Origin of the sequence: Ruegeria sp. SCP11 (genome assembly GCF_040329455.1) — a bacterium.
GTDB lineage: Bacteria > Pseudomonadota > Alphaproteobacteria > Rhodobacterales > Rhodobacteraceae > Ruegeria > Ruegeria atlantica_E.
The window spans coordinates 57,672-112,727 of record NZ_JBDZYG010000016.1 but is presented as its reverse complement, the minus strand read 5'-3'; the positions used below and the strand labels follow the sequence as shown (position 1 = coordinate 112,727).

The 55,056-nt window shown below is 57.9% G+C and carries 49 protein-coding genes and 2 tRNA genes (1 of these 51 cut by a window edge); 29 read left to right on the top strand and 22 right to left on the bottom strand.

Translation table 11 applies throughout. The features are described from left to right. Positions 1-116: 116 nt before the first annotated feature. Positions 117-1,457, top strand: coding sequence for an NAD(P)/FAD-dependent oxidoreductase (locus ABLN94_RS20715; protein ID WP_352996035.1), 1,341 nt, complete (start codon positions 117-119; stop codon positions 1,455-1,457). Between the two features lie 8 nt (positions 1,458-1,465). Here the strand turns inward: ABLN94_RS20715 and ABLN94_RS20710 are convergent, their stop codons facing one another. The 5 genes from ABLN94_RS20710 to ABLN94_RS20690 form a co-directional block, all read right to left on the bottom strand. Further along, positions 1,466-2,200, bottom strand: coding sequence for an SDR family NAD(P)-dependent oxidoreductase (locus ABLN94_RS20710; protein ID WP_352996033.1), 735 nt, complete (start codon positions 2,198-2,200; stop codon positions 1,466-1,468). Further along, the gene (locus tag ABLN94_RS20705) at positions 2,197-2,928 is read right to left on the bottom strand and encodes an SDR family NAD(P)-dependent oxidoreductase (RefSeq protein ID WP_352996031.1); all 732 of its coding nucleotides are present in this window, start codon (positions 2,926-2,928) and stop codon (positions 2,197-2,199) included. Before ABLN94_RS20705 ends, ABLN94_RS20710 begins: the two co-directional genes overlap by 4 nt. Positions 2,929-2,939: 11 nt before the next feature. Then, on the bottom strand, positions 2,940-4,043 hold the full coding sequence (locus tag ABLN94_RS20700; protein WP_352996029.1) for a mandelate racemase/muconate lactonizing enzyme family protein: 1,104 nt from the start codon (positions 4,041-4,043) through the stop codon (positions 2,940-2,942). A 78-nt stretch (positions 4,044-4,121) separates the two neighbouring features. Further along, the gene (locus ABLN94_RS20695) at positions 4,122-5,669 is read right to left on the bottom strand and encodes a trimethylamine methyltransferase family protein (protein WP_170491597.1); all 1,548 of its coding nucleotides are present in this window, start codon (positions 5,667-5,669) and stop codon (positions 4,122-4,124) included. Between the two features lie 149 nt (positions 5,670-5,818). Further along, entirely contained in the window at positions 5,819-7,642 is a 1,824-nt protein-coding gene (locus tag ABLN94_RS20690; RefSeq protein ID WP_352996027.1) for a BCCT family transporter, read from the bottom strand. A 374-nt stretch (positions 7,643-8,016) separates the two neighbouring features. Here ABLN94_RS20690 and ABLN94_RS20685 point away from each other — a divergent pair, with 374 nt between their 5' ends. From ABLN94_RS20685 to ABLN94_RS20660, 6 genes are all read left to right on the top strand, one after another. Continuing rightward, positions 8,017-8,922: a LysR substrate-binding domain-containing protein gene (locus ABLN94_RS20685; RefSeq protein WP_352996025.1), complete on the top strand. Its 906-nt coding sequence runs from the start codon at positions 8,017-8,019 to the stop codon at positions 8,920-8,922. A 98-nt stretch (positions 8,923-9,020) separates the two neighbouring features. Next, a complete protein-coding gene (locus ABLN94_RS20680) occupies positions 9,021-10,175 on the top strand; it encodes an aromatic ring-hydroxylating oxygenase subunit alpha (RefSeq protein WP_352996024.1) in 1,155 nt (384 codons plus the stop codon). 33 nt (positions 10,176-10,208) lie between these two features. Continuing rightward, entirely contained in the window at positions 10,209-10,448 is a 240-nt protein-coding gene (locus tag ABLN94_RS20675; RefSeq protein ID WP_352996022.1) for a hypothetical protein, read from the top strand. Positions 10,449-10,814: 366 nt separating this feature from the next. After that, positions 10,815-11,777, top strand: a complete 963-nt coding sequence (locus tag ABLN94_RS20670; protein WP_352996020.1) for an alpha/beta fold hydrolase — start codon at positions 10,815-10,817, stop codon at positions 11,775-11,777. Positions 11,778-11,860: 83 nt separating this feature from the next. Next, a tRNA-Met gene (locus ABLN94_RS20665) sits at positions 11,861-11,937 on the top strand. A 477-nt stretch (positions 11,938-12,414) separates the two neighbouring features. Next, complete coding sequence (locus tag ABLN94_RS20660) at positions 12,415-12,612, top strand: hypothetical protein (protein ID WP_352996019.1); 198 nt, start codon at positions 12,415-12,417, stop codon at positions 12,610-12,612. 841 nt (positions 12,613-13,453) lie between these two features. Here ABLN94_RS20660 and ABLN94_RS20655 read toward each other — a convergent pair. From ABLN94_RS20655 to ABLN94_RS20645, 3 genes are read right to left on the bottom strand one after another with little or no spacing between them, the layout of a single operon-like run. After that, positions 13,454-14,251, bottom strand: coding sequence for an iron chelate uptake ABC transporter family permease subunit (locus tag ABLN94_RS20655; RefSeq protein ID WP_352996017.1), 798 nt, complete (start codon positions 14,249-14,251; stop codon positions 13,454-13,456). Continuing rightward, on the bottom strand, positions 14,251-14,991 hold the full coding sequence (locus tag ABLN94_RS20650; RefSeq protein ID WP_352996015.1) for a metal ABC transporter ATP-binding protein: 741 nt from the start codon (positions 14,989-14,991) through the stop codon (positions 14,251-14,253). Before ABLN94_RS20650 ends, ABLN94_RS20655 begins: the two co-directional genes overlap by 1 nt. Before the next feature lie 2 nt (positions 14,992-14,993). Beyond that, positions 14,994-15,506, bottom strand: a complete 513-nt coding sequence (locus ABLN94_RS20645) for a Fur family transcriptional regulator (RefSeq protein ID WP_352996013.1) — start codon at positions 15,504-15,506, stop codon at positions 14,994-14,996. Between the two features lie 56 nt (positions 15,507-15,562). Here ABLN94_RS20645 and ABLN94_RS20640 point away from each other — a divergent pair, with 56 nt between their 5' ends. From ABLN94_RS20640 to ABLN94_RS20620, 5 genes are all read left to right on the top strand, one after another. Continuing rightward, positions 15,563-16,696, top strand: a complete 1,134-nt coding sequence (locus tag ABLN94_RS20640) for a zinc ABC transporter substrate-binding protein (RefSeq protein WP_352996011.1) — start codon at positions 15,563-15,565, stop codon at positions 16,694-16,696. A gap of 233 nt (positions 16,697-16,929) precedes the next feature. Continuing rightward, positions 16,930-18,051 carry a CobW family GTP-binding protein gene (locus ABLN94_RS20635; RefSeq protein ID WP_352996010.1) on the top strand — a complete coding sequence of 374 codons (1,122 nt, stop codon included), beginning with the start codon at positions 16,930-16,932 and terminating at the stop codon, positions 18,049-18,051. Further along, the gene (locus ABLN94_RS20630) at positions 18,044-19,258 is read left to right on the top strand and encodes a GTP-binding protein (protein WP_352996008.1); all 1,215 of its coding nucleotides are present in this window, start codon (positions 18,044-18,046) and stop codon (positions 19,256-19,258) included. The genes ABLN94_RS20635 and ABLN94_RS20630 overlap by 8 nt, the downstream gene beginning before the upstream one ends. After that, on the top strand, positions 19,255-19,890 hold the full coding sequence (locus ABLN94_RS20625) for a DUF1826 domain-containing protein (protein ID WP_352996006.1): 636 nt from the start codon (positions 19,255-19,257) through the stop codon (positions 19,888-19,890). The genes ABLN94_RS20630 and ABLN94_RS20625 overlap by 4 nt, the downstream gene beginning before the upstream one ends. After that, on the top strand, positions 19,890-20,147 hold the full coding sequence (locus ABLN94_RS20620) for a DUF6525 family protein (protein ID WP_352996004.1): 258 nt from the start codon (positions 19,890-19,892) through the stop codon (positions 20,145-20,147). Before ABLN94_RS20625 ends, ABLN94_RS20620 begins: the two co-directional genes overlap by 1 nt. 257 nt (positions 20,148-20,404) lie before the next feature. On the opposite strand, the gene ABLN94_RS20615 is transcribed toward ABLN94_RS20620, so the two are convergent. Continuing rightward, a complete protein-coding gene (locus ABLN94_RS20615; RefSeq protein WP_352996002.1) occupies positions 20,405-20,926 on the bottom strand; it encodes a ZrgA family zinc uptake protein in 522 nt (173 codons plus the stop codon). Between the two features lie 234 nt (positions 20,927-21,160). Between ABLN94_RS20615 and ABLN94_RS20610 the strand changes: the two genes are divergently transcribed. The 10 genes from ABLN94_RS20610 (at position 21,161) to speB (ending at position 32,212) form a co-directional block, all read left to right on the top strand. After that, on the top strand, positions 21,161-22,432 hold the full coding sequence (locus ABLN94_RS20610) for an imelysin family protein (RefSeq protein ID WP_352996000.1): 1,272 nt from the start codon (positions 21,161-21,163) through the stop codon (positions 22,430-22,432). 134 nt (positions 22,433-22,566) lie between these two features. Continuing rightward, complete coding sequence (locus ABLN94_RS20605; RefSeq protein WP_170491642.1) at positions 22,567-22,860, top strand: (2Fe-2S)-binding protein; 294 nt, start codon at positions 22,567-22,569, stop codon at positions 22,858-22,860. Further along, a complete protein-coding gene (gene bfr, locus ABLN94_RS20600) occupies positions 22,808-23,293 on the top strand; it encodes a bacterioferritin (protein WP_352995998.1) in 486 nt (161 codons plus the stop codon). The genes ABLN94_RS20605 and bfr overlap by 53 nt, the downstream gene beginning before the upstream one ends. Continuing rightward, positions 23,253-24,794 carry a di-heme oxidoredictase family protein gene (locus ABLN94_RS20595; RefSeq protein WP_352995996.1) on the top strand — a complete coding sequence of 514 codons (1,542 nt, stop codon included), beginning with the start codon at positions 23,253-23,255 and terminating at the stop codon, positions 24,792-24,794. Before bfr ends, ABLN94_RS20595 begins: the two co-directional genes overlap by 41 nt. A gap of 3 nt (positions 24,795-24,797) precedes the next feature. Next, positions 24,798-25,808 carry an imelysin family protein gene (locus ABLN94_RS20590; protein ID WP_352995994.1) on the top strand — a complete coding sequence of 337 codons (1,011 nt, stop codon included), beginning with the start codon at positions 24,798-24,800 and terminating at the stop codon, positions 25,806-25,808. A gap of 3 nt (positions 25,809-25,811) precedes the next feature. Further along, positions 25,812-26,894, top strand: a complete 1,083-nt coding sequence (locus tag ABLN94_RS20585; RefSeq protein ID WP_352995993.1) for a DUF1513 domain-containing protein — start codon at positions 25,812-25,814, stop codon at positions 26,892-26,894. A gap of 100 nt (positions 26,895-26,994) precedes the next feature. After that, entirely contained in the window at positions 26,995-28,884 is a 1,890-nt protein-coding gene (gene speA / locus ABLN94_RS20580) for a biosynthetic arginine decarboxylase (RefSeq protein WP_352995991.1), read from the top strand. Positions 28,885-28,908: 24 nt separating this feature from the next. Next, complete coding sequence (locus tag ABLN94_RS20575) at positions 28,909-30,120, top strand: saccharopine dehydrogenase family protein (RefSeq protein ID WP_352995989.1); 1,212 nt, start codon at positions 28,909-28,911, stop codon at positions 30,118-30,120. Between the two features lie 83 nt (positions 30,121-30,203). Continuing rightward, the gene (nspC, locus tag ABLN94_RS20570; protein WP_352995987.1) at positions 30,204-31,373 is read left to right on the top strand and encodes a carboxynorspermidine decarboxylase; all 1,170 of its coding nucleotides are present in this window, start codon (positions 30,204-30,206) and stop codon (positions 31,371-31,373) included. Then, complete coding sequence (gene speB, locus ABLN94_RS20565) at positions 31,370-32,212, top strand: agmatinase (protein ID WP_352995985.1); 843 nt, start codon at positions 31,370-31,372, stop codon at positions 32,210-32,212. The genes nspC and speB overlap by 4 nt, the downstream gene beginning before the upstream one ends. Here speB and ABLN94_RS20560 read toward each other — a convergent pair. Next, positions 32,209-32,799, bottom strand: coding sequence for an HD domain-containing protein (locus tag ABLN94_RS20560; protein ID WP_352995983.1), 591 nt, complete (start codon positions 32,797-32,799; stop codon positions 32,209-32,211). The two genes, speB and ABLN94_RS20560, sit on opposite strands and share 4 nt — an antisense overlap. A 101-nt stretch (positions 32,800-32,900) precedes the next feature. Here ABLN94_RS20560 and ABLN94_RS20555 point away from each other — a divergent pair, with 101 nt between their 5' ends. After that, positions 32,901-33,728 (top strand): LysR family transcriptional regulator, encoded by an 828-nt coding sequence (locus ABLN94_RS20555; protein ID WP_352995981.1) that lies wholly within the window; start codon positions 32,901-32,903, stop codon positions 33,726-33,728. Here the strand turns inward: ABLN94_RS20555 and lptF are convergent. Beyond that, positions 33,725-34,864, bottom strand: a complete 1,140-nt coding sequence (gene lptF, locus ABLN94_RS20550; RefSeq protein WP_352995979.1) for an LPS export ABC transporter permease LptF — start codon at positions 34,862-34,864, stop codon at positions 33,725-33,727. The two genes, ABLN94_RS20555 and lptF, sit on opposite strands and share 4 nt — an antisense overlap. Before the next feature lie 195 nt (positions 34,865-35,059). Here lptF and ABLN94_RS20545 point away from each other — a divergent pair, with 195 nt between their 5' ends. Continuing rightward, on the top strand, positions 35,060-35,272 hold the full coding sequence (locus ABLN94_RS20545) for a DUF1127 domain-containing protein (RefSeq protein ID WP_352995977.1): 213 nt from the start codon (positions 35,060-35,062) through the stop codon (positions 35,270-35,272). 382 nt (positions 35,273-35,654) lie between these two features. On the opposite strand, the gene ABLN94_RS20540 is transcribed toward ABLN94_RS20545, so the two are convergent. Then, entirely contained in the window at positions 35,655-37,346 is a 1,692-nt protein-coding gene (locus tag ABLN94_RS20540; protein WP_352995975.1) for a cobalamin-dependent protein, read from the bottom strand. Between the two features lie 76 nt (positions 37,347-37,422). Here ABLN94_RS20540 and ABLN94_RS20535 point away from each other — a divergent pair, with 76 nt between their 5' ends. Further along, positions 37,423-37,671, top strand: a complete 249-nt coding sequence (locus tag ABLN94_RS20535) for a hypothetical protein (RefSeq protein ID WP_352995973.1) — start codon at positions 37,423-37,425, stop codon at positions 37,669-37,671. Between the two features lie 465 nt (positions 37,672-38,136). Next, on the top strand, positions 38,137-39,441 hold the full coding sequence (locus ABLN94_RS20530; protein WP_352995971.1) for a TRAP transporter large permease: 1,305 nt from the start codon (positions 38,137-38,139) through the stop codon (positions 39,439-39,441). A gap of 368 nt (positions 39,442-39,809) precedes the next feature. On the opposite strand, the gene ABLN94_RS20525 is transcribed toward ABLN94_RS20530, so the two are convergent. After that, a tRNA-Trp gene (locus ABLN94_RS20525) sits at positions 39,810-39,885 on the bottom strand. A 143-nt stretch (positions 39,886-40,028) separates the two neighbouring features. Between ABLN94_RS20525 and ABLN94_RS20520 the strand changes: the two genes are divergently transcribed. Then, positions 40,029-40,733, top strand: a complete 705-nt coding sequence (locus ABLN94_RS20520) for a lysophospholipid acyltransferase family protein (protein ID WP_352995969.1) — start codon at positions 40,029-40,031, stop codon at positions 40,731-40,733. On the opposite strand, the gene ABLN94_RS20515 is transcribed toward ABLN94_RS20520, so the two are convergent. The 5 genes from ABLN94_RS20515 to ABLN94_RS20495 form a co-directional block, all read right to left on the bottom strand. Beyond that, on the bottom strand, positions 40,730-40,975 hold the full coding sequence (locus ABLN94_RS20515; protein WP_352995967.1) for a MoaD/ThiS family protein: 246 nt from the start codon (positions 40,973-40,975) through the stop codon (positions 40,730-40,732). The genes ABLN94_RS20520 and ABLN94_RS20515 overlap by 4 nt on opposite strands. Continuing rightward, positions 40,968-43,223 carry a xanthine dehydrogenase family protein molybdopterin-binding subunit gene (locus ABLN94_RS20510; RefSeq protein WP_352995965.1) on the bottom strand — a complete coding sequence of 752 codons (2,256 nt, stop codon included), beginning with the start codon at positions 43,221-43,223 and terminating at the stop codon, positions 40,968-40,970. The genes ABLN94_RS20515 and ABLN94_RS20510 overlap by 8 nt, the downstream gene beginning before the upstream one ends. Beyond that, positions 43,223-43,702, bottom strand: a complete 480-nt coding sequence (locus ABLN94_RS20505; protein WP_170491697.1) for a (2Fe-2S)-binding protein — start codon at positions 43,700-43,702, stop codon at positions 43,223-43,225. Before ABLN94_RS20505 ends, ABLN94_RS20510 begins: the two co-directional genes overlap by 1 nt. Continuing rightward, on the bottom strand, positions 43,699-44,565 hold the full coding sequence (locus tag ABLN94_RS20500) for an FAD binding domain-containing protein (protein WP_352995964.1): 867 nt from the start codon (positions 44,563-44,565) through the stop codon (positions 43,699-43,701). Before ABLN94_RS20500 ends, ABLN94_RS20505 begins: the two co-directional genes overlap by 4 nt. A gap of 128 nt (positions 44,566-44,693) precedes the next feature. Continuing rightward, entirely contained in the window at positions 44,694-47,906 is a 3,213-nt protein-coding gene (locus ABLN94_RS20495; protein ID WP_352995963.1) for a reductive dehalogenase, read from the bottom strand. Positions 47,907-47,981: 75 nt separating this feature from the next. Here ABLN94_RS20495 and ABLN94_RS20490 point away from each other — a divergent pair, with 75 nt between their 5' ends. Next, a complete protein-coding gene (locus ABLN94_RS20490) occupies positions 47,982-48,884 on the top strand; it encodes a LysR family transcriptional regulator (RefSeq protein ID WP_352995961.1) in 903 nt (300 codons plus the stop codon). A gap of 19 nt (positions 48,885-48,903) precedes the next feature. On the opposite strand, the gene ABLN94_RS20485 is transcribed toward ABLN94_RS20490, so the two are convergent. From ABLN94_RS20485 to ABLN94_RS20475, 3 genes are read right to left on the bottom strand one after another with little or no spacing between them, the layout of a single operon-like run. Next, positions 48,904-50,175 carry an NAD(P)/FAD-dependent oxidoreductase gene (locus ABLN94_RS20485; protein ID WP_352995959.1) on the bottom strand — a complete coding sequence of 424 codons (1,272 nt, stop codon included), beginning with the start codon at positions 50,173-50,175 and terminating at the stop codon, positions 48,904-48,906. 39 nt (positions 50,176-50,214) lie between these two features. Then, a complete protein-coding gene (locus tag ABLN94_RS20480; RefSeq protein WP_352995957.1) occupies positions 50,215-51,249 on the bottom strand; it encodes an ACP S-malonyltransferase in 1,035 nt (344 codons plus the stop codon). After that, on the bottom strand, positions 51,246-53,438 hold the full coding sequence (locus tag ABLN94_RS20475; protein WP_352995955.1) for a dehydrogenase E1 component subunit alpha/beta: 2,193 nt from the start codon (positions 53,436-53,438) through the stop codon (positions 51,246-51,248). The genes ABLN94_RS20480 and ABLN94_RS20475 overlap by 4 nt, the downstream gene beginning before the upstream one ends. A 161-nt stretch (positions 53,439-53,599) precedes the next feature. Between ABLN94_RS20475 and ABLN94_RS20470 the strand changes: the two genes are divergently transcribed. Further along, the gene (locus ABLN94_RS20470) at positions 53,600-54,505 is read left to right on the top strand and encodes a LysR substrate-binding domain-containing protein (protein ID WP_352995954.1); all 906 of its coding nucleotides are present in this window, start codon (positions 53,600-53,602) and stop codon (positions 54,503-54,505) included. A gap of 69 nt (positions 54,506-54,574) precedes the next feature. On the opposite strand, the gene ABLN94_RS20465 is transcribed toward ABLN94_RS20470, so the two are convergent. Continuing rightward, positions 54,575-55,056, bottom strand: the 3' portion of a protein-coding gene (locus tag ABLN94_RS20465) for an acyl-CoA dehydrogenase family protein (RefSeq protein ID WP_352995952.1). The gene runs 676 nt beyond the window's last position; only the last 482 of its 1,158 coding nucleotides appear in the window; its start codon lies beyond the right edge, outside the window — the gene reads right to left on this strand; its stop codon occupies positions 54,575-54,577.

Here is a 55,056-nt window from a genome sequence, read left to right as displayed (position 1 = left end):
GGCTACAAACAATCCGGCTTCGGCGGCCGCGACAACTCCGTCCATGCCCACGACCAGTACACCCAGCTGAAAACCATCTGGATCGACCTCGCCGACGACGCCAACGAGGCCATCGAGTGACGGCATACACAGCAAAACGACTGCCTCGGCAGACAGGTACGGCTGGATGGAACGCGATCCTGCCGCTGCAGCAGGCATTGCCCGAACTGACCGAGGATCACACCGCCGATGTCACCATCATCGGTGGTGGGTTTGCCGGTCTCTCCGCTGCGCGACGCCTGGAGCAGCTTGATCCCACCCTGAAGATCACTTTGCTAGAGGCCGGGCAGTTCGCCGAGAGTTCCGCCGGGCGCAATTCTGGCTTTATGATCGACCTGCCGCATGATCTGGCCTCCGACAATTACGCCGGGGCTGGGTTTGATGCGGACCGTGCCGCAATTACGCTGAACCGCCAAGCCATCGCGTTTGCTTCAGACGTCGCTGCCGAGTGTGATCTACCGCAAGAAATGTTCGACCCCTGCGGCAAGTTCAACGCTGCTGCGACGCGTTCGGGCGACCGGCATAACCGGGACTTTGCCGCGCATCTCGACCGACTGGGCGAGCCGCACACGCTGTATGATCGACAGCAAATGCAGGAGATCACTGGCAGCCCGCACTATACGTCGGGTCTCTTTGCACCCGGTACGGTAATGATCCAGCCTGCCGCGTTTGTCCGAGCTCTGTCGTCGCGGCTGGCACAGAATATCGGTGTCTACGAAAACTCCCCCGTCATAGGCTTTGAGCGTCAGGGGAACGGATGGGTCGTGAAGACGACCAAGGCCAAGGTGACGACCGGACGCATTATTCTGGCCAATAACGGCCATCTCGAAAGCTTTGGGTTCTACCAGCGGCGACTGATGCATATCTGCCTTTATGCATCGATGACAGAACCGCTGACGCCTGTGCAGATCAAAACACTGGGCGGTCAACCGCGCTGGTCGGTCACACCAGCCAATCCCATGGGCACGTCGGTCCGGCGCATTTCGGGCAGCTATGGGGATCGCATCCTGATCCGGACATGCTCCAGCTTTCACCCCACAATTGAAACCAGCCCAATGCGACTGCGCAATGCGGGTTGGGTGCACGACCGCAAGTTCCGCGAACGTTTCCCGCATCTGGCAGACGTGCGGATGGAGCATCGCTGGGCAGGAATGCTGTGCCTCAGCCGCAATGGTTCTGCAGCCTTTGGGGAATTGGATGACGGTGTTTTCTCAGCCTGCTGTCAGAACGGTCTTGGCATCGCGCGCGGCACTTTGCAGGGCATGGGGATCGCCGAGTTGTTGGCGCAGGGCGGGTCACAGATAGCTGATCATTTCTTAGCACAGCCAATGCCGCCACGCCTGCCGCCAGAACCATTCGCGTCGTTGGGGGCAAACAGCTATTTGATCTGGAAAGAGTGGCGCTCGGGCAAGGAATGAGCCGCCCCTCAGGGCAGGCTCAACTTGGCCATGCGGCCTCCATCGACTGTATAGACTTGCCCAGTGATGAAGCTGGCATCATCCGAGGCGAGAAAGGCCACCAATGCGGCCACTTCTTCCGGAGAGCCGGTGCGGGCAACCGGATGGATGCGTTTGATGTCTTCCTGAAACGCCTGTGGGTCCGGCATCGACGCAATGAAATCCAGGTTCAGCTCGGTATCAATCCAGCCTGGCGCGACCGCGTTGCACCGGACACCCTCAGCTCCGTGATCCACTGCCACCGCACGGGTCAGACCGTGCAGGCCCGCCTTGGACGCGCAATAGGCGGCGTGACCGGGATTGCTCGCCAGCCCTTCGATGGATCCGATATTAACTATCGCTCCGCCCGCTTGTCTCAGGTGCGGCAGCGCCGCCTTTATCAAAAGGAACGGCGCAGTGAGATTGACGGTCAGATTGCGGTGCCAATCCGTCAGGCTCATCTCTTCGACCGAGGCCTCCTGCATCATACCTGCATTGTTGATCAGCATATCCAACCGCCCTGCCCGGTTGATTACCTGATCGACAACAGATTGCGGGCTGTCAGGAGAGGTGAAATCAGCTTCGATCCCATCAAAATCAGGGTCTGGTCCGCGTTGGGCGGTGAACACCTGCGCACCGTCGTCTCGCAGCCGCTGCGCAAGGGCGCGGCCGATACCGCTGCGCCCACCGGTCACAAGGGCGGTTTTGCCATCAAACTGGGTCATGAGACAGGCTTGCCTCCGTTTACTTCCAGCAGCGCACCGCAGATATAGCGTGAAGCGTCTGAGACCAGAAACATCACCACATCAGCAATGTCCTCGGGTTCGGCAATGCGGCCCAACGGGACGGTCTGGCCCAGTTCCGCCACCGCCGTGTCGGGGTCGAAACCACGTTTTGCGAAACCCGACCGCAGCATCGGCGTGTTCACCTCATTCGGACAGACGGCGTTGATGCGGACACCCTGATGAGCATGATCCATGCCCATGCATTGGGTCAGCGAGGCAATCGCGGCCTTGGTCATGCAATAAACCGCGTGGTTTGGGCCGGGACTTAAACCCCAGCACGACGCAGTGTTGACGATCGCACCTCCACCGTTTTCGGCAATAATCGGGATCGCGGCACGACAAATGCGGAACGGAGCCTCGACATTCACGCCCATCGACAGTGCCCAATCCTGGTCCATCGTTTCGGTCACCGAACCCCGTGTGATGACTCCGGCGTTGTTGACGACGATATCCAGCCTGCCCAGCGCATCTGCGGCGGCCCGGGGCAACTCGTCCGCATAAGAAGCGTCCAGCAGATCCCCCGGCAGATGTGCGTCCGCCTCAATACCATCGACCGAGCGATCTGCGACGGCCACACGGGCACCCTCCGCTCGCAGACGCTGCACCAGAGATGCACCTATGCCGCCAGCGGCACCGGTGACCAACGCTGTTTTCCCTTCGAATTTCATGCAATCTCCCATCAAAACGATGCCACTGGTGCGCCGAACTGGGTTTCGTCGGGCACGACGCCCAGGCCCGGTCCAGTTGGCAAGCGGATATGACCATCCTCGATCCGAATTCCGTTCTGCTTGTCGTAGTGCCCTTCGATATATGGCGCAGCCAACCAGACGCCTTCACAAAGATCAGGCCGCACAGTCGCGCCGATATGCGTGCAGGCTGCAGCAATGATATCTCCACCCCAACTGTCATCGCAGGTATGAGGCAGGTTGCGGGTCTCGCAAATGTCGCGGAAGGCGCGCATCGGGTGTAGCCCGCCGATACGGGTGACCTTCATACCGAACCCGTCCACCAGACCAGTGCCCGCGGCGGTGATGACCGTGTTGAGGCTGGTGCTGTTTTCATCCATGTAGATCGGATGCGAAACCTGCGGGCGAATTTTCTGCAGGTCTTCAATCGTGTTGCAGGGCTGTTCCATCACGAAAGGGATGTCCGGGCATTCGCGGCTGACCCGCAGCGCATCCCGCGTGTTCCAGCCGCGGTTTCCGTCCACAGCAAGCCGCATGCCGGATCCGTGCACGACCTCCCACACCTTGTGGATTGTTTCGATGTCGATCTCGACCGGACGCCCGCCGACCTTGATCTGCAAACGAGGGTAGCCCTCGGCCAGTTTCTCGGTCGCCAGCCGCGCGATATCCTCCGGAGCCCCAACCCCGGTCGCGTAATAAGACGGCACCCTGTCCGTCTCGGCCCCGCCCAGAAGGTCCGAAACGCTGACACCATATTGCTTGCCCAACAGGTCATGAGCCGCAATGTCGATAGCCGCCTTGGCATAGTTGTGGCCGTTCAGCAGGCTATCCATATGGCGATGCAATATTGCAGGTAAAACCTGGGTCCCGATCAGGTCAGGCGCCATCAACGCCAATGCGGCGCGAGCGCCCGTAGCATGCGACTCGGCGTAGGTGGGACCAACAGGGCAGGTTTCGCCCCAACCAATCAGGCCGTTGTCCGCCACCAGCTTGACCACGGTGGAATCCAGAGACCAGACTTCCGCCTTTGCCATGGTGTACGGGCCGTTTTTCACCGGCAAGTCGTGGCTGAAAATGTGTATTTCGGCGATTTTCACTGCGAGTGTCCCATTACGTGTAAGAAAGCAAAAAGCCCGCCCGATGGTCCGGGCGGGTGAGTTTCGGGGGAGTTTTTCTCAGTAACTTTGGTTCAGTTCGTCCGCCGCCGGAATTTCCCTTTCGCGTCTGGCGATGTAGTCCAGCAACTGTTCGTTTTTAGCTTCGTCCAGTTTGGGCTCTTGGTATTCAGCCAGCAGTTTCTTGGCATGTTTCAAAGCGCGTTCGGTGATCTCCACCTCGCCTTCCGCCGTCCATTGCTCGATCGAGTTATTGTCGAACAGTTCCGGCATGAAGAACGCGGTTTGGAAATTGTCCTGCGTGTGCGGGTGGCCCAGATAGTGGCCGCCGGGCCCCACATCAGGCACCGCGGCAAGTGCCTGATCAAAATCGTGCCATTTCGGCCCTTCGGCCATGCGGTAGGCCATGGCGCATTGTTCTGCATCGACCACGAACTTGGCGACCGAGCAATGCATGCCTGCCTCGTTCCAGCCGGCCGAATGCCAGATATAGTTGGCCCCTGCATGCACAACCGCGCTGAGCGTGGTGGCGGATTCGTATCCCGCCTGCGCATCGAATGTCTTTGCACCGCCCAGCGTATTGGACGTGCGCCACGGCACATCGTAGAACCGCGCCATTTGGCCAATCATGAAGTTCATCAGGCTGATCTCAGGTGTACCTGCCATCGGTGCGCCGGACTTCATCGACACCGTCGACAGATAGTGACCCCAAATCGCAGGCGCGCCCTTGCGGATGACCTGCGTATAGGCCAGTGCCGATAGGGCTTCAGCAGTCAGCTGCGCAACCGTAGCAGGCACCGAAGCGGGTGTATTTGCCCCTCCCAGAACGAAGGGTGAGCACAATACAGGCTGATTGCGGCGGCAGAAGGCGCGCATCGCGCCCAGCATTGTCTCATCCCAAACCAGCGGGCTGTTTCCGTTGCAATTGCCGGTGGTCACCGGATGGTCGTCGATGAAACCCTCGCCGAACAGGATGTCGCACATGTCCATGACATCTTCGGCATTCTTGGGCGAGGTGGTCATGCCCATGAACATCTTGTCCGAGTATTTCATCGACGAATAGGTGATACGCAAGTGTCGCTGGCTGATCGGGTGATCGTACGGTTCGACAATATGGTGGGCTGAGCTGTGCAGCGCCGGCATCATGTGCGACAGCTTGTGGAACATTGCCAGATCTTCCAGCAGCGGGTTGCGGCGTACATCCTCAAGGTCGCGCAGGAACGGCGCGCCCGTCATTGGCACAAACACCGAATGCTTGCCGCCCAGCTTGACGTTATTGGCCGGGTTGCGCGCGTGATAGGTGAACTGCGCCGGAATGGTCGAAATCAGCTCACGTACCAGATTGCGGTCCAGATAGACCAACTCGCCGTCCACTTTGGCGCCGGCTTTTTTCCAGTCCTCCAACGCGATCGGGTCGCGGAACTGAACGCCAACATTCTCGAGAATGTCCATCGCGGCGCTGTCAATGCGTTCCACCTGGCTACCATTCATAACCTCGCAATCGGGGATGTTTCGGGTCAGGCCAGGCAGCATTTCAAAGTTCGGGGCGGTGCGTTTGGCGCGGCGGGCTGAGCGTCCGCCAGCGCGGGTCGCAGTACGAATGTTCACGGGGCAATCCTCCAATCTTGTTTTCAAAATGGGGGATTCGCGGGCGTCACACGTCACCAATTGCGATATCTGATTGCAGGAAGCGACACCGGCATTGAACGAAAAACGCCGCCCCGGGTGGGGCGGCGTCGGTTTCGGATTGGCCAGTCTTATTCGGCGGCTTGCGCTGCGACACCTTGCTTTTCGCGTTGACTGTCGCGGAACAAGGCCTTGCCCAGCGCGATACACATCAGCCCCATAACCATGGTAAAGGGCAACGCGCCGATGATCATCGCGTTGCGCAGCGCATCCATGGGGTTGTTTTCCCCCGCCGCAAGGATCAGCGCACCAATCACCGCAGTCAGGATCACACCCCAGATGATGCGGTGCTTGACGCCGGTTTCCTGGCTGCCGCCTGACATGATGGTGTTCATCACAAGAATGCCCGAGTCTGCAGACGTCACCAAGAACGTCATGATGAGGATCACGCACATCACGTTCAGCATGGACAGCAACCCACCGTCGATCATGTAGGACAGCGTCACGAACAGTTTGTTGGTGTTCGATGCGCCGATGATCGCGCCTTCGGCGGCGCCTGCCAGCTCCAGATCAATCGCGGTGCCACCCAGAACAGTCATCCAGGCAAAGCACACCAGCGCTGGTGCGAAAACACAGCCCAGAATGAACTCACGCACTGTACGACCTTTGGAGATACGCGCAAGGAACAGGCCCACGAAGGGCGAGAACGCGATCCACCAGGCCCAGTAGAAGGTGGTCCAGCCTGCCTGCCAGCCAAACTGACGACCTTGCTCACCCGCTGCGTAGGCAGCCGTCAGGGTCGCCTCGTCCAGTTCAGCCGCGGCACCGGTCAGACCTTCACGGAAACCGTCGAAGCTGCCCCAGGCATTGGTTGCTCCGCCCATCAGGTCATTCGCATGCGCCTGCGCTTCGGCAGGCAGAGCCGCCGCGAACGCCTCGGCCGAGAGCGGGCCGTATGCGTTAAAGCTGAGCGACAGGAAGTGCAGGATGTAGTCCACCATCGCGGTGCCATAGGTGGTCATGGCAAAGACGAACGAACCGAACACAACAAAAGTGCCCAGCAGGATGATCGACAGTACCAGGTTCAGGTTCGACAGGTATTTCACGCCGCGGCCAACACCCGACACAGCCGAGATGATGGACAACCCCATGATGACAACCAGACCTGAAATCAGACCCACTTTGCTGGGGGTCGGCACTTCGCCACCCAGATCCATGATCCAGCCCATCCCGGTGATGGCATAAAGTCCATCAATGAACTGGCTGACGCCGTAGCCGATGGTCACGGACACACCAAGGATCGTTGCGACAACGCCCAGAACGTCGACCACATGGCCGAAGAAGCCATTGACGAAACGACCGAACAGAGGTGTCAGAGCCGAGCGGATCGTCAGAGGCATGTTACGGGTATAAGCGTAGTAGGCCAGCGACAGGCCGGTGACGACATAGATTGCCCAGGCGTGGAAACCGTAGTGCAGGTAAGTGAAACGGTAGGCTGATTGCAACGCTTCTGGCGAGTTGCCCTCGACCGCGCCGGACACGACCACGGGGTTCGAACCCCAAAGGCCCAGCGGCTCGGCAGTAGCGAAAACCATCAGACCCACACCCAGACCGGCACCGAACATCATCGAGAACCAAGAGAAGTTCGAGAACTCGGGCTTTTCGCCTGGCGTCCCCATGATCCGGCGACCGGTCGCCGGAATGATGGCGACCGCGGCAAGGAAGAAGAAAAACACACCGACAATCACAACGTAAAAGCTGTTGAAAATCTCAAGCAGCTTGCCGTTCAGACTGCCCAGCGTGCTGTTCGCATTGGCTGGAAACACAAGCGCCCATAGCACCAGCCCGACCATAATGGCCTTGCTGATCAGGGCAATGGGAACACTGTAGTTTTCATAGAAGCCGGCATCCGCCGTTTCTATTTCAACATCCGTAAAGGGTTCGGGTACCGACATATTCTCCTCCGTGTTGACGGTATGCGTTGGGTTGAGCTTGCCTAAACACGCTTCCCCAATTCTTGGCTTAGTTTCGACCCGGTCCTTTGGTACTCCGCACCATTCCTCCGTCGGAGCGAGTCTTAGAAAGTTGCGTCAGGCGCAATGCCCGGGCCGCCGCAGGAACGCGGCTTCTGATGGTTTTCCTGCGTATCGCTAGTGTTTTGCGTTGATCTGACTAGAACCGACACATTCTGTTGATTTGCGACACGAACCCGAAAACTTGACCGACATATGCACCTTTTGCGCAACCAGTTCTGGCCTTCAACCGCAAAAATCCTAATACTGGGGTGAAACAGACTCACCCGAAACTGTATTGCGACTCCCGAACCACCATGTCCAGACGCCACTACAACCTGCCACCGTTGACCACCCTCTCGGCCTTTGAAGCCGCCGCACGGCATCTGAGTTTCAAGAATGCAGCCGAAGAGCTTTCCGTCACGCCGGGCGCAGTCAGCCACCAGATAAAGGCGCTTGAGGGCGATCTGGACACCACGCTGTTCCAGCGCAAACATCGCGGCGTAGAGTTGACCGAGGACGGCAAGGCGCTGCACGAAGCACTGTCTTCGTCCTTTGGACGGATTTCAAAAGCACTGGCCACGATTCGAGATCGCAAATCGGGTGGCAAAGTCACGGTCGGGTCGACAACAGCGGTCGCAGCTTTGTGGTTGTCACCGGCCGTGATCCGCTTCTGGCGCGAGATGCCGGACGTCAATGTGGATCAGTTGTCGCAAGACCGCCCGTTCCGCGATCGCCCGGATGTGGATTTTTTTATTCGCTATGGACGCGACAGCGACCCCAACCTGACGCACACCCCTCTGTTTCGAGACCACCTTGTTCCGGTCGCCAGCCCTGAGTTGGCCGACCGGCTTATGGGCTCCAGCCTTGAGGTGCTGGCGGCTGAGCGGCTGATTCATCTGGATTCTGAGGATCGTAGCTGGACCACATGGCCTGAATGGTTTCAGCAATTGGGGTACAAGGGTAAGATTCCGATTGAATCGCGCGTCAACAGCTATTCGGTCGCTCTGCAATTGGCCCGCAAGGGGACGGGGTTGACCCTGGGTTGGCAGCGCCTGATCCAGCCGATGCTACAATCGGGCAAGCTGGTGGCCATTGGCCCGCATCACCTGACAGCGCCGAACCAGTTTTATCTCGTCGGACGCCCGGATGAGGAACTGTCAGACAGCGCCCGCGCCCTAAAAGATTGGATCATTCAAGAGGTTCAGGAAGGATCGGTTTAGATCAGATCACCCTTCGATGAGGATTTCTGATATTGAGAGGAGGCCTCCCCATTGCCAATAGGAAAAGGAACGCATCCAGCAACCTTTAGGAGAGCCCGATGAACAAGCATAGCACGCTTTCATCCGTATTGGCCGATGTGACTGTCGCCAATGGTCTGCCGAACGAACATTATGTCGACCCGGCCGTTTTTGCCGAGGAAAAGAAATCCGTGCTCTATGCCAATTGGTCCGGGATCGGGTTCGGCAAGGACGTGCCCGAGGAAGGCGATGCCAAACCCGTCGATTTTTTGGGCATGCCCCTGCTGATCGTCCGCGACCGGGATGGAGAAATCGGAGTATTCCAAAACACCTGCCGTCACCGCGGCATGATCCTTGTGGACACGCCTCGCAAGATCGGCGGGGCGATCCGCTGCCCCTATCACAGCTGGTGCTACAGCCTGAAGGGAGAGCTGCGCGCTACCCCCCATGTGGGCGGCCCCGGTCAGAACAAACATGAAGACGTAAATCGCGACGACCTTGGTCTGGTGCGAGTCCGCTCGCATGTCTGGCGCGATGTGATCTTTGTGAATGTGGACGGCAACGCGCCCGCCTTCGAAGAGGCTCACGGCGCCCTGCTGGAGCGCTGGAAGGAATTCGAACAGCCTCTGCATCACGGTGGTGAGACATCCTCGTTCAAGCTGGAGGTGAAAACCAACTGGAAGCTGGCGGTCGAAAACTACTGTGAAAGCTACCACCTGCCATGGGTGCACCCCGGCCTGAACAGCTATTCCCGGTTGGAGGATCACTATAACATCGAAGCCCGTGGGCACTACTCCGGTCAAGGTACGCTGGTCTACCGCCAACTGACCGATCAGGACGGAGCAACCTTTCCGGATTTCGAAGGCCTCAGCGACAAATGGGACGAAGGTGCAGAATACGTAGCGTTGTATCCGAACGTCCTGCTGGGTGTGCAGCGCGACCACGCCTTCGCCATCGTGCTGGAGCCGGTGGATCACGAAAACACCGTCGAACATATCGAACTTTATTACGCCAAAAGCGTTGAAGACACGCCTCAGCATGACGGGCTTCGGGCTTCGAACGCGCAGCTTTGGAAGACCGTGTTCGAAGAGGATGTCTTCGTCGTCGAGGGTATGCAGAAAGGTCGCCACGGGATGCTGTTCGACGGTGGCCGGTTTTCTCCCGCGATGGACGGGCCAACGCATAACTTCCACCATTGGGTCGCGACCCAGATCGAATCTGGTCGCGCGGAATAGTATTGATGAGCGGCCCTTCCAGACAGAATACCAATGAATAAGAACGAGCTGGACCGCCTATTGCTCGAGGCCCATGATCGCGACGATCATGAGGCCTTGATCCGTTATTACACCCAGGCCGCGGATGAACGCGAAGCAGCGCATGACATTGACGCGGCCTGTTTCTATCTGACCCATGCCTTTGTCTTCGCCTTGGAAGCCGGCGCACCCGAAGCTGATGCGCTAAATGCACGGCTCGCCGCTCATGGGCGGGCGCATCGCCTGGAGTTTTGACGCCCTCGGTTTCGCGCGCGTCAAACGCTTACTGCTCGCATTCCGAAACGCTCCTCCTTCCCCCGCACAACCTTTAGGGCCTACACACACCTTTCGGGCTGGGCGTTCAGCACAGGCATCTGTTCCGTTCAGTCGCACTGAATTCGCAAAACTGTTGACCGTTTTACTTTCTTCCAACGAACCGCACCTGATTTTCGAGCCGCTGGGGGCCATATCATCTGCGTATTGGGCCAGGTTCAAAACGCCGATTTGAAGGCAGCAATTCAACGCTTTGGCCGGGTAAGGTATCCGAGTATGACAAACGCATGGCCCAATTCGGCCTTGATCAATGCCAACCTGCCATAGCCCAAGCCGGAGGCCCTTGAAATGACCACAATTATGACCCTCACTTTGGTGATCGTCGCAATTTTTGTTGCCATGAACCTGTGGACCCACAAACTGACCCGCGAAGGCCTCAAGAGGGTTCCTCAACTGGGAAGCATTACTCCCGTTAAAGGCGGTAGTATCCACTATGTGCAAAAAGGCGATCCATCGAAACAGGCCATCGTCATGATCCACGGGCTAACCGGGCAGTTACAGCACTTCACCTATGCCCTGGTCGATATGCTTGCCGATGACTATCACGTCATCGCAGTCGACAGGCCTGGCTGCGGTTACTCGACTCGCGACAGTGCCGAACTGGGTCGCCTGCCAGAGCAGGCTCGCATGGTTCAGGAGTTTCTGGACGCCAAAGGCATCAAAGACGCGGTCTTGGTAGGGCATTCTCTGGGAGGCGCAGTAGCACTGGCCATGGCGCTGGATCATCCTGAAAAGACCAAGGCGCTGGCCCTACTGTCACCACTGACGCACAAGCTGCCCTCTTCACCACAGGTCTTCAAACCGTTGGAGATCAGAGCAGAGTGGTTGCGCAGCCTGATCGCCAATACACTGGCTGTGCCGTTGGCCGCCAAAACCGCGCCCTACGCCTTGGGTGCCGTCTTCGACCCAGAGCCGGCGCCTGCCGACTTTCTGGACCGCGCGGGCGGCGCGTTAGGGCTACGCCCCTCTGCGTTCATTACAGGCTCGCAGGATGTTGTAGGTGTCGATGGTTCCATCGCGGCGCAAGTCGCCCGGTATGAAGAACTGACCGTCCCTGGCGGCATTCTGTTTGGCGCCCAAGATGCAATCTTGTCCCCGGACTCGCATGGCGATCCTATGCAGCAGTTTGGCCTCACCATCGAGCGGCTGGAGGGGACTGGCCACATGATTCTAATCACCGCCCCGGACATCTGTGCCGCGTTCATACGACGTGTCGCCGAGGCGGCCCGCTCCGAGCCCGCGATGGCTTAATTGCAGCCTAAAATAATCTGCCTTTGACCGTGTTTTCCCTCTTGACCCTTCTCAGCCCCTCCCTTAAATCGCCTCTCACTCATGGCGGAGTAGCTCAGTTGGTTAGAGCAGCGGAATCATAATCCGCGTGTCGGGGGTTCAAGTCCCTCCTCCGCTACCACCAACCCCCCCACTTTATATTCGTGGTTCGAAACGAAGGCGCTTACACGTCCCTTAACTTCGACGGGAATAGAGTCGTTTTCTACCGGGGACACAACGATTTCAGAAACGAGGGTTCTGATGGTGTCCACCGCTTTGGCATCTGGTTTTTCAGCAGGATCAACCATTGAGGCCACGAGACCTTGAATAGCGCGGATATATTGTTTCGGAGTTGCCGGATCAAATGAGATCGCATCAGAGTTCGCGTCCAATGAATGCAGTTTTTCTTGCGCCTTCCTCAATTGAGTCTTCGCTTCGGTCGCTTGTTTGCCATTCTCAGTCCTCCGTTTCCTAAACATAACGGTGGACCAGATCAGTTGGGGAGGCTCAATGGCGTATTCCTTGTTCATTCCGTTCCCTTCTTGTTTTTTGCTTCTATCTTCAAGAGCATGTGCTGTGCCAGGGTAAATCGACTTTGGCGCGAGTGAGGAATGCTTCGATGGCGGATATAGTAAAACCCGAAGTCCGATCCCGCATGATGTCGCGTATCCGAGGCAGGAACACCAGGCCGGAAATTTCTCTTCGCAAAGCGCTCCATCGGCGGGGCCTCCGATATCGCCTGAATGTGCGCAACTTACCTGGATCTCCAGACATCGTTTTCCCGAAATGGAAGACCGTTCTCTTTGTGCATGGTTGATATTGGCACCGCCACCCGGGGTGTCTCAAGGCGACCACGCCCTCGAGCAATGTCGAGTTTTGGATCGACAAGTTCGAACGAAACATTGAAAGGGACAAACGCAATGTTGAGGATCTGCTCTCTGCGGGTTGGCGAGTCGGCATCGTGTGGGAGTGCATCATCGGAAATGAGCCGACCAACAGCCTGCTCGACAAGATCGAGCTGTTTCTTCATGGAGATGATGGACGGTCTCGGGAATTTGAGTAGCTCAGGCAAACAATCAGAGATCCAAAAAAATCTGGGGCGACTTGGATTGGTTTTTCCGAAGGTTCCTTTAGCTATCTGGGATATCTTACTTTGGCACCGTCTTTGGGAAGCAGTGATCAGGAAAGATGTTAGACAGTAATCTCTATGAGAACCAGCGCGGCAGAGGCCAGTATAAAGCGGCAAGCCAATGGTTAGCCTCCCTTGTTTCTTTTTGAAGGTCGCGGGACCCTTAGTTTACAGAGAGTTATTGTGTGGGGTTTGCGTCCAAAACGGACCTCCGCTACCACCCTTTCCTTAAAATCAGACCGTTAGGATTAGTGGTCAAAGCCCCTCCCGCGCTTGTGGTGGCGGGACTGCATCGGGACTGCACTCTCACAAACCATATCCCACTAGGAAACAAGCAGTTCGTTATAGCGCGACGCGAAAAATTGTTCGAAAGCCGCCGGCGTTGTCTGCCGGTATTCGGGGTACTGGCGCAGTCGCCGCAATATTTTTTTTTCGCCTTAGTACGCGCCAAGTGGTCAGTTCAACCCAACTCCGCCGCCTAGTCGCTTGGCCTTTGCAGCCACAACGTGCACTCCATAGTGTAGAATGCCTAGACTTGGCGCCGTGTCTGCCATCCGGTCAAGCTGAAACATGCGAATAGCACCGCCGCGACACAGACGATAGAAGGGCCCGCTGGTGTATCGAAAATGTAAGCTGCCCTTAGCCCGGCAATTGCGGAAAAAGCGCCGATTGCCGCTGCTATCATAGCCATTGTTTCTGGTGATCGCGCCAAACTGCGCGCAGCTGCGGCGGGAATGATCAGCATGGCCGCGATCAGCAAAACGCCGACAACCTTGATCGCCACAGCCACGGTTACCGCGAGAGACAAAGTCAGTATCAACTGCTCGCGCTTTGGGTCCACGCCGCTGGCATAGGCCAGTTCTTCGTTCAACGTCGCCGTCAGGAGTTGCGACCACCGCCAAGCGATCAATGCCACGACCAACGCAGCGCCGCCCCAGATCACAAGCAAATCAGAGCGTGACACAGCAAGGATGTCGCCAAACAAATAGGCCATCAGGTCGATGCGGATGCCGGACAGAAATGAGACGGCAACAAGACCGAAAGCCAGCGAAGAGTGAGCCAAAACACCGAGAAGCGTATCCATTGCATACCCACGACCGCTCAAAAGAGTGACCGCAATTGCCATAATCAGTGCAACGATAAGGGCACCTGGGAAAATAGACATTTGCAACGCCAATGACAGGGCTACGCCCAAGATTGCGGCATGGGCTGTCGCATCGCCAAAATAGGCCATCCGGCGCCAGACGACAAAACACCCAAGAGGTGCCGCGGCAAAGGCGACACCTACACCCGCAAGTGTTGCGCGCATCATGAAATCATCAAGCATTATTCTGCTGCTTCCTGAGAGTGTTCGCAGTGGTCGTGATCGTGGTCATGATCATGACGATAGAGGGCCAGCGCACCGCCAGTGCCTGTACCGAACAAGGCGCGGTATTCGGGCGCCGACGCCACAACGGCAGGAGACCCCTCGCAACACACATGCCCATTAAGGCAGATAACTCTATCCGAGGCACTCATGACCACATGCAGTTCGTGGCTGATCATCAGAATGGCACAGCCGGTTTCGCGGCGGACGTCTTCAATCTGACGGTAAAACGCCGCCGAACCTGGCTGGTCGAGCCCCTGTGTCGCTTCGTCCAAAAGCAAAACACCGGGACGGTTGATGAGAGCCCTTGCCAGCAAAACCCGCTGAAACTGGCCTCCGGACAGTTGCGACATCTGGCGCTTCAGCAGGTCGGGCACACCAGCGGTTTTTAGGGCCTCAGCGCATTGATTGCGCGACACGCGGTTGGTCAGACGCATGAATCTTTCGACCGAAATAGGCAAAGTCGGATCGATGTGCAGCTTCTGCGGCACATATCCGATTTTCAGTCCGGGCTTCAGGGAAACCTGGCCCACAGATGGCTTGGTGGCACCGATGATGGCCCGCAACAGGCTTGTCTTGCCCGACCCGTTTGGACCAACGATCGTGACGATTTCCCCGGATTCAATTGTCATGTCCACATGACGCAGAACGATATTGGCGCCATAACGCACGCTGAGATTTTCAACGGTAATCAAGGTCATTTCTACGCCTTTTCGGTGCAGTCCGGGCAGATTCCCTCGGCTTCTACAACCGTTCGCTCAATCTCGAAACCCGCCGCACGCGCAGCAGCGCCCAGAACACCCTTGGCTGGGGCAGATTGTGCCTCGGCGACAGCGTCACACTTTCTACAGATCATGAAGGCCGGCGAATGTGCAGCCCCCGGGTGAGAACAGGCGACAAACGCGTTCAATCGCTCGATCTTATGAACGAACCCATTTTGGACAAGAAAATCGAGCGCACGATAAGCCACTGGCGGCTGAGAGCCAAAACCCGCTTCACGCAGGCGATCAAGAATTGCATACGCACCGAGCGCCCGATGTTCCTGAAGCAACATCTCAAGAACTTTTCGCCGCACGGGGGTCAGACGCAGCCCTTCCTCTTTGCACCGAGTTTCCGCCGTTGCCAGGGCAGTCTCAACGCAATTCTCGTGGTCGTGTTTCTGGAACCCTACCGGGGCCGTGTCCTCGACCGGAATGGGGTGCGTCTCACTTGTCATGTTATTCCATATCATGTATGCGGCTCGTAACGTTATAAAATCACACAGAGGGTCTGATGTCCAGAAAGCTTCTCCCACTATCGATCACCGCTGCTCTTATGGGCGGAACGGCCATGGCCGAAGTGCCGAACGTTGCGGTCGACATCGCCCCGGTTCATTCTTTGGTGGCGCGGGTTATGGACGGCGTCGGAGCGCCTGATCTGATTGTTCAGCCTGGCGCTTCGCCGCACGAATACAACCTGCGCCCGTCAGAGGCTGCTGCTTTGCAAGAGGCTGATCTGGTATTTTGGATTGGAGAAGACCTAACACCTTGGATGGAAGGTGCAGTCGAAACGCTCACCGATGGCGCGACTGTAACGGCCTTGCTTGAATCCGACGGTACGGTTCTTCTCGACTTCCGGGAAAACGCTCTGTTCGAGGCGCATGATCATGAGGACCACGATGATCATGGCGACCACGCAGACCACGATGAGCATGACGATCACGACCACGGCGATGAGCATGCGCACGACGACCATGATCATGACGAGCATGCGGAAGACAAAGAGCATGACGATCACGATCATGACGAAGACCATGCGGCCGAGCATGACCACAATGATCACGCGGACCATGACGACCATGATCACGAAGACCTTGCTGACCACGACGACCACGACCATGAGGGGCACGCGCACGGTGAACATGACCCCCATGCCTGGCTCTCAACGGCAAATGCTGAGACCTGGCTGAACGTGATCGCAGCACAGTTGTCCGCAGCCGACCCTGACAACGCAGGCGCCTATTTCGCAAACGCCGCGGCAGCGCGCGAAGAAATGGCCGTGCTTTCCGCAGAAGTGGCCGAAACATTAGAATCGGTTCGTGGCGGCAGCTTCATCGTTTTCCACGACGCCTATCAATATTTCGAAGATGCGTTTGACTTCCCAGCCGCGGGCGCAATTTCTCTGAGCGACGCATCCGACCCGAGCCCGGCGCGCATCGCTGAAATTCAGGGGCGCATTCGCGAAGAAGGCATCGATTGCGTGTTGGCCGAACCGCAGTTCAACCCCGGCATCGTCAAAACCGTTCTGGATGGCACCGAAGCCAATACCGGAGTGATCGACCCTCTTGGGTCTGATCTTGAGCCCGGAGCGACGCTATACCCGCAAGTTATCCGCAACATGGCTAAGACACTGGCCGAGTGCCTTTGATCTTCGGCCCGGCCGAAGGCAAACTTCGACCGGGCCACACACCGTCAGGGGCAACACAGTTAGTTAGTGCTCGCGTTCCAAGTGACCCCGTTGCCCCTGACGCATTCTGACTGAGAGCCTGATTTCGCTCTTCTCCAGCAACCTCCAGCCAGAACCGAGATCATGCCTTGCACAGCTTGTGTTTCCCTTCCTAATTTTGTTATGATATTACATATTGCACCAAGGAGAGAGCAGTGATTTCCCAAGCCGCACAGGATACCGATACCAAATCGGACCGCCGTATTCCGGTGACGGTGCTGACGGGCTTTCTTGGTGCCGGAAAAACCACGCTGCTGAATGCAATCTTGTCCAAAACATCGTCGGGAAAAATCGCGGTTATCGTGAACGAATTCGGCGAGGCCGGGTTGGATCATGACCTGATCGAGACCGTCGAGGATGAGATCATCCTGATGCAATCCGGGTGTCTATGCTGCTCTATCCGCGGAGATCTGTCCGGAACCTTTGCTGATCTGATCGAACGGCGCGACGACGGCATTCTACGCTTCGAGCGGATCGTGATAGAAACAACCGGGCTAGCTGACCCCGGCCCCATCTTGCAGACACTGTTGGTTGATCCTGATCTGGCGCGGGCAACCCGAATGGACGGCCTGGTGACCGTGGTTGACGCAGCCAACGGACCCAAGACACTGGACGCTCAGTTCGAAGCTGTCTCGCAAGTCGCGATGGCGGACCTGATCCTTCTCAGCAAAACGGATCTGGTCACTAAGGCGGAAGCGGACGCCTTTGCAAAACGATTGAGCGGCCTAAACCCCACAGCCCGGATCGAACGGCCAGTCGCTGGTCAATTTGGCCCAAAAAAACTTTGGGGGCTGAGCGGCCTGCGCAAAGGGGTTGCCCAGCAAGACGCTATTGCGTGGGCGACTCAACTCGCCTCTCCAAAGGCCGACCCGCTTGCGAACCTCTCGGGCTTTTCCAAGCCCAAGCCGTCATCGTTTGCGCCCACACCTCATGATACCCGGATCAGTTCCGCCTCCATCATTCTTGATACGCCCATCAAGGATTCCACCTTTGACTACTGGTTGGACACGTTGATTGCGCTCAAAGGGCCAGACATTCTGCGCATCAAGGGCATCGTCTTCCTCGAAGGAATCGACGTGCCCTTCGTGTTTCACGGCGTGCAGCACATATTCGATCCGCCTGTCCCGCTGAAGAACTGGATCGGGGATGACCGCCGCTCGCGCATTGTGGTCATTGCCCGCGATCTCAGCAGCCCCGAACTACAACGCAGCCTCGACATGCTGCGCGCCCATCAACCCAATACCGCCACGAAAGAAGAATTTCTGAGCCATGACTGATACCCGTCTTCCTGTCACCGTCTTGTCCGGCTTCCTCGGGGCCGGAAAAACTACCCTGCTGAATCGCGTGCTGAACAATCGCGAAGGCAGGCGCGTCGCCGTCATCGTCAACGATATGTCCGAGGTGAATATCGACGCCGATCTGGTGCGCGCCGAAACCGAACTGAGCCGCACAGATGAAACGCTGGTCGAGATGTCGAACGGCTGTATTTGCTGCACCTTGCGCGACGACCTTCTGGATGAAGTACGTCGATTGGCGGCGGAAGGGCGGTTCGACTACTTGCTGATCGAATCCACGGGCATCTCGGAACCTCTGCCCGTCGCGGCGACTTTTGATTTCCGCGATGACGACGGCGAGAGTCTTTCGGATGTCGCCCGTCTCGACACCATGGTCACGGTCGTGGATGCGGTGAACCTGCTGCAGGATTTCTCCAGCCATGATTTCCTGCATGATCGCGGCGAAACAATGGGTGAAGAGGATGAGCGTACCCTTGTTCATCTGCTGACTGACCAGATCGAATTTGCAGACGTGGTCATTCTCAACAAGATTGACGATGCGGGGCCGGAACGCACCGATGCCGCGCGCAAAATTATCCGCAGCCTGAACGCGGACGCAAAGATCATTGAGACGAACCATTCCGAAGTTGACAGCGACTCCATTCTGGACACCGGCCTGTTCGATTTTGAAGCCGCCCATCAGCATCCAATGTGGGTCAAAGAACTCTACGGTTTTGCCGATCACGTTCCGGAAACCGAGGAATACGGTGTTTCGTCCTACGTTTACCGCGCGCGCCAGCCATTCGAGCCTGAGAAAATTCTGGCCCTTCTCAATGGCGACTTGCCCGGTGTGATCCGCGCGAAAGGGCATTTCTGGATTGCGACACGGCCTGAATGGGTGGCTGAGTTCTCCCTCGCCGGTGCCCTGTCGAGCGTTCAGCCGATCGGCACGTGGTGGGCGTCGGTGCCCGATACCCGGTGGCCCGATCACCCCTCTGTCCTCGATTACATCAAACAGCATTGGTCAGAGCCGTGGGGTGACCGGCGGCAAGAGATCGTCTTCATCGGTGCAGGCATCGACTGGCCACTACTGAAGTCCCGGCTGGATTCCTGTTTGCTGTCCGAGGGCGCTGCACCCGGACCGGACGCCCTTCCAACGGATCTGCCCGACCCGTTCCCGCTCTGGCGCCGGGTGGAGGATGCCGCATGAGCTTTGTCCGCTCAAAAATCAAGAATGAGATCGTGGGCGTGGGTGTCACTGACACGCCCGAAGGTTTGGCACAGATCGAAATGCCCCAGTGCGCAGCAACAATCTGGCGAAGGCAACTTGGCTCAGAGTTTCGGGCGTGGATCGACGCGCTCGATCCCCCTAAGCTGCCAAAGGGGCGCCTTGTTCTGCGTCCGGATTCCGTAGCGGATGCCGTTAGGCACCTATGTGACATCGCGGGCATGGAAGAAACACCCGAACGCAATTGGTTGGAACACGATATTGCTCACCTGGCTGAACGTTTCTCCGGGATCATGCGGAGCCCCTATCTGCGCCTTCGTTTGGACCCGATCAGCACAAACGCCTGCCGGAAATTCCACATCGACGCCATCCATGCGCGCCTGATCTGCACCTATCGGGGCACGGGGACGCAATACGGTATATCCCGCGGCGACCAAGACCCGCAGCGTGTTTTTACCCTCGCTACTGGCGCTCCAATGATCATGCGTGGAACACTATGGCCGCAGGATCCGCCATCGGGGTTGCTGCATCGTTCGCCACCAATCGCAGGTTCGGGTGAAACTCGTCTGGTTCTTGTGCTCGACCCCATTTTTGATCTGGATGAGGCCGATTGATGGGGCGAAATCTCGGTCAGACAAAGCTCCGCAAAAGACGCCGCCGTGAAGACCCAATGCGCGAATTTGACCGGCTTCCACCGGTTTTGCGGGAATGGCTCGCCAATGCCGCGTTGCCCTGGCGACCACGTTCGGTTCTGCGTGCTTACAATACGGCGCTTGCTCATACGGGCGACCGACGCCAAGCACTGGATGAATTGGGACGCCTCGAAACTGCGCAGCTGGCGAAAGAATGTAATCTGGGGTCTATAACTTAGTTCCGTCGCATGCTGGACCGAAGCAACATGTCAGCGCCTTAAACTTACCATTGCGCCCTACAAAAGGGGACCTCGGAAACCTTCACAGCAGACTTCCGGTTCCTAGTCGGTTGACCGCCAAGAATGTGAACCACAACCCTTTTTCCTTGAGGGTCGCGGGCGTCTTTTCTTCAGTGGGTTATTGCGTGGAATCCGCGCCCGAAACGGACTTCGGCGACCATCCCAGACCAAGAGTCTAACCCATAACTAGAACCTGACTAAAATGGAAGAACAGGCTCGGCTCGCGTCACGTCATGCGTCAGTATCTCGCCGGAACGATCAAGGCGGATGACTAGTTTTTCGGCTCTTGGGAACCGGTCGAAATACGCAAGACGGACAGCTTCGACAACTTCGACATTTTGGCATTCAATCTGATAGTCAGCCAGAAATTCGGCGTGATGCTCTTGGTCTGCTTCGGCGGCCTGCCCTAGCCCCTCTGCCTGTAACGTGACATTGGCCGCTGTCGTTTCACACGCTGCCTCTTCAGGAAGTAGAAACAGTTCGAGAGGCTTGGACAGATCGGAAATCGCCTTGGCAACCAAAGCCCGGTCTTCGTCGCTATCCGCCGGTGTCTCAAACCCAAGGATATCCTCAGCGGGGACAGCAAGAGACAACGAAAACACAGTCCCTAACACCGTTACGTCCAAGCGACCGGTTCCATGCACGTGCGCAATTTCGCTATTTATTTGCGACAAAACGACCCCCGGGATCAGGGCCAATGCGAGAGCTGCGCGTCTCATAAACAGGAACCACCTAACTTGGAATCACCGCTATTATTCTAGGGTGTTTCCTACCTTGCGCAATCGCCACACCGGATGCAGCGCCCCGCCAATAATGGGGAGTGTAATGGCCCCTTGGATTTTCCGACAATAAAACTCAGGTTGACATAGCTGACTAAATCACTCAGCTATATCACTGCAAGTGGCGCCCCGACGGCGCCTGTGACTATGTTTCTGACAAGAAAGCACCTCTCAATGACCAAACTCTTTGCCGCAACCAGCATTCTGACCCTTGGCGTCGCCTCTGCGGCAGTTGCCGCCGATGCGCCATCCAAAGCCGATGTTCTGACCACCTATGCGAACATCGCCGAAGCGAAATACGATGACAGCCTGATCGCGGCCAAAACGCTGCAAGAAACTGTAAACGCCCTGATCGCTGAGCCCTCGGACGCTACGCTGAACGCAGCCCGTGCGGCCTGGATTGCGGCACGCGTGCCCTATCAGCAAACCGAGGTCTACCGTTTCGGCAACGCCATCGTTGACGATTGGGAAGGCAAAGTGAACGCATGGCCGCTGGATGAAGGCTTGATCGACTATGTCGACGCTGCCTATGGCGGTCCGACCGATGAAAACGAATTCGCCGCACTGAACGTAATCGCCAACCCAAGCTTTGAGCTGTCGGGCGAAACCATCGACGCCAGCGAAATCACCCCGGAACTGCTGGGCGAGACCCTGCACGAGGCTGACGGCATCGAAGCCAATGTCGCCACAGGATACCACGCCATCGAATTTCTGCTGTGGGGTCAGGACATGAATGGCCACGGCTCGGGCGCGGGCAACCGTCCTTACACCGACTATGTGCAGGGTGATGACTGCACCGGCGGAAACTGCGACCGCCGCGGCCAGTACCTGAGCGCCGCGACAGCGCTGCTTGTCAGCGATCTGGAATGGATGGCGGACCAGTGGAAAGAAGGCGGGGAAGCACGCGCCGCATTGGCCGCGGATGAGGCGGCTGGGGTCAGCGCAATCCTGACCGGCATGGGCTCTCTGTCCTATGGCGAGCAGGCAGGCGAACGTATGCGTCTGGGCCTGATGCTGAATGACCCCGAAGAAGAGCATGATTGCTTCTCGGACAACACCCACAACAGCCACTACTACGATGGCCTGGGCATCCAGAACGTGTATCTGGGCAGCTACACCCGCATCGATGGCACCCCGGTTTCCGGCGCCTCACTGTCGGATCTGGTGATTGCCTCCAACCCGGCCCTGGACGCCGAGATGAAAGTCAAGCTGGCCAACACCATGCAAGCCCTGGGTCGTCTGAAGTCGACTGCAGAAGCCGGTTTCGCATATGACCAGATGCTGGAACGTGGCAATGAAGGAGGTGAGTTGCTGATCATGGACGGTGTCAACGGCCTGATCGACCAAACCAAAACCATCGAGCGTATCGTGAACATGCTGGAGCTGGATCAGATCGACTTTGAAGGCTCCGACAGCCTGGATAACCCTGACGCGGTCTTCCAGTAAGAAAACCTCATGCTGGAGGCGTGCGCGAATGCACACCTCCGGCAATTCCGGTCACGCAATATTGTGACTTATGACTAGACCTAAATAAAATAACTTACTAATTAGGTAAGAAATCTATCGAGCACAGATTCGCCATGATCGTATGCCACTGCACAAACATATCTGACCACGATATTCGCGCCGCAATCGACTGGATGCGCGCGGCGGACGCGCAAGCAATCATTACCCCTGGCAAGATCTATCATGCCCTTGGAAAATCAGCAGATTGTGGCGGTTGTATGCCGCTATTTCTGGACACAATGAGGTCGAACGACAATCTGGAAGTCCCCATGCAGCTCCGCGCCTTACGTTCCGGAGCAATACAGGAGAAGGCAGATGAAGGGCGATCCCAAGGTCATAGAATATCTAAACAAATCTCTGCGGCATGAGCTGACGGCCGTCAGCCAGTATTGGCTGCATTACCGCTTGCAGCAGGATTGGGGCCTAGGCCACATGGCCATGAAAAGCCGCAAAGAATCCATTGAAGAAATGGAACACGCGGACAAGCTGATTGAACGCATCCTTTTTCTGGAAGGCCATCCCAACCTGCAGAAGCTTGACCCTCTGAGGATCGGTCAATCACCTAAGGAAACCCTGGAATGTGACCTCGCGGCAGAGCTGGATGCCCGCGCGCTTTATGCCGAAGCCCGCGACTGTTGCCGAGAGGCCGGTGACTACGTCTCTATGTCGCTGTTCGAAGAATTGCTCCGTGATGAGGAAAGCCATATCGACTTCCTCGAAACGCAGCTCGACCTGTACGAAAGGATTGGCGAAGCCAATTATGCGCAACTCAACGCTACCAAAATGGACGAGGGCGAGTAGCCTCGTTGCCTTGTCGGTGGCCGCGCTCGCGGCCACTCAATCCCCCGCAGCCGAGCTGCAGGATCTTCACCTGAATTTCGAGCCCCGCACCGAAGATGAGCGCGCGCGTATCGCCCGTGTCACCGCTGCGCCCACAGAGTTCAGCGCCCCCCAAAAGTTCGAGGAATTGCCCGCAGGCGCCGCCACCGTGCGCACCCGCACCGATGCCGACGCGTTCTCTCAGCCCTCGGGCAATCTGAGCTTTGAGCAGGAGCTGGACTTCAAGGTCGGCAACGGTCTGTTCAAAAAAATCTGGGTGTCGTCTCCGGCCTCGACCCTGGCGTCAGACGGGCTTGGCCCCCTCTACAACGCCCGCTCTTGCCAGCGCTGCCACGTCAAGGACGGGCGCGGCCATACGCCCAACGGACCCGACGACAACGCGATTTCGATGTTCCTACGAGTCTCGATCCCCGGCGGCGATAGGTTTGAGGAGATCGAGGACTTTATAGCCACTCGGCCCGAACCTAACTACGGTGGCCAGATGCAAGATCTGGCTCTGCCCGGCCACCCCGCAGAGTACCGCCTGGAAATCACCTATGAAGACGTCTCCGTCACCCTTTCAGATGGCGAACAGGTCACTCTGCGCAAACCGACATACGCTGCTGCTGATCTTGGATACGGGCCGCTACATCCGGACGCCATGCTCAGCCCACGTGTGGCACCGCAGATGATCGGCCTCGGGCTGCTTGAGGCGATCCCGGTTGAGGACCTTCTGGCCAATGCCGACCCGGATGATGCGGATGGCGATGGTATCTCGGGTCGTCCGAACATCGTCTGGGCGATTGAATACGACGCACCGATGATGGGCCGGTTCGGGCACAAGGCCGGAATGCCTACTGTCATGGAGCAATCCGCCGCGGCCTTTGCAGGTGATATCGGCATCTCCAGCCCGCTTTACCCCGCTGCCCACGGCGATTGCACCGAGGCTCAGGACGATTGCGTGAACGCGCCGCACGGCGACGGCGACAACCGCGTGTTCGAGATCGACCAGATCGGCATGGACCTAGTCGCCTTCTACAGCCGCAATCTGGGCGTTCCGGCGCGGCGCGATGTAGACGACCCACAGGCTCTGCGCGGCAAGCAGGTGTTCCACGACACTGGTTGCGCTTCGTGCCACACGCCGTCGTTTGTCACCCACCGCATGCAGGATCGACCCGAGCACAGTTTTCAGCTGATCTGGCCCTATTCAGACCTTTTACTGCATGACATGGGCGAAGGGCTGGCCGACAACCGCCCCGAAGGCCGCGCAACCGGGCGCGAATGGCGTACACCGCCGCTTTGGGGGATTGGACTGACCGAACAGGTTTCGGGCCATACGCAATTCCTTCATGACGGCCGCGCCGAGTCGTTGCTTGAGGCCATCCTGTGGCACGGCGGTGAAGCGCAAGCCGCTCGCGATACAGTTGTCGCGATGCCCAAACCCGACCGTGATGCGTTAATCCGTTTTCTCGAAAGCCTCTGACCCATGCGCGTTCTTGCCTTTGCCGTTGCCATGACCCTGCCGTTCTCTGCACTGGCGCAGGATCGCGGCCCGATCCTGACCGATACAGTTGAAGGACACATCCTGCCCGGTTTTGTCAACCTGGCTGATGCGACCGGCACGTTGGCGCAAGCCGCGCAGGCCGACTGCGCCGCAGGCTCGCCCGAATTGCGCGCCGCCTATCACGCAGCCTTTGATGACTGGATATCGGTTAGTCATCTACGCTTTGGTCCTTCCGAGGTCGATGACCGCGCTTTTGCACTGGCCTTCTGGCCGGATACCAAAGGCTTCACCCCCAAGGCGCTGACCGGTCTGATTGCGGCCGAAGACACCGCTGTGGAATCTTCTAAAGAATTTGCCCAGACATCCATCGCGGGCCGGGGCTTCTTTGCGCTAGAGCAATTGCTTTACGACCCCAAATTTGCGGATCAAGGCAGCGCCCCCTATCGCTGCGCGTTGATACAGGCCATCACCGCTGATATCGACGTCAACGCCCGCGCGATGGGTGCGGATTGGGACAGCTATGCCACAACCCTGACCCAACCCGGCGAAAACAGCCCCTACCGGTCAAGCGACGAGGCTATGCAAGAGCTCTATAAAGTCCTTGTAACTGGACTAGAATTCACCGGCGACACACGCCTTGGCCGTCCGATGGGCACGTTCGACCGCCCCCGCCCCAACCGGGCCGAGGCGCGGCGTTCGGAACGGTCCCTGCGCCATGTGGAACTGTCCCTGATCGCCTTGCGCGATCTGGCCGCGCGCTTGTCGGCGGATCACCCTGAAATTGCCGCCGATTTGGATGGCGCGTTCGACAAGGCCATTACCCGTGCACAATCGCTGGACGATCCGTCGCTGGCCGGGGTCGCCACCCCTCAGGGCCGGTTCCGGGTTGAAGCGTTGCAGCAATCGATCAACGATATCCGCGACATTGTCTCGACTGAGCTGGGGCCAACACTGGGCATCAGTGCTGGGTTCAACTCGCTGGACGGAGATTGACCGATGACCAGCCGCCGCCATTTTCTCGCCGGCCTAGCTGCCGCCAGCCTTACCCCAATACGAGGCTGGGCAGCGGTCGGCGCACCAGATTATCTTGCAGCAGCCCTTTTTCCGGACGGAAGCTATAGGCTGGCCGGGCTGAGCGTGAGTGGGGACATCCTTTTTACACTCCCCCTGCCCGCGCGTGGCCACGCAGCGGCCGCCCATCCCCACCTCGCGCAGGCCGTGGCCTTTGCCCGTCGCCCCGGCACCTTCGCGGTGGTTCTTGATTGCACCACAGGGGTCGAGATCAAACGTCTGAACGCCCCGGCAGGCCGTCACTTCTATGGCCACGGCGTATTCTCACCCGACGGATCGCGGCTGTTCACCACTGAAAACGACTATGAGGCCGGAGACGGCGTGATCGGTGTCTGGGACACGACAGGTTACAGACGCTTGGATGAATTTCCATCGGGCGGAATCGGTCCCCACGACATGCGACTGATGCCCGATGGCCAGACACTGGTTATCGCCAATGGCGGCATTGAAACCCACCCTGAGATGGGCCGCACCAAGCTGAACCTGCCGACCATGCAGCCGCGTCTGTCCTACCTGGATCTGGCTGGCTCAATCCTGGAACAAGTGGAACTGCCGAGAGAACTGCACAAAAACTCGATCCGCCATCTGGCCGTACGTCAGGACGGGATGGTTGGTTTTGCGTTGCAATGGCAAGGCGACAAAACGCAACACCCGCCGCTGCTGGGCCTGCATCAGCGAAGTGAGACTCCGCGCCTGCTATCGGCACCGGACGCCGAGCAGAGCACCTTGCAGGGCTATGCCGGAAGCATCGCCTTTTCCGGTGAGGGGGATAACGTCGCCATCACCTGCCCGCGCGGCAATGCTCTGCACCAGTTCACAGTCGCGGATGGTCAACTCACCGGAGTGTTCCCTCTGAAAGATGTCTGCGGTCTTGGCCCCGGCCCCAAGGGTTTTGTCTTCACCACCGGCACCGGAGTTGTCGGAGAGCTGACTTCCAAGACCCGTATTTCCACTCGACCAGACTGCCAATGGGACAATCATCTGATCCCAATCCGTACCTCCGCATAAATTCGGCAAATCCCGTCACATAGATTACACTTGGAAGAATCAAACTGCTGCCTTATTGGCGGGCGCGAAACTGGTACCCTGACGTTAAGGACTGACTTGATTGAAACAGACGCCCGACGCACCGCATTCCATCTACGGAGTTGAGAAATGGGGCAAAGGCCTCGTTGAGGTGACGGAGCAGGGCGAGATCGGTCTGCGCAATCCTCTGGCACCCGAAACGGATGCGATCAGCTTGCCCGGTATTCTCAGCGATCTGGATGACCGGGGTATCAAGGCTCCAATGGTCCTGCGGATAACGTCCTATCTGGAACACGAGATTGCCCATCTGAACGAAAGTTTCGCCGAGGCCATTGCGCGCGTCGGCTACAAAGGCCCGTATCGTGGTGTCTTCCCGATCAAGGTGAACCAGCAGGCGCAGGTGGTGGACCGGATCGTCGAGTTCGGCAAGAAATACAACTATGGCCTTGAAGCCGGGTCCAAGCCCGAACTGGTCGTGGCGCTGGCCCACCGTCTGGCCCCCGAGGCGCTGATCGTCTGCAATGGCGTCAAGGATGCCGAGTTCATCCAATTGGCCATCCTCAGCCGCAAGATCGGCTTCAACACAGTCATCGTGTTGGAAAGCCCGAAAGAGGCGGACACGGTGATTGAGGTCTACAAGGAGTTGGGTATCGAACCCCTGATCGGCGTGCGGGTAAAGTTGACCAATCAGATCAGCGGTAAATGGGAAGAAAGCTCGGGCGACCGCTCGGCCTTTGGCATGAACACCGATCAGTTGGTCGCAACGGTGGACAAACTGAAAGAGGCCGGATTGCTGCATTGCCTCAAGCTGCAGCATTCGCATCTGGGTAGCCAGGTGCAGGACGTCAACGACGTCCGCCGCGCTGTGGGCGAAGCCTGCCGGTACTATACCGAACTGACCCGCGAAGGAGTGCCGCTGACTCACCTGGACCTCGGCGGCGGCATGGGCGTGGACTATACGGGTGAGAAAAAGGCTGCTGAAAACTCGATCAACTACACGGTCGAGGAATACTGCGCCAACGTAGTCGAAACCGTAGCCTACGCTATGGATGAGGCCGAGGTCGAGCACCCGACGCTCGTCACCGAAAGCGGCCGCGCGGTCGTGGCGACATCCTCGATGCTGGTGTTCAACGTGCTGGAAAGCACGCTGTACGACGCGCCCAACGGCCCTGAAGTCGAACCCGAGGATCACCATCTGGTTTCGGACCTTGCCGCCGTGCATGGCTATCTCAGCAGTGACCGCCTGCAGGAGTGCTGGAACGACGCCACCTTCTATCGCAACGAATTGCGCGCGCTTTTCAGACGCGGTTATGTGGACCTGCGCCAGATGGCGCGCGCCGAGCGCGTTTACCTGTCGCTGATGGCCCGTCTCAAAGCACTGGCTGCAAGCGACGATCTTGAAACGGACGTGGATGATCAGCTTGAGAAAGTGGCCGATATCTACCATTGCAACTTCTCGCTGTTTCAATCCCTGCCCGATGTCTGGGCCATCGATCAGCTGCACCCAATCGTGCCTTTACAGGGCCTGAACCAGACACCGGACCGCCGCGCGGTTCTTTCAGATATAACCTGCGACAGCGACGGCAAGATCGACCGCTTTATCTTGGCCGACGGCGTTTCCCCCAGCCTGCCGGTGCATTCTCTACCCGAGGACGAAGAATACCTGATGGGTGTCTTCTTCGTTGGCGCCTATCAGGAAACGCTGGGCGATTTGCACAACCTGTTCGGCGACACCAATGTCGTCACCATCGACCTGCGCGCTGACGGTGGCTTTGACCTGCTGCACGAACAAGAGGGGGACACGATTTCCGAGGTTCTGTCCTATGTCGAGTTCGACCCGCAGGATTGCGTCGCCGCATTCCGCAAAATGGTGGACGAGGCGATCTCAACCGGTACTCTGAAAGCCAAAGACCGCAAAACACTGATGAGCGCTTATCGCGACTCGATCAACGGCTACACCTATTACGAATAACCCCCTGTGAGAGGAGAACACCCCATGGGCAAAACACTGGTTGTCGGCGCAGGCGGCGTATCCCACGCCGCCGTGCACAAGATGGCGATGAATTCGGACATCTTCACCGAAATCACTCTGGCCAGCCGGACCAAATCCAAATGCGACGCCATCGCCAAAGCGGTGAAAGAGCGTGTTGGCGTCGATATCGCCACGGCAAAACTGGACGCCTACAAAGTCGAAGACACGGTCAAGCTGATCAAGGAAACCGGTGCGGAAATCCTCGTGAACCTCGCCCTGCCCTATCAGGATCTGGTGTTGATGGATGCGTGTCTTGAGGCCGGTATTCACTACCTCGACACCGCAAACTATGAGCCCGAAGATGAGGCCAAGTTCGAATACCACTGGCAGTGGGCCTATCTGGAGCGGTTCAAAGAGGCCGGTCTGACCGCCATCCTCGGCTCGGGCTTTGACCCGGGTGTGACCAGTGTCTTCGCGAAATGGCTGAAGAAACACAAGCTGGACACGATCCGCCAGATCGACGTTCTGGACGCCAATGGCGGCTCGAACGATCAGGAGTTTGCCACCAACTTCAATCCAGAAATCAACCTGCGTGAAGTACTGGCTGAGGTCCGCCACTGGGAAGGTGGCGAGTGGAAACACTCCCCCGCCATGACCCACAAGGTGGAGTTCGACTTCCCTGCCATCGGCCCCAAAAACATGTACCTGATGTATCACGAGGAACTGGAGTCGCTCTCGACCCACTTCCCTGAGATCGAGCGCGCTCGGTTCTGGATGACCTTCGGCGACGCCTACATCACCCACGCCAAGGTGCTGGAAAATGTCGGCATGACCCGCATCGACCCGGTGATGCACGACGGCAAGGAAATCATCCCGATCCAGTTCCTGAAAACCCTGCTGCCCGATCCCGGCGATCTGGGCGCGGAAACCAAGGGCAAGGCCTGCATCGGCGACATCGCCACAGGTCAGGCCAAGGATGGCTCGGGTGAGAAGACCTACTACATCTACAACATCTGCGACCACGAGGAATGCTACCGTGAGGTCGGCTCCCAAGCCGTCAGCTACACCACCGGCGTCCCCGCCATGATCGGTGCCGCGCAGGTGCTGAAAGGCAACTGGACCGAGCCGGGCGTGTGGAACATGGAACAGCTCGACCCCGACAACTTCATGGACATGCTGAACGAACACGGCCTGCCATGGCAGGTCCACGAACTCGATGGCCCGGTCGAATTCTAATCCGCCAACTTCATCTGGCTAAAAATATCCCGGGGGTCCGGGGGCAGCGCCCCCGGCTTCTCCACTAATCGGAGACGCCGACCATGTCCGACATGATGACCACGCAGGCCGGCGACGCCGGAGCCTTTCGCAATTTCGATCTCAGCCGCGTTCCCACACCTTGCTTTGTGGTCGACGAGAAAGCGGTCGAACGGAACCTGAGCGTCCTCGCCGAAATCGGTACACGCTCGGGCGCACATGTGCTCAGTGCTCTGAAAGCGTTCTCGATGTTCTCACTCGCCCCGCTCGTGCGCCAGTATCTCGGTGGCACCTGCGCCAGCGGTATCTACGAAGCACGGCTGGGCCGCGAGGAATATGACGGTGAGGTCGCAACCTTTTGCGCCGGATACAAGGACGCCGATATCGACGAAATCCTGTCCCTGTCCGACCACATCATCTTCAACTCTCCGGCGCAAAAGGATCGCTTCCTCGACAAAGCTCGGGCCGCAGGTGTTCAGGTCGGGCTGCGCATCAATCCCGAGCATTCCGAGGGTGAGATTCCCAAATACGACCCCTGTGCCCCCTGCTCGCGTCTGGGCACTCCGGTCAGTCAACTGACCGATGACAAACTGCGCGGTGTTGATGGCCTGCACATGCACACGCTCTGCGAACAGGGTTTCGAGCCATTGCAACGCACATGGGCCGCAGTAGAACCCAAACTCAGACCGTTCATGAGCCAACTCAAATGGCTGAACTTCGGCGGCGGCCACCACATCACCCGCGACGACTATGACCGCGACGGTCTGGTCGCCTTCATCAAAGGCATCCGTAAAACATATGGCATCGATATCTATCTGGAACCCGGAGAGGCCGTGGCACTGGATGCCGGCATTCTGGTCGGCGAAATCCTCGACCTGCCGACCAATGGCATGAACCTCGCGATCACCGATATCTCGGCAACATGCCACATGCCCGACGTGATCGAAGCCCCCTATCGCCCCGCCCTGATGGATGAGGCAGAGGCCGGACAGACCTACCGGCTTGGTGGCCCGTCCTGTCTGGCAGGTGACGTGATCGGCGATTACACTTGGGACCGGCCACTGGCGATTGGCCAGCGCTTTGCCTTTCTCGATCAGGCGCATTATTCGATGGTCAAGACCAACACGTTCAACGGCGTACCCCTGCCGACCATCGCCTTATGGAACAGCGAAACGGACGAGCTGCAAATCATCAAACAGTTCGGTTATGACGACTTTAAGGACCGACTCTCATGAGCATTTTCCTCGACAGCGAACTGACCGCGTCCGAGCGCACCGAAAACGCCCGTTTCCGCGTGATCCCGGTACCACTCGAGCGCACGGTGTCTTATGGCTCGGGTACCGCAAAAGGCCCCGAATCTATCATCGAGGCCAGCAATGAACTTGAGCGGATCACCGGTCATGCTGAGCCATGCGTAGAAGGCATCTTCACGGAAAAACCGCTGGACTGTGACGCCGCCATGCCCGAGATCATGGAGCGTCTCGCCCAACGCACCGAAGACGCCGTTCGCGCAGGCAAGGTGCCCGTCACTCTGGGCGGGGAACATTCCCTCAGCTACGGCGCGGTGATGGGCGTTGTGCGCGCGCTGAACCAACCGGTTGGCATTGTCCAGATCGACGCCCACGCCGATCTGCGTAACGCCTATCAGGGCGAGAAACACAGCCATGCGTCGGTTATGCACCTGCTGGCAAAGGAAGGCGTCCGTTTGGCTCAGTTCGGTGTACGTGCCTTTTCAACCGAAGAAGCCAAAAGCCGTCTGAAAAACCACGTTTTCCACGTGGATGCCGAGGAACTGGTCACCGGCAACATCCACGCCGTCGACCTGCCCGAGGATTTCCCCGAATTGGTCTATGTCAGTTTTGACGTCGACGGGCTGGACCCGTCACAAATGCCCGCAACTGGTACCCCCGTACCCGGTGGTCTGGGCTATTATCAGGCGCTGCGGCTGGTCGAACACGCCCTGAAAGGGCGCAAGTGCGTGGGCTTCGACGTGGTCGAGCTTGCCCCGGACGGCAACGCCGCCTGGGACTTTACCGCCGCTCAGATCGTCTATCGCCTGATGGCCGCCTGTTAATCTTCGGACGTTTCGTTCAGTTCCATATGCCCCTCGCCCTTGTTCAGGACACGGCGCAGCATGGGCTCGAAAAACTCAAGCGGTTTGGTCGGATAATTCGGATCGAACGCCTTTTGATCGTATTCGTGGCAGAAATAGCGGCAGTCCTCCCAATAGGGGCTGTCGCGATACTTGTCGCGCGCGTTGCGGTCCCCGCCAAGGTGGTGATTGTAGTAGTAGCCTTGGAACACGCAGTGATACTTCAAAATCCAATAGGTTTTTTCACTGACATAAGGCTTCATCATCGCTGCTGACAGCTCACCATGATTATAGGGTGACAGGATATCGCCGGTGTCATGGATCAGCGCGGCGACGACCAGCTCCTCATCCGCACCGTCCTCATAGGCACGCGTTGCGGCCTGCAGGCTGTGCTGATAGCGGTTGACCGGGTAAGGCGTCCACTCTTCATCCAACGAACGGATTGCGTCCAGAATCCGGTCCGGCAAGGCGGCGTTGAAGCTCTCTTCATATTCCATGACGGCGTCCCAGTCGGCCTTGGTGGCCTCTTCAAAACTGGTCCAGGTGGGTTTGTGGCTTTTGTCCAACATGGCGCGGTCCTTTGGCTGTTCTGTTGACGTCAGATTAGCCCGGATCGGATACGCAAAAAAATGAATTGATTTTATCATTACGATGAAAAAATACTTTCAATATGCAACTCAAGGCAATCGAGACCTTTCTGTGCGTGGCTGAGACCGGCGGCTTTCACGCTGCAGCACGCAAGCTGAACGTGACCCAGACGGCCGTCAGCGCCCGTATCCGTTTGATCGAAGAAGAAACCGGCCGGCCGCTATTCACCCGAGGAGCCGGGGGTACCAGCCTGACCGAGTTCGGGCGCCAATTCCGGCCTTATGCCGAGCAGATGTTGTCACTGTGGTCCTTTGCCTCTCGTGACCTGCCTGCTCAGGCACAGAACCGGGTCGCCCTGCGACTTGGCGCCCAGCTGAGCATCTGGGACCCCTTGCTTGTCGATCTTGGCGTTCAGTTCGAACAACGTCACGGCCAGCTGTTGCTCACACTAAACTATGACCATGATCTGAATATGGTCGATGCGGTTGCCACCCACGTTCTAGACGCCGCATTGACCCCGGAACAGCCTAGCGACCCGCGCGTGCAATCGCACGAGCTGGCCCCGGAATGCCTTACTCTGGTAGGCACCCCCGACACAGAAGATCCCGTATTCGTCAACCTGGAACTTGGAGAGGTCTATCAGGACCACGTGCGCACAGCCGCGCGACAAGCGTTGGGGCAAACGGTTTTTCTGGGCAATTGCATGATGGCCCTGCGATACATCCTGCGGCGGGGCGGGATCGGTTTCTTCCCGACCTACCTTATTAGGGATCATCTGTCAGAAGGTGAACTTAGGCGGGTTTCAGGTTCCAGAGACCTGGTGCTGCCACTTTATCTGGTAACCCGTCGCGGCAGTACCGCTTGTGACGATATCCTGACCTGTCTGACCGAACTTCGCCTAGCAGGTTAGGCTTGGGGCAACACGCCTATCGTATCCCGATGCCGTCTGCGTACCAAAGGCCGCCCGGCGATCAAGAGGAACAGGCCCGAGATAACAACGCCCATTATTGCTGGCAGGTACAGTAGCAACCACAGATCAGGATCGGCAACCACAACCGGAGAGACAAACCCCCGCACGCCCTCAAGCAAGATCAGAATGGTAAAAGCACCCAGTATCTGAGGCCACAACCCAAACCGCGAGAAACTGCCCAGCATCAGAGTTGAATACCCGGCCAGAGCAACCGCGACGCAGATCGCAATCCATGAAAAACGCTGATGCAACTCGTCGATCAACTCACCTTCGGTAAAGCCCTCTGCGGCACTAATGGCATCCCGATCCCGCAGCAACTCGACCGTAGGAATGGCCTCGAGGCTGCGCTCGGCCATAGTGTTCGTGTCGGTCAGTGCGGAAATGTCGTAAGAGGCATCCGCGAACAAGGTTGACGACAGCGTTCTGCCCTGCTGATCCAAACGCAACGCGATCCCGTCCAACATAACAAGGTGAATCCCGCTCTCGTTGTTGACCAGATACGCCGTCTTCGACGAATAACTGATCGGGTTCAGCGAATCTCTTCGGTCTGAGACAAATACCTCGGACAGTGTACCGTCCAGATCAATCTTGCCTATATAGACCGTGACTCCTTCAGCCGGGTGCAGAAACTCTCCTTCATTCAGCAATTGCGCAGTCACGTCGCCGGCAACTTCAGCCTGGCGTTGTTCAAGCTGTTCAACTGAAGCTGGACGGAAGAAAACGCTGATGACAGCCATCATAAGACCGGCCACCAATCCAAACACAAACACGGCGCGCGACAATCGCCACGGGCTGGAACCCGTGGCCAGCATCACCGTCATCTCGCTTTCTCGACTCAGACGGTTGGTGGCATAGACAGCCGCAGCAAACACCGCCATCGGCATCACTGTACGGATCAGCGTCGGCAGCGTCAGCGCGGTAAATTCCAAAAACACCATGGCCGACTGCCCACCACTGATAACGCGGTCAAACAGGCTGACGGACCGGGTGATCCAGAACACGCCGACCAGAACCAGGGTGAAAAAGCCGAACAGAATCAGCATTTGCCGCAGGAAGTATCCATCAAAGCGCGACATGTTTCCTCTTACGCGTGTCCGTGGTGTTCCGGACATTATGTCATTCCGTCGCCATAGGAAACCGGGGTTTCACCCAATCGGCCGACCCCTGACCGGGTTCGGACCTAAAGGAACGTTAATTTCGCGTACAGGCGAAGTTCAGTCGCACGGCCAATCTACTCCTGAGAGACAGCCAAACATGCAAAGGAGGGTGCTATGATGGCCTATGCAGACTACATCACCGGAAAGGGTTTCTTTTCAAACCTCTTTGCGTCCGCCGAGGAGCGAAAGGCAAAGCGAGAAAAGAAAGCCCTGTACAAAAGACAACAGCGTGAAATCGACATGATGTCCGAGCGGGAACTTAAGGAACTCGGCTATTGCCGAGGAGATCTGCAAGAGATGGTCTATCGGCATCATTTTGGAGGTTAAGCGCTCAAGTTTGAGCCGAAACGCGCTCGGCATGGCACTAACCCAAAAGTGCCGTGATCGGGCGCATTTACCGTTCGGCGGCAAAGTTTCAGCCCTTCAATCCGGCAGGGTATGTACCATCAGGTAGCACAGCGGTTGAAATCTGTTCTGCGCCGTTTAGTTTTTTCAGATCAAGTTTCGTGACGACCTGATCAGACAAGAAAAACGCCAGCCGCATCGATTACAGAATGGCCCAAAGTACTGGCACCGGCGCTCGGCGACGGGAATGGCTTTGAACCTTTGACTCCATGGAAGACGGAGGCACCGACCACCCGTGGCAAAACAAAGACCTTTGGGGACAAAGCTGCCAGTCGCCGCTTAGAATTCTGCCGACGATATGCGCTCAATTGCCGTTACTGGAGAGTACCGTCCAAAGTGCCTTGCTAGCAGTTTCAAGATCCCTGCAAACGATTACACCGATTTCGTCAAGCTCTTCAGACACGTCTACGGGCAAACTTGTGTTGCTGCCTTCGGGGATTTCATTAAGGCGTCCGCCAATAAGAACTGGCACATCCAGTCCAGCCTCCTTCAGTTTTCGCAGCAGCATTTTCGAATAGCGCAACGCCACGCCGTTATAAGTGCTGAGCGTTATGACATCGACGGAATTCTGTTTGGCAATGGATACGATTTTGTCCGGGTCGCTCGAGACACCGCCATCTTCAACGGCAAAACCTGCTTTGATAAACACGAGATCCAAAAGCACTTTGCCATGTTCGTGAACATCCGTGGTCGCAGTCAGTATTCGAGTGGGCGTCTTCGCAAGTGCAGTCATCGCCTGACCCGCCTCGGAATTCACAAATTCCTCAGCCTTGTCCTCTAGCTCGCGATGGGTTGTTGCACCGACGATGGGTGTTCTGCGTCCCGGCGCTTCCACGCGCAATGCACCTCCGCCGAATGCATGCTCCAAAGCCCGTCCGCCAATTCGACGCAGGGCAAGAAGCAACTCAAACGGATCATCTGTGTCAATACCGCCTTCAGATAACCCCGCCAGGACTCGATCTGCGAAACGCTGTCCCTCCCGCAGAAGAGTTTCGCTGACCCTTTCAATCTCAGTTCTATCAAATAGCGGGACATAACCATCCGCCAGATCAATCAACCTGCTAAGATGACGTTGCGCATCGCAGATTTCCGCCACATCGGGGATACGTTCATTCTCGCTGACCGGCACAGGGTTCAGCGCATGTCCCGTGGGTAGAAATTTCTGAGCGACGATGTCGGACAGGAGATATGCCGACAGTCCGGCATAATTCTCAGCATGCGTCCCTTTATAGAGCACGGTGGCTCCGTAAATCTGCGACCCGGGCACCCCGTCACTGATCTTTGCCAAGGCCCGTTGAAACGCAATCCGGGTCAGCGGTTCGGTAAAGTGATGGCCGAAACATACAGCATAGGGCGCGCCGATCAGATCGGTCACGATGTATTTCTCAAGCAATGCCTGACCGAGCACCGAGGTCAAATCTTCATAAACTGCGGCATACCCGTCATCCAGATTGGAATGCACCAAGACTGGCACCGGCTGCGCAGCAATCAGACCCAGTGCTTGAACGGTAGATTGCGTGGTTTCAACATCGTCATCGTAGCCGGGAAGGCGAAACGTAAAGTATTGCCCCAGATTGCCAATTGTTGTGGCACCTGCGGCCAACGCCGCACATGTGTTCTCCAAGGCCGCCGGAAACCCGAGCATGAAATCCCCAAAGTGCATTGCAGCTGGGCTTGCCTGCGTCAGGCGTGCGAAGGATTCAATTTCATTTAGTATGACGCCTGTTCCGCGCGCCAGATCCGTCCGGCGCTTTTTGGGATAGCCCATTGACCAGTCCAGGCATACACCAAACCGGTCAACCCGCGCATTCCGCTGCAAACAGACGTCATAGACCCGCTGGATTGCTTTAACGGTACGCGACAGATCACGAAATCCAAGATGCGCGTGTTGCATCACACGACCAGACCGCATCATTTCCCGCTTATAGTCGATTTCGTTCTTGAAACCGGTGTCGCGTTGGAACAGGCCGTTACCAACGCTCCAATCTGGCGCCATTTTTTTGCCCGTGCCCAGCAACTCTGTGCCGCTTGGCAGACCTTGCTCCGGGAGCAATTTGGATCGGTCAATATTAATGGTCAGGTTGTTCATATCGTCAAATTGGCAAACTCAAAAAAAATGGCAAGGTGCCATTGCCCTCTCAGACGGGGTTCGCGCAACTCTGCAAGCCGCAGCGGACGAAACCGTTCGTCGGTCTTGGGATGAAGCCGAAAGCAAGAGCAACGAGTTCCTGCAAAAGGCACGGGACGAAGGCATCGAGGTTATCGAACTGAGCCCAGAACAAATCACTTCCGCCGCGAAGATCGCTCATGAGACCGAATAGCCGGTGATGGAAGAGCTGGTCGGACCGGAAATCATGGCCAAGCTGAAAAAAGCCGCAGGCATCGAATGATCAGACCTTGTTGGGCCCGCCATCCGGTGGGCCCAACACCTTTTGGGAGGACACTATGGAACGAGAATCCAGACAACATCCGAGACCCTGTCGAACCCGGTGCTTCGTTTATCTACGACCCCGAAGTGACAGCGGCAGAACCGCCGGAACACGTAACCGCAATACCGGAATGGGAGGTTTCAGACCGAAATGCCGCGTTTATGAAGGTCGAAAAGGTTTACGCTGCACTATTGGCCAATGGCCTTGCTCTGTTCAGCATCTGCCTTGCCCTTCTAATGTTTACGCAAGTGGTTCTGCGTTACGGTCTAAATTCGCCATTTGTCGGCATCGAAGAAATGTCGCTGCTGTTCTGCGCATATATCTACTTTCCCGCGATGGCCTACGTTTCCCGTAAGAATGTTGATTTTTGCTATCGCTCTCGCACTGATCGTTGTCCTTCTCCTGCTGGAGATGCCGATTGCCTTTGCATTCGGCATTGGTGCTCTGGTTTTTGGCATCGGAACAGGATCAAACATTTCGTTCCTGATCTCTTACGCCTATCAAACCACGACCAGTTTCGCCTTGCTGGCACTTCCATTGTTCGTGCTTGCGGGTACGATCATGGCCGAAGGCGGCATCTCCAACCGACTGCTGGATTTCGTGAACGCGTTTGTCGGTCGGATCAAGGGTGGCCTCGGTGCGGTAACCATCGTCACCTGTGCGCTCTTTGGTGCAATCTCGGGCTCGTCCTCGGCTGCGATTGCAGCGATCGGCCAGATCATGATCCCGCGGATGGTGAAAGAGGGCTATCCGGTGGGACACGCAACCGCGTTGGTTGCCTGCTCGTCCGTTCTGGCCCTGATGATTCCGCCGTCGATCCCGATGATCGTGTTTGCTGTGACAGGCGGTTTGTCAGTCGGCGCGGCGTTTCTGTCGACCGTTATCCCCGGCATCTTGCTGGCCTTGCTTTACATCATCCTGAACTTCTTCTTCCTGCGGAACAACAACGACATCCAGGTTGAGCCCAAACTGCCCATGGCGGAAGTCCGGGTCAAAATCTTCAAATCAGGCAAAGAGGCGTTTTGGGCCCTGCTGATGCCACTGATCATCCTGGGAACAATCTATGGTGGGATCGCTACGCCGACCGAAGCCGCCGCGATTGCGCTGGTCTATGCCGCTGTCGTGGGCTTCTTCATCTATCGCGGGTTGACGCCTGCACGCTTTTGGAAAGGCACCATCCAGGCGGCGATCACGACGGGATCAATTGTCACCGTTTTGTTCTTCCTGTTCATGATGAGCCGCTCGATGGTCCTGCAGCAAGTTCCCGGACAAATCGCTGATCTGCTGCTGAGCCTGTCTGAAAACAAAATCCTGCTTCTATTGCTTATCAATCTGGTCCTTCTGTTGATGGGCATGATCGTCGACGACATCTCGGGCAGTGTTTTGGCTGCGGTTGTTCTGTTGCCGGTCGTCACTGAACTGGGTGTTCATCCGATCCACTTTGCTGCAATCGTCGGCACCAACTTGGGCCTGGGCAACGTATCGCCACCTTGTGCACCGATGCTCTACATGGCTGCGGGTGTCAGCAAGATCACTCTGGATCGGTACATAGGTATCACATTTAAGTTCCTGTGCCTGGGCCATTTGCCCATGGTCCTTCTCGTCACCTTCCTGCCAGAGCTTTCACTGTTGCTCCCGAAGGTGCTCATGGGCATCCAATGAAGCTAATCGCAGGACTGTCACGCCGGAGCGAGATAGCCTAGGCGTGATAGGTTGGACAATGAAAAATTGGAACTCTTTGCTATTGATTGAATACACGGCAAAGGATCGGTTTGGCATTTGGCATTTGGCATTTATAGAGATGCCGAAAGGGCATCCAACGCCGCGTAAACCCGCCATGGCTTCAGCGCTGCCTTTACTGGCGACAGCTTGCCGGACGTCGCTGCAATCCTAGCCGCGCATTAACTCAGTCTTGATCCTCGGCTAGCTCAGGCCTCCCTAAAAAGCGTGAACCGCACGAAATAAGAAGAATAGCTCCCAACTAATCTAGGGGAGTGAAACCGCGAAGCTAATTTTCTGATTGATTTTAGTGGCAGGGGCAGCAGGGTTCGAACCCGCGACCTACGGTTTTGGAGACCGTCGCTCTACCAACTGAGCTATACCCCTAAGATGCGCCTCAGATATGCCAGCCACGCGGTGGACTCAAGAGGCTTTTTCAGATTCCGCGCAACTAATGCATTCGACAAACAAGTTGCGCACGGCGTTGAGTTCTATAAGACACGGTTTGGCCAGTACGAGGAACCCCATCCGTGAGTATCCGCAAAAAGATAGCTGACAGCGAAGCCGTTCTGAACTGGGTGGCGCGGAGGATCGCCAGCTATATCCGGATGGTCAATCGCAACACCAAATGGCAACGCATCGGGTATGAAGAGCTGGACCAGCTTATCGACGATGGCGAGCCGGTCATCGTGGTTTTGTGGCATCAACGGTTGGCGCAGTCGCCCTATTTCTTTCCACTGGACAAGGGGCAGATCTGCTCGATTACCTCGTCCGCACGGGCGGGCAGCATGGTAGGTCGGGTGCAGCAGCAGTTCGGCATGGATACTATCGCCATGGCCAGCAAAAAGCGCCATGTCGCTCTGTCGCGCGAAGTCTTGGGCAAGATAAAACAGGGTATTTCGATCGGTATCGCCGCGGATGGACCTCGCGGCCCCGAGAGGGTGTCCAAGACCGTGCCTCTGATCTGGGCCCGCACCTCGGGCAAGCGGGTCTTCGGGATCACCTTTTCTGCGCAGCATGGGCGTGAGGCCGGTACATGGGATCGGCTTCTGATGCCACGCCCTTGGCGGAACGAGGGCGTTTTCCTGTGTCGAGAATGGACTGAAACCGTGCCGCGCAAAGCCTCAGAAGAACAGATCGAAGAGCTGCGTCTCAGCCTCGAACAGCATATGAACGACATCACCGCAGAAGCTGACCGCATGGTGGGGCGCGAGCCGTGGTCGCCTGAGGCTTAACCACCTCTCAGGCGTTGCATCAGATAGACTTCGCTGCCTTTGGGTATCGGTTCGGTTAACCCACTGGCAATAACCCTTCCATCGATGGCCACAGAGACTCCGGCGTCAATCGGCCCCTGTAGCTGCGGATGGACCCGAACCAGTTCACGCAGCAACTCACCGGTGGTTTTGGCCTCAACCTCCACCACTTGCTGGCCCCCGGTCAAAGACCGGAGGCCGGACCAGAGGTGAACCTCAACCATTGTCCTTGAGCGCCGCCAGAATGCGGGGCGGTGACATCGGCAATTGCTTCATACGAACACCGGCCGCGTGCGACACCGCGTTGGCAATGGCGGCCAAGGGCGGCACGATTCCCGTCTCACCCACGCCACGTACACCGAACGGGTGGCCGGGGTTGGGCACTTCGACAATCACTGTGTCGATCATCGGCAAGTCACTGGCGACCGGGATGCGATAGTCGAGGAAGATCGAGTTCTGCAGGCGTCCGTCATCGCTATAGATATACTCCTCGTTCAGCGCCCAGCCGATGCCTTGCGCAGCACCGCCCTGATACTGGCCTTCCACATAGGTTGGGTGGATTGCCTTACCGGCGTCTTGAATGACTGTATAGCGGGTAATCGAGGTTTTGCCAGTTTCAGGGTCGACCTCGGCGTCAACGATATGGGTGCCGAAGGAAACGCCTGCACCTTCTGGCGTCGCCTCAAAGTGGCCCGAGATCGGGCCGCCGGTCGCCCCCATATGCGCAGTGATGTCGGCCAGCGGGCGCGGATCGAAATCGCCCGCATTGGGGCCTGACGGCACAGCGCAGCCGTTTTCCCATTTCACCGCGTCCGCCGGAATCCCCCAGCTGGCTGCCGCACGGGCACACAGCTGCTCGACCGCGTGGCGTGCTGCCTTGATGGTTGCCAATCCCGACGCATAAGTCACGCGCGAGCCGTGGCTAACGTCGTTATACCCCAGCGTCGCAGTATCGGCGACGGTCACGCGGATGTTCTCGTATGGAATACCGAGAACCTCAGCCGCCATCAGCGCCATGGACGCGCGCGAGCCGCCAATATCCGGTGTACCGACCATCAGCTGCGCCGAGCCATCCTCGGACAGGGCCAGTGACACCGATGTCTCGCCGCCGTGGTTGAACCAGAAGCCGCAGGAAATCCCGCGCCCCTGCCCCGGTTTCAGCGGGGCCGAGTAATGCGGGTGCGCCTTGGCAGCCTCCAGCGTTTCGACGAGACCAATGCGTTCGTAAGTCGGGCCATAGCTGGCCTTGGTGCCTTCATGCGCCGCGTTTTTCAGGCGAACTTCGATCGGATCGAGGCCCAGTTTCTTGCACAACTCGTCAATCACCGACTCGACCGCAAAGGCGCCCATTGGCGCGCCCGGCGCGCGGTAGGCGGCCTGTTTCGGACGGTTAGCCATGACGTCATAGCCGATCTGCTTGACGTTGGTCAGGTTGTAGGGCGCAAAAGCGCACATGGCGGTCATATCACCCGGTGCACCGGGGAACGCACCTCCCTGAAGGCGGAACACGCCTTGCGCAGCCGAGATGGTGCCGTCTTTCTTCATGCCGATTTTCACATCCATCGAAGCAGATGCGGTCGGACCGGTGGCGCGGAAGACCTCGGACCGGCTCATCACAATCTTGACAGGACGATTGGCCTTACGGCTGAGCGCCAGCGCGACGGGTTCGATAAACACGGTGGTTTTGCCGCCAAAACCGCCGCCGATCTCAGACGCAGTAACGCGCAGTTGCGAGGTTTCGATGCCCAGCAGCGCGGCGCAGGTTTTCTGCGCGATCCAGTGGCCCTGCGTGGTACACCAAAGCTCGCCCTTGCCGTCATTGCCCAGCATGCCCAGACAGGCGTGCGGTTCGATATAGCCTTGGTGAGTCGCCTCCGTGACGAAGCTGTCTTCGATGACCAGATCAGCTTCGGCAAAGCCGACTTCAACATCTCCGTGACCGCTTTCGTGATACCGCACAACGTTCGGGTGCATCCCTTTGGGCACGGAGTAGTCAGCTGCGCCCTCGCGAATGACGGGCGCGTCAGAGGCCATCGCTTTGTCCACGTCGGTGACGTGCGGCAAGACCTCGTATTCAACCTCGATCAGTTTCAACGCATCACGCGCGGCCAGCGTCGACGTTGCCGCAACAGCCGCTACTGCATGACCATCATAGAGGGCCTTTTCGCCCGCCATGACGTTCTCCAACACGTTCCAGAACTCGCCTTCCAGACCCGGCTTGAACGGCACGTCGGCGAAATCTGCCCGAGTGACGACCGCCTTGACGTCCTTATGCGCTTCGGCCATCGACGTGTCGATTTTCACGATCCGCGCATGGGCGTGGGGCGAGCGCAGGATGGCCCCGTGCAGCATTCCGGGCGCATAAGCATCGGCCCCGAATTTGGCGCGGCCAGTGACCTTGTCTAACCCGTCAGGGCGGTTCGGGCGGGTACCGACAAAGGTGAAGTCGGATTTGCGATCGTCGAGTGCCATTACGAAGCCTCCCGCAGCTCTTCTGCCGTTTCCATCACGGCACGAATGATCTTGTCATAACCGGTGCAACGGCAGAGGTTGCCTGCCAGCCAATACCGGGTTTCCTCTTCGGTGGGGTTTGGGTTCTTTTCCAGCAGGGACTTTGCCGCCACCAAAATACCCGGAGTGCAGATGCCACACTGCAGCGCGGCGTGTTCAATGAACTTTTTCTGCAACGGATGCAGCACGTCGCCATCCGCGATGCCTTCGACGGTTTCGATTGTCTTACCTTCGGCCTCAACGCCCAACATCAGACAGGAGCAGACTAGGCGACCATCAACAGTAACCGAACAGGCACCGCAATCGCCGGTACCGCAGCCTTCTTTCGCACCGGTCAGGTTCAACTTGTCGCGCAGACAATCCAGCAGGGTTTCGCGCGGGTCGCACAGGTATTCGACCGAGTCCCCGTTCACTGTAGTGGATACGTGCAGCTTGCTCATACGTCTTCTCCCTTGGCACGGGCATAGGCGATTTTAGCGGCGCGCTTGGCCAGCACGCCAGCGACCTCGGTGCGGAACACGATGGTGCCGCGTTTGTCATCGATCGGATTGCAGGCGGCGGACGCCGCAGCAGCCAGCGCATCAAGCGCGGCCTCATCCAGAGCGCTGCCGATAATGGCCTTGGCGCAGTCTTCGACCAGCAGAACCGTCGGGGCGACAGCACCCAGCGATACGCGCGCCTCGGAGACGGTATCACCATCCAGACGCAGGCTGACGCCAACGCCAACCACGGCGATATCCATCTCGGTCCGGGGGATAAAGCGCAGATACGCATCGCCTCCGTTATCTCCGCGTGCTGGGATGTGAACAGCCGAAATCAGCTCTCCCTTAGCCAGAGACGTCTTGCCCGGGCCGGTGGGGATATCCTCGACAGCCACCTCGCGATCACCTTCCGGGCCGGTCACTGTAACGGTCACACCCGCAGCAACCATTGCCGGAACCGAATCCGCAGCCGGAGAGCCGTTGCACAGGTTGCCGGTCAGTGTCGCGCGCCCCTGCACCTGAGTTGATCCAATCAGGTCCATCGCCTCAACGACACCGGGCCAGTCGCGGCCCAGCTCTGGGTGCTCGCTCATTTCCGCTCCGGTGGCGGCGACGCCCAGCGTCCAACTGCCATCGGCGTTTTGATCAATATCGCGCACACCGGCGATCTTCTTGATGTCGATCAGCGTATCGGGCGTCACCAATTCCGAGCGCAGCTGCACCAGAACATCCGTGCCGCCTGCCAAAAACCGTGTGATGCCCGTCGCGTTCGCTGCCAGCGCCGAGGCTTCGGCAAAGCTGGCGGGGCTGTGATAATCCATGAAATACCTCGCACCTGTTGATCAGGATTCACTGGGGTTCGCAGGGGACGTTAGTGCAGCAACATGGCCGCGTCCATGGCTGGAACGACCAATTTTTGCGTTATCTGATGTCGTTTCCAGACCTTATATCACAGGTCGATCTCAATCACGCCTTCGGGCTGCGCCGCGCGGCTTTGGCAGAGGATCATCGCGCCCTCGCGCTGCTTGTTCGACAGGACAAAATCGCGATGCTCAATGTCGCCGGAAATCACACTGCATTTGCAGACGCCGCAGATGCCGTCTGCGCATTTCACGTCCACGTGAATGCCCGCCTCATTCAGCACTTGCGCGGCGTCTTTACCCTCAGGCACCGTCACTTCGCGTCCCGATCTTGCCAGTCTCAGAGTAAACGGGTGATTTTCATAGTCGGGCTGTTCGGGAACCGAGAAGTACTCCAAATGCCGTGCGTCCTCGGGAAAGCCCTGCCGCTCAGCCGCCTGCATGACCCCATCCATGAAGCGGTCCGGTCCGCAGGTATAGACATGCCAGCCGTCCTGATAGCCCGACAGGATCGCCTCTAATTCGGCCCGCGAGCCCTCATCCGAGAAGTGATAGTGCACGTGGTCCGCCCAAGGCGCAGCAGCCAGATCGTCCAGATATCCGGCACCCATGCGGGTGCTGGCGGAATAGTGCAGTTCGAATGGCTTACCCAAGGCGTGCAGACGATGGGCGAAGGCGATCATCGGAGTGATGCCGATCCCCCCTCCCATCAGGAAGGTCTTGGTCGCGGTCTCATCCAATTCGAAATGGTTGATGGGCTTCGAGACAAAGACCTTTCGCCCTTCAGTGAAGATGCGGTGCAACAGGGCGGAGCCCCCGCGCCCCTCATCCTCGCGCAGCACGCCGATCTGATAGGTCGACCGGTCCGAGGGATCGCCGGACATCGAGTACTGCCGCAGGAATTCCGGCGCAACCAACACGTCCAGATGCGCCCCTGCGGTCCAACCCGGCAAGGGCGTGCTGTCGAGGGCCGAGAATTCGTACTTGGTCACGTCCGACGTCATCTTGTCGACCTTGGTCAATTCTACCCGTATCACCGGCGCATTACCCGCGATAGTGTAACGGTGGATCACCGACATATCACCGGCAGCTTTGCGGGCCTTGTACTCCTCGGCCGTCACCATCGCCTGATAAGCCGCAATCCCGGCTTCACGGTCCATGGCAAAGGGATAGGGCCACGGATGCGGTGCCAGATAGGCCGGGTAAACCGCCAAGGTCTGGTCTTCGTATTTCAGGTCCAGATCGGTCTGAAGGCCACGCCGGTTCAGCGGATGTTCTGAGTGGCGATAGGCTCCGTCGGACTGCAATTCAATATCCCACCACCATTTCTTGGTCTCATTTAACCCACCATTCCCGACGGCGTCATCCAAGCGCGCCAAAGCTGGCGCCGCGGACGGAATGTTCATTGCCGCCCAGCGGAATGGAGTTTCCGAAAAGATGCCTTCAAGGTTCCAAGGACAGGTCTTCATGCACCGCCCGCACATCGCACCACCCGGAGTGGTCACTCGATACGTCGCGCATTTCTGGCTGTCGGATTTCCAGATCTCATAGCCGTTAAACATCAACTTCGGGCCAGCGGTTATCGCGCCCGAGGGGCACTCGCGGGCACATTTGTTGCAGCTTTCGCAAAAGCTCTGCAGGCCGAAATCAATCGGCTTGTCATGTTCCATCGGCATATCGGTCGTGACCGCACCGGATTTCAACCGCGGGCCGAGATAGGGGTTCAGGATAACCTCACCGATCCGGCTGACCTCCCCCAACCCGGACAAGAGCAACAAGGGCGGCTGCAACACCTCTCCGTCCATCACTGTATGGGCTTTGGCCTTGTACCCGAGGTTTCTGATCTGCTGCGCGATCACACCACCCAATAGCGAGAACCGCAGATAGGCGCGCATGGACTGGGCGACACTGATCCAATCGTCGCCGCTAGCACCCTCCATCGTTTCATATCCCTGGTCGATGATCATGCTGATGGCCTGATCGTGGGGCGGTGTGATCTCTTCCCCAGTCGCATCATGCGAGTACCACGCCCAGTCTGGGCATCGGCTGAGACCCACCGCATCTACCCCCAGAAAATAGCTCGCCGCCTTGATATTTGCTGCGTTGCGGGTGGCATTGGTGGGAGGCGCAACGTCCGCACTCTCCCCATCCTGCAACAGGACAAACGCGCCCAGCGCGCGGCGTTGGGCGCAACTGGGGGCCGCTTTTCGCACGTAGTGGCCACCCTTAGCCCCATCCTGTAGTGACTTACCCATATCCCCGAATTGAGCCCGCGCGAACATATCGGCGCGTTTCGGGACGCGGGCTACGTTTTCCTCATCAATATAGGTGGTTGGTGCCTCAACCCGCTTGAGTTTCTCGAACGGGTGCGCCCCGTCCACATAGCGACGTTTAGCGTAGGCGTCCCGGTTCAACGCGTTCTTCGCAAACCCCGTTCCCAACCACCACGCCGGACCTTGTGTACGAAACCACGGTTGCTGTGCCATGGGACGCAGGGGTTGGTCATGCGCGATCTCCATCTCCGTCGTAACGGCCGCCAGACCGAACCGCTTGCCCAGCCACGGAGCCACGACGTCACCACCCTCTGCCGAGGCCAGCCCCGCTGCAACTGCCAATCGCCCCAAATCCACTTCGGACGACATCGACGAATGCGCCCGTGCGTCAAACCCCAGTAAGCGGATATAGTTGGCTATCACCACCGCATTCTCGGTTGCCAGCAGACAGGCGCGGTGGTCCTGAGCGTTCTTGATCCAGTCCGCGCCAGGTTCGTCATGGCTCGGGTCGCGGTTATATTCATAAAGAAAGACGATGGCATGGCGATGCGTGTTCATCGGCCTGGGCGCGGTCTCCATGCTTTCTTTCAGATCGGCCATGATCAGGTCGATGCCAGAGGCGAGAGTCTTGGTTTGCCGCGTTTTCAGCGCATGAGCCAGACGGTCGATATCGGGGTTTCGTCGGGTATTGGCCAGCAACGCTTCGGGCGGCAGCGGACCGCAGCCCATCATGGACGCATCATTGAAATAGCCAAATGCCTTGAGGTGGTTGGCACGCTCTAAAGGGTCTTCAGGGATTTCCGACTCCACGGGATTCACGAACCCATCGCGGATGGTGTCCAACATCGCTTGAAACTCACCCATTGCGTTGACGATACTTTCCGGTTGTTCCGGTCGATGGAAGCTTAGCTGCGACATGGGCGTCACCAACGACAGGTCTGGCATCCGGGGCTGCCGCGCCAAACGCTCCAATGGGTAACGCCCCATATGGACAGGTCTGTTCTTGTCCGAGAAAAAGCGAAGTCCCATCGTGCGCCTCCTGTATCTGAGTGTCACCTAATGCGCCGTGGACAGCAAATCCATTCATGACTAGTCATAGATGATATGAGCAAAACTGATTTCACCGACTTGGATGGCAAAATCCTCCGCACATTCCTGACAATCCTCGAGGAAAGTTCGGTCTCGAAAGCTGCCGACCGGCTGGGCGTGACGCAATCTGCGATCAGCCATACGCTGGCCAAGCTGCGGCAGGTGCTTGGCGACCCGCTGTTCGTGCGCTCGGGGCAAGGCTTGACACCAACCGAACGCGCCCTGTCTTTGAAAGAGCCCGTACAGCGCGTTTTGGACGGGATGCGGGCGCTGACTGATGACCGCCCGTTTGATCCGCAGGCAGAAGAGATCAGCATCCAGATTGCCACCAACGACATGCCACGCGAGCTGATTTTTCCGCCGCTACTACGTGCGCTTCGGTCCGAGGGTGTGCGATTGCGGCTGGGCTTCATCCCGTCTGGCGTCCCCGACCCGGATCTGTTGCGCAGTGACAGGTGCCAGTTGATGCTAACCCCGCTCCCTCCCGACGGGCCGGATATTTTCCAGAAACGCGTACTGACCAGTCCGCTTATGATCTTTTACGACTCAGACCATCGCGACCCGCCGGACAGTTGGCAAAGTTATTGCCAAACCGAACATGTAGAGGTTCGCTTCGCCGACGGGCGCAGTTCGCGCATGGTGATGCGTGGCGTGGACCAAAGCCAGATCAGGCCGCCCATCGTAGCCTTGCCTAATTTCAACGCGATCTCGTCTTTCGTGAAGAGGAGCGACTTGATCTCGACCGACACGGCGCTGATGAAAAAAGGGCCACTGGCAGCGCTGGATTGCGCGCCGCTTCCATTCGAGTGTGAGCCTGTTTCAATCTACATGGTTTGGCATCAGCGTTTGGCCAATGATCCCGCCCATCGCTGGCTGCGCGCACGGATTGAGGCCGTAGCTGCAACACTACAGGACTGACGGCCATCACTATCAGATATCAAAACCGCGCCTTGATGAAGTGCGTCAGGGCTGCACCCGTCTCGAAATAAGCGCGCCGCAGTCCGGTCCAGTTTTCGTGGTAGTCGGAAACCGCCGGGACTGGCAACAGGGAGGGATCTTCGTTCAGCAGGCTTTCGGCGACCATCCGGCCGAAAACAGTGCCTGGCCCAATGCCCCGACCAGAATACCCGTGCACCGAATAGGCATTGAGGCCGATCTGGGTAATCTTGGGAAGGTGGTCCGAGGTCATTGCAATTCGCCCGTGCCACCCCTCGATCAACGGCTGATCGGCAAGCTGCGGAAAAAGTTCGGACAGCTTGCGACGAATCCAGGCCGTGTGGATCAAACGGCCCGCCTGCCCCAGATCACCCATTGCGCCGATAACCAGTCGGCCCTCAGCATCCATGCGGAACGAGGTCATGATCAGACCTGTATCCCAGCACCCCTCTCCACCCGGCAGAATACTCGCACGCAGGTTCTCCGACAGTGGCGCGGTGGAGAACTGGAAGTAGTAGACAGGCACGTAGTCGGGGGTCGAGGCGTGAAGACCCTGATGGTAGGCATTTGTCGCTTGAATCACAGATTTTGCGCGCACCCTGCCCTGAGGGGTATTCAGCATCCAAATACCATCCTCGTGCTGCATGGTTTCAACAGGGCATTGAGAGACAATGCGCGCTCCGGCCTCAGCAGCGGCGCGAGCCAGACCCCGGACATAGCCCAGCGGCTGGATTGTCCCCGCGCGCGGGTCGAACAGAGCCCCGTGAAACCGCGCGCTACCGGTGCGGTATGTGGTTTGTACGGCAGACAACAGCTCTACCGGCGCCCCCGAGGCCATCAGCTGCGTGTGGCGCGCCTGCATTGCGCGCAGTCCTGACCCGGAATGCGCGCAATGCAGTGTCCCGTTTCTTACTGGTTCACAATCGATACCATGCCGCTCAATTAGGTCAAAAACGTCCGCAGGCGCCCCTGCCAAAAGAGAGATCAGCCGGTCCCCGGCTTCCTCACCCAGATGGGCGCGGATCTCGTCAGGCGGCAACCAAAGTCCAGCATTAGCTAATCCGACATTTCGGCCCGAGCCGCCGTGCCCGATCTCATGCGCCTCAAGCAGACATACCGATGCCCCGGCCCGCGCCGCCGTCAGGGCCGCGGAGCAACCAGTATAACCACCGCCAATTACTGCCAGATCTACCGAAGTCTCGTCAGTCAAAGGACATGTCTCGGCATGCTCCCGGCAGGTTTTTAGCCAAAGGGACTGATCGTGGTCGCTCACAGAGGGCTCCTTGAATTTTCGCGGATCATCAGCGCGGGGTCAGCCGGTTACAAGCGCCCTTTGATCATCCCGGCCCATTGCGATCAAGAAAGGCTCCACTTCCTGCTGCGCCTGAAACGCTGCCTTGTCCGACAATCCCTTCCAATTGACCAGAACAAGTGACTGCGCCACTGCCCCGCCCAAAGTAGCGCCCGGCCCAGTCACGATGAACAGGTCAGGGGCGAATTCATGTGCCGCCGTCTGGATGGCGCGGGTGAAGTCATAGGTCTCGGTCACCTGATGGCCCAGTGTATAGCCCCACAGCGCCCGCGTGTCCGTCGCACCCGGCCACCAGATTTTACCGCGCCCGTCGATCAGCGGAAACTCGGGTTGACCAAACAAGTCCAGGCTCAGCCTCGCCCGCCCTTCTGCAGCGACCGGGGCCTGCAAGGAGGTGTGAAACGCGGCGTGGTTTGCCAGCCGCATCGGGAATCGTTCCTGAACCACGGGCTGAGACACTTCGAATGCCGCCAATCCCGCCTCATTCCCGGCCAGAACCAACATCCCGCCCAGATCGATTGACAGCGCCAGATCACAACCATTCGTCGCGTTGATCTGCGCTATATCTGCCAGCAATTCGACCTTCCGAGTGGCGTCATTCTGCCAATTGTCACCAACAAACGGGTAAACCAACTGCCCGCCAATCAGTTGTTCCTGCATAAGCGTGCCCATCGTATTCACAACGCGGAACCCGCCCTGCGGTGATAGCGCGCCACCTGCAGCCAAGGCGGTGTACCAGCCCATAGAATTACCAGTGACCGCAACCACCTCAATATCGTCTGCCAAAGCCTGTGCGTCGCTCAGCGATGCCGCATAGATCAGGGGCGACGCTACATCGCCGCGCGAGTATTTGCTTACCGCGTACCGGCTGGCACCGTCCAATGCTGTCACGGCCTCCTGTCCCGTCTCCGTGCGGATAGCGTCAAAACTGTGGAACAAATCCATCCGCTGAGCGTGGTGACGGTGCAAATATCCCAGTTCGGGTTTGTTGTAGGTGCCTCGACCGGGGCAGATCAGAACAGCTGTGCGGGTCATGTGCGGTCTCCGGTCAGCTTCAGCGCAGCGGCAACGATTCCGTCCTTGGAGGGCAGCGGAGCGGCGTAGGCCGGACCAGTCGCGATAAAGCAGTCCTCGGCCACAACACGCGCGGTCGGGATCGTCGGACTTTCTTCAGCGAAGAACGTCATCAACGCCTCGGACTGGCTGCCGGTGCGGCGGCATTCATCAACGACCAGAACATGTGCACATGGCTTGGTGGCCTCACGCAGAGCATCGACGGGCAGAGGCGCTAGCCATCGCATGTCGATGATCCGGGTTTTCACACCGGCCGCTTCCAACTCGGGCAACGACTGTTTCGAAAGGTAGTGCCCATTCCCGTAGGTCACGATCGCCAAATCAGTACCGTCTCCATGCACGCCAACCTCACCCAGCGCGATACGCTGATCGGGTGAGGGATAGGTAGTCATCCACCCACCATCCTGCGCTTCATGCAAGTCTCGCATCGGGTAGAGGGCGATGGGTTCTAGAAACACCACCACCCGCTGCTCTTCCCGCGCCAGCCGCACGCATTCTCGTAGCATCTGCGCCGCGTCGGCTCCGGTTGACGGGCAAGCGATGATCACACCCGGAATGTCGCGCAGCACGGCCAGAGAGTTGTCGTTGTGGAAATGCCCGCCAAACCCTTTCTGATAACCCAGACCGGCAATCCGCAGCACCATTGGGTTGGTGAACTGCCCGTTCGAGAAAAACGGCAGGGTCGCCGCCTCACCCCTTATCAGATCCTCGGCATTGTGCAGATAAGCGAGGAATTGAATTTCGGGGATTGGGATGAACCCATTGTGGCCCATACCAATCGCGAGCCCAAGAATGGACTGCTCGTCCAGAAGCGTGTCGATCACCCGGTCCGGTCCGAAACGCTGTTGCAGTTTCTGGGTCACGCCATAAACGCCCCCCTTACGGCCCACGTCCTCACCCATGCAAACGATCTCAGTATGTTTCAGCATCAGATCGGTCAGCGCCCAATTGATTAGACGGCTCATGGGTTGCGGCTCGCTCATAGCGCGCATGTCACCGCCAAAAACATCCGCACGCGCCTCGGCACTGGGGCCGTTGGTGGGATTGCACACACGCTTTGGCGGGATCAGGCTGGCCATCACTTCGGACGCATTGGCCAGATGCGGGCGGGTGGCGGCCTCGGCTGCGATGCGATCGGTACGGGCACAAGTGTCGGTGTAGATTTTCAACGCCTGACCCGGGGCCAGTGCTCCTGCCTGATCCAACAGCCGTACCGTGTGCAATAGAGGGTCATTGGCTTCATCAGCCTCGACTTCGGATTTCGACAGGTAGGTAGTCGGCACATCCGCACCCGCGTGACCATAGAGGCGCACCGTCTTTAAGTGCAGGAAGGCAGGTTTGCGGCGTGTCCGTACGAAATCGGCAGCCTCCCGAGCCACCGCGTATGTCTCATAGATATCCAGACCATTGGCCTGAAAATACTTGATGCCGGGGCGATGCTCCATCGAAGCTTGTATCCAGCCCTTCGGCGTTTTTACCGAAATACCAATCCCGTTATCCTCACAGACGAACAAAAGCGGCAGCGGTGTCGATTGAACACTGGTCCACCCAGCCGTGTTGATCGCCCCTTGCGCCGTCGAATGGTTGGCCGAGGCATCCCCGAAGGAACACATTGCTATCCCATCCTCGGGCAATTCACGGTGCTCGGGGTCATGCCGCCGGGCTGCACCCAGACTGTATGCCGCGCCAACCGCCTTAGGCAGGTGGCTGGCAATGGTCGAGGTTTGCGGCGGGATCATCAGCGCCTTGGAACCAAGCACTTTGTGCCGCCCGCCTGAAGTTGGGTCCTCTTTCGAACACGCAAAGCTCAGCAGCATGTCCCAGGCGATCTGTTGGCCGGGCACTTGTTCAGCCCGGGCGATCTGAAACGCGGCATCCCGGTAGTGGAGAAAGGCAATGTCAGTCGGGCGCAGCGCATGGGCAACGGCAGCCATCCCCTCATGCCCGGACGAGCCGATGGTATAAAACCCCTGCCCCGCTTTCTGCATTGCCCGGCTGGTACGGTCCAGCGCCCGGCTCAGGACTTGCGATCGATAAAGCGACACCGCATCGGTGTTGGTCAGCCCCGACAGAGGCTCCGCACCTTCGGGAAAATCGCCTTTCGCCACCCGGGCCAGGAAGTTTTCGTGAACGATCTGAGCGCGATCCATGGCCTGTTTCCTGATCTTCTTATCGTAACTTGGGGCAATTTCATCTTGGATACCAAGCAGATTCTCAATCGGTCATCCAAAAGAAATGCCTGTTTTTGTATCGGTCTGGCACATCACAAATGCCAGTGATATTCCATCGGAAAGGTATGAGGATTTGTCATATGATTGCCCCACGTCGGTTCTTGCCCTCGATCCCCTCTTTGCTGGCGCTTGAGGCCGTCGATCGTCTTGGCAGCGCCTCAGCCGCCGCCGAAGAACTGTCATTGACGCAAAGCGCGATCAGCCGTCAGCTCAAGTCGATGGAAGAACAACTGGGCGTCGACCTGATCCAACGCAGCCAGATGCGTTTGCACCTTACACCAGCAGCGCAGGAGTATGTTCAGGTCGCGAGACAGGCGCTGACCCAGCTAGCGCAGGCGTCGCTGAAGCTAAAGGCCAACCCGACCGGCGGATCTCTATATCTGTCGATCCTGCCTGCGTTCGGAATGCATTGGTTGGCTCCACGCCTGCAGGATTTTGCGCGCCGCCACCCCGAAGTCACTGTGAATCTTAATACACGTCTGCGCCCCTTCGATTTTGAAACAGAACACTTTGATGCCGCCATCCATTTCGGGCAGCAAGACTGGGCTGGGGTGAATTACATGCCAATCATGCGCGAAGACGTGCTGCCGGTCTGCTCACCAGATTTACTGCCCGAAAATGCCGAAGACATTGGATGGCTGACAGAGGCCCCATTGCTTCATCTCGAAACGCGCCCCGATGCCTGGGAGAAGTGGTTCTCCGCGCAAGGCCGTGAGGTTTCTGGAATACATGGAATGCTGTTCGATCAGTTTTCGACCATGGGGCAGGCCACGATTCATGGGCTTGGCGTGGCATTGCTGCCAAGTTACCTGATCGAAGCCGACCTTGCAGCAGGCCGCCTTGTTCTCGCATGGCACGGCCCGGGCGTGAGCCTCGGGGATTTCTATCTTGTCTGGCCGCAATCCCGTGCGGAATCCGAACCGCTCAGATCATTCCGTGTTTGGCTACAAGGACAAATTGACCACGCCCCGAGCCCTAAACAATGAGCTGCCGAGATTCTGCGCGGCCTTCGGCCTTGCGTCCTGCGGACGGCAGGGGGAGTTTCCCTGAGTTGTTTAAGTGTCGATCGACCGGGCGATGAGTTCCTTCATGATCTCATTGGTTCCGCCATAGATCATCTGAACCCGCGCATCCGCGTAAAGACGCGCAATCGGGTATTCCATCATGAACCCATAACCGCCGAACAGCTGAAGGCATTCATGCATGATCTCATTCTGAACTTCCGAGCCCCAATATTTCACCATCGACGCTGTTGCCGCATCCAAGGTGCCCGCCTCCAGCCGTGCGATGCAGTCATTGACAAAGCTTCGCAGAACCTCAGCCTTGGTCTTGCATTCAGCCAACTTGAACCGCGTGTTCTGGAAATCCATCACACGCTGGCCGAACGCCTTGCGCTCCTGTGTGTACTTCACTGTTTCGGCAATGGCGAAGTCGATCGCGCCCAGCGCCCCAATGCCGATGGTCAAACGCTCCCATGGCAGTTGGTTCATCATCTGATAGAAACCTTGCCCCTCTTCCGCGCCCAGAAGGTTGGTCA

What these genes read in the sequence shown, in the direction of transcription:
- ABLN94_RS20710 (WP_352996033.1), bottom strand. Translation starts at nt 2,200, where the DNA reads ATGACCCAGTTTGATGGCAAAACCGCCCTTGTGACCGGTGGGCGCAGC.
- ABLN94_RS20590 (WP_352995994.1), top strand. Translation starts at nt 24,798, where the DNA reads ATGCGCGTTCTTGCCTTTGCCGTTGCCATGACCCTGCCGTTCTCTGCA.
- ABLN94_RS20515 (WP_352995967.1), bottom strand. Translation starts at nt 40,975, where the DNA reads ATGGTTGAGGTTCACCTCTGGTCCGGCCTCCGGTCTTTGACCGGGGGC.
- lptF (WP_352995979.1), bottom strand. Translation starts at nt 34,864, where the DNA reads ATGTCGCGCTTTGATGGATACTTCCTGCGGCAAATGCTGATTCTGTTC.
- ABLN94_RS20660 (WP_352996019.1), top strand. Translation starts at nt 12,415, where the DNA reads ATGGCGGATATAGTAAAACCCGAAGTCCGATCCCGCATGATGTCGCGT.
- bfr (WP_352995998.1), top strand. Translation starts at nt 22,808, where the DNA reads ATGAAGGGCGATCCCAAGGTCATAGAATATCTAAACAAATCTCTGCGG.
- ABLN94_RS20475 (WP_352995955.1), bottom strand. Translation starts at nt 53,438, where the DNA reads ATGGATCGCGCTCAGATCGTTCACGAAAACTTCCTGGCCCGGGTGGCG.
- ABLN94_RS20605 (WP_170491642.1), top strand. Translation starts at nt 22,567, where the DNA reads ATGATCGTATGCCACTGCACAAACATATCTGACCACGATATTCGCGCC.
- ABLN94_RS20540 (WP_352995975.1), bottom strand. Translation starts at nt 37,346, where the DNA reads ATGGCGCCAGATTGGAGCGTTGGTAACGGCCTGTTCCAACGCGACACC.
- ABLN94_RS20595 (WP_352995996.1), top strand. Translation starts at nt 23,253, where the DNA reads ATGCGCAACTCAACGCTACCAAAATGGACGAGGGCGAGTAGCCTCGTT.
- ABLN94_RS20675 (WP_352996022.1), top strand. Translation starts at nt 10,209, where the DNA reads ATGAATAAGAACGAGCTGGACCGCCTATTGCTCGAGGCCCATGATCGC.
- ABLN94_RS20625 (WP_352996006.1), top strand. Translation starts at nt 19,255, where the DNA reads ATGAGCTTTGTCCGCTCAAAAATCAAGAATGAGATCGTGGGCGTGGGT.
- ABLN94_RS20490 (WP_352995961.1), top strand. Translation starts at nt 47,982, where the DNA reads ATGAGCAAAACTGATTTCACCGACTTGGATGGCAAAATCCTCCGCACA.
- ABLN94_RS20690 (WP_352996027.1), bottom strand. Translation starts at nt 7,642, where the DNA reads ATGTCGGTACCCGAACCCTTTACGGATGTTGAAATAGAAACGGCGGAT.
- ABLN94_RS20610 (WP_352996000.1), top strand. Translation starts at nt 21,161, where the DNA reads ATGACCAAACTCTTTGCCGCAACCAGCATTCTGACCCTTGGCGTCGCC.
- ABLN94_RS20530 (WP_352995971.1), top strand. Translation starts at nt 38,137, where the DNA reads ATGTTGATTTTTGCTATCGCTCTCGCACTGATCGTTGTCCTTCTCCTG.
- ABLN94_RS20685 (WP_352996025.1), top strand. Translation starts at nt 8,017, where the DNA reads ATGTCCAGACGCCACTACAACCTGCCACCGTTGACCACCCTCTCGGCC.
- ABLN94_RS20470 (WP_352995954.1), top strand. Translation starts at nt 53,600, where the DNA reads ATGATTGCCCCACGTCGGTTCTTGCCCTCGATCCCCTCTTTGCTGGCG.
- ABLN94_RS20615 (WP_352996002.1), bottom strand. Translation starts at nt 20,926, where the DNA reads ATGAGACGCGCAGCTCTCGCATTGGCCCTGATCCCGGGGGTCGTTTTG.
- ABLN94_RS20510 (WP_352995965.1), bottom strand. Translation starts at nt 43,223, where the DNA reads ATGGCACTCGACGATCGCAAATCCGACTTCACCTTTGTCGGTACCCGC.
- ABLN94_RS20655 (WP_352996017.1), bottom strand. Translation starts at nt 14,251, where the DNA reads ATGCTTGATGATTTCATGATGCGCGCAACACTTGCGGGTGTAGGTGTC.
- ABLN94_RS20545 (WP_352995977.1), top strand. Translation starts at nt 35,060, where the DNA reads ATGATGGCCTATGCAGACTACATCACCGGAAAGGGTTTCTTTTCAAAC.
- ABLN94_RS20575 (WP_352995989.1), top strand. Translation starts at nt 28,909, where the DNA reads ATGGGCAAAACACTGGTTGTCGGCGCAGGCGGCGTATCCCACGCCGCC.
- ABLN94_RS20705 (WP_352996031.1), bottom strand. Translation starts at nt 2,928, where the DNA reads ATGAAATTCGAAGGGAAAACAGCGTTGGTCACCGGTGCCGCTGGCGGC.
- ABLN94_RS20670 (WP_352996020.1), top strand. Translation starts at nt 10,815, where the DNA reads ATGACCACAATTATGACCCTCACTTTGGTGATCGTCGCAATTTTTGTT.
- ABLN94_RS20585 (WP_352995993.1), top strand. Translation starts at nt 25,812, where the DNA reads ATGACCAGCCGCCGCCATTTTCTCGCCGGCCTAGCTGCCGCCAGCCTT.
- ABLN94_RS20535 (WP_352995973.1), top strand. Translation starts at nt 37,423, where the DNA reads ATGGTCAGGTTGTTCATATCGTCAAATTGGCAAACTCAAAAAAAATGG.
- ABLN94_RS20495 (WP_352995963.1), bottom strand. Translation starts at nt 47,906, where the DNA reads ATGGGACTTCGCTTTTTCTCGGACAAGAACAGACCTGTCCATATGGGG.
- ABLN94_RS20680 (WP_352996024.1), top strand. Translation starts at nt 9,021, where the DNA reads ATGAACAAGCATAGCACGCTTTCATCCGTATTGGCCGATGTGACTGTC.
- ABLN94_RS20505 (WP_170491697.1), bottom strand. Translation starts at nt 43,702, where the DNA reads ATGAGCAAGCTGCACGTATCCACTACAGTGAACGGGGACTCGGTCGAA.
- ABLN94_RS20645 (WP_352996013.1), bottom strand. Translation starts at nt 15,506, where the DNA reads ATGACAAGTGAGACGCACCCCATTCCGGTCGAGGACACGGCCCCGGTA.
- ABLN94_RS20480 (WP_352995957.1), bottom strand. Translation starts at nt 51,249, where the DNA reads ATGACCCGCACAGCTGTTCTGATCTGCCCCGGTCGAGGCACCTACAAC.
- ABLN94_RS20560 (WP_352995983.1), bottom strand. Translation starts at nt 32,799, where the DNA reads ATGTTGGACAAAAGCCACAAACCCACCTGGACCAGTTTTGAAGAGGCC.
- ABLN94_RS20500 (WP_352995964.1), bottom strand. Translation starts at nt 44,565, where the DNA reads ATGGATTATCACAGCCCCGCCAGCTTTGCCGAAGCCTCGGCGCTGGCA.
- ABLN94_RS20640 (WP_352996011.1), top strand. Translation starts at nt 15,563, where the DNA reads ATGTCCAGAAAGCTTCTCCCACTATCGATCACCGCTGCTCTTATGGGC.
- nspC (WP_352995987.1), top strand. Translation starts at nt 30,204, where the DNA reads ATGTCCGACATGATGACCACGCAGGCCGGCGACGCCGGAGCCTTTCGC.
- ABLN94_RS20620 (WP_352996004.1), top strand. Translation starts at nt 19,890, where the DNA reads ATGGGGCGAAATCTCGGTCAGACAAAGCTCCGCAAAAGACGCCGCCGT.
- ABLN94_RS20630 (WP_352996008.1), top strand. Translation starts at nt 18,044, where the DNA reads ATGACTGATACCCGTCTTCCTGTCACCGTCTTGTCCGGCTTCCTCGGG.
- ABLN94_RS20650 (WP_352996015.1), bottom strand. Translation starts at nt 14,991, where the DNA reads ATGACCTTGATTACCGTTGAAAATCTCAGCGTGCGTTATGGCGCCAAT.
- ABLN94_RS20555 (WP_352995981.1), top strand. Translation starts at nt 32,901, where the DNA reads ATGCAACTCAAGGCAATCGAGACCTTTCTGTGCGTGGCTGAGACCGGC.
- speB (WP_352995985.1), top strand. Translation starts at nt 31,370, where the DNA reads ATGAGCATTTTCCTCGACAGCGAACTGACCGCGTCCGAGCGCACCGAA.